The following is a 57,671-nucleotide window of genomic DNA, read 5'->3' as shown; positions in this document are numbered from 1 at the left end:
TACTGATTTGCCGGTCATTTATTTCAACAATAGTAAGATCAAAATCAGCCTTGTCTTTCAGTTCCCTGATTACTTCTGCCTGATTGAGAAAGGCCTGCTGATGAATTAACAAAACCGATTCGTTGGCAACTGCAATAACATCATTGTGAAAAACCCCCTTATCAATGGCAAGTGGATTCTGGCAGGCAAAAACTACTTTACTCGGATCAAGAAGATGGGCTCTGGCAATTGCACTGGAGGCTTCATAGGTTTGTCTTGCCGGGAAACGCTGAGGGGCTGGCGCATAGGTGGACCATAGGGCGCGTTTGCCGTATACGAATAGATGAATGCCCGCCTGATTATGATTTGCAGCAAGTCGGCTATGATTTGCAGCTCCTTCATCACTAGTCACCACACTTGCAGGTAAGGACGGATGATGCGAGAAATAACTATCCGTATTAAAGAGTTTTTTGAGTAAACGAGAGGAAAAAGACGCTTCCTGATGCCGGTGTAAATTGGATATCAGATTAGCTGCTGTAAAATGAACCCGCCGATCACTACTATCAATACTTGGAGTCACTGTAGCCGCATTGGCAGTCCACATACTGGATGCAGAATAAGCGGCTGCCAGAATTTCAGGCGCTTCGCGGCTCGCCTGAGACAGCATTTGCTCAGTACCGCCATAAAAACCCATTTGCATGAGCAGATTTAAATTAGGCCGCTGATGAGGGGGTAAGACCGCCTGTTTCAAGCCCAGTCCATGCAGGAAGCGCATTTTGGCCAAACCCTGCAGAGCTGCTGCCTGGGGATTGGCTATTGAGAGTGCATTCGAAGTAGATGCAATATTGCCCAGGGATAAACCCGCATAATTATGCGTTGGCCCCACCAGCCCATCCATATTCAACTCATAGCTTTTCATAAAGTAATCCCGGGTAATAACTGAGCTGGTTTTGTTAGTTCAGCGCTTTCCATGCTGGCAACGGGATAAGAACAATAATCCGCTGCAAAATAGGCACTGGGACGGTGATTGCCGCTGCATCCAATACCACCGAAGGGAAGGCTGCTGGCAGCTCCAGTGGTGGGCCTGTTCCAGTTTATAAGTCCTGAATTAATCTGCCTGTAAAACAATTGATAATGATCAGGATGCTTACTTAAAAGACCAGCTGCCAGCCCATATTTGGTTTGATTTGCCATTTTAATTGCGTCTTCTAAGTCCTGATAACGATGGATCTGGACCAGAGGGGCAAAAATCTCTTCATCAATAACAGAGCGGGCGTCTGACATGTCAATAATTCCAGGCGATAAAAATGCGGCATCGTCCTGCAATAGTCTCATTTGCAGTAAGGCTTTGCCCCCTGAATCAAGCAATTTTTGCTGTGCTGCGAGGTGATGGCGCGCATGCTCAAGCCGGATAACCGGACCCATGAAAGGCTCAGGGCGTTGTTTATAATCACCAATAAGCAAGGCGTCGCAGGCTTCAGTAAACTTATCAAGAAAGGCTTTGCCCTGTGCGTTGTCTTTGATGAACAGTCTTCTTGCACAGGTACAGCGTTGTCCTGCGGTTATCATTGTAGATAAAAGCGTATGATAAACAGCAGCGTCAATGTCTTCAATATCATCCACAATCAAGGGGTTATTTCCACCCATTTCGAGAGCAAGAATTACCTCAGGCCGATCCACAAACTGTTGATTAATTCGTTTGCCAGTGGAATAACTTCCTGTAAAAAATACGCCTTTAATTCGCTGGGATAAAAGAGTCTGAGCTGTTTTGGCATCCCCCTGAATACAATTGATCACACCCTGTGGTAATTCGCTCTCATGCCAGCATTGCATAATCAAAATGGCTACTGCGGGACATAATTCACTGGGCTTATAAATGACGGTGTTTCCAGCAAGAAGGGCAGGAACAATATGACCATTACTCAAGTGAGCCGGAAAATTAAAAGCACCGAGGACAGTTACCACACCATGCGGTTTGTATCGTAAAGCTGCAGTTGATTCCGGGCTTATAGTTGATTTTTCGGCATTGCGCTCATGATAAGCCTGAATCGATATGGCTATTTTGGCAATGACCGAATTAACTTCTGTCAGGGATTCCCACAATGGCTTGCCTGTTTCGAGAGAAATCAGCTCAGCTAACTGCTCCCGTTTTTTTTCAACGGTATTGGCAAAACGTTTCAGACAGGCAATACGCTCCTCAACGCTTAAACTCATCCAGGGTCCTAAAGCCTTGTTTGCGGCTTCGGCTGCCTGTCTGATTTCAAACTCTGTTGCGTTATGTCCTTTCCACACTAACTGATTAGTAGCGGGATTGATGGAGATTAAGTCAGGCCCTTCCCCTGACACCCACTGCCCATCAATGTAGTGGCTATACGAGGTATTTGAAATCGTATTCATCGATGTCCTTCATGTAAATGTTTTTCTGGATGTAAAGGAGAAAGTCTGACAGCGTCTCCCTTTTTTAGTTTTAACCGCTCCGCTGTTTCTTTGCTCACTATGCAGCTATCGCTTTTGGTAATGATGGCTTGACTAAGTGTTGCCCGGAAATCAGAAGAGGTATTAGCTACCATATAGGATTTACTGCTGACCTCATCACTTATGCTGCCAATTGTCCGTAATTGGCTGGTTTTAATAGTATTGATTTCTTCAACAGGGGCTTCCAGTGTGGGACCGGCATCAAAAATATCCACGTATCCCAAAAAGCGAAACCCTTCATGCATAAGAATATTCATGGCTGGCAGGGTTGACTGATGGGGCTGACCAATGACTGATTGCGCAGCAGCCGCCAGTAATTTGACATAAATGGGATTGCGAGGCATCAAATCAGCAATAAATTGCTTGTCAGTGGAAATGGTCAGGCGATCGGCCTCAGAAAAAGTCATATGAAAAAAATGACTTCCAACATGATCCCAAAAAGGCGAGTGGCCGGCCTCATCTGAAATCCCACGCATCTCAGCAATTATTGTAGATGAAAACCGCAGAGGAAAAGCTGCAATGAAAAGAAAGCGAGCTCTGGAAAGCAGTAATCCATTGTTATTACGGCGATAGGAGGGGTCGAGAAAGAGGGTGCACACCTCACTTTTTCCCTGGTTATCGTTAACCAGGCTTAAGACCTCATAGTCACTGCGAATATTAAGTGAATGACAAAATCGGGTTCGTCGGGAAATTTTATAGGAATAAAAAGGGCTGTCGAAGCCCGTGGCTCCTTCAATGGCTGATGTGCCGACTACTTTCTTCGTTTCCGGATCTTCCAGAACAAAAAAATAATATTCATTAAGCGGCTTTTTGACTTCTTTTTCAAAAGAAGCACAAGACCACTCAATGCGTTTTTTTAATAACTCCCTGTCCTTTACCAGCGTGGTAATACCGATACCGCTATGCATTGCCAAATCATAAATCGAGTCAAGATCGGAAAGAAAAGCACGGCGGAAAATCATCATGAGTGAACTCCCTCCAAACTGCCCTGAGCCAGGTCCTGCAGTATAAACAGACTTAAAGCGGTCCGCTCAATGAGACTGTCGAGCAGGATGAATTCTTCATCGCTATGGATCGCACCGCCGCGAACGCCGAGGGTATCGAGCACCGGTAAGCCTTTATGTGCCAGATTATTGCCATCGCAGCAGCCGCCGCTATCTTTCCATACCATATCGAGATTAAGCCTTTCCCCGGCGCGCTGCACGCATCCAAACAGTTTTTGCGTTTTGCTGTCGACAAATTTTACTGGCCTACCGAACTGTCCGTCTATTGCTAATTGATAATCCTGTCTTTTTTCCTGACCTAGTATTTTATTCAATTGTCGTTGAATCCACAGTTCATCCTCTGAATTGCTCACACGTATATCCAGTTTGGCGACCGCTTTATCTGGCACCATATTCAATGCTTCTCCACCGGCAATTTTACCCACATTAACCGTGACACCTTCTCGCTGGCCATTAAGGGCATGAATCGAAAGAAGCACCTGTGCCAGATAGCAGATTGCATTTCGCCCTTCTTCAAAAGCACGCCCGACATGGGCGGATTTTCCAGTTGCCACCACGGTAAATTTTCCACTGCCTCTTCTGTTTTTGGCCAGTGTGCCTTTAGCATCCATTGCTGGCTCATAAATGAGGCCCGCCTGATAGCTGGCCGCCATGCTCTCAAGCCAGGGGCTGGAGGCGGGTGAGCCAATTTCTTCGTCGGCATTAATAAAAACATCCCAGCCCAGAGACTGAGATTCGGGAAGTTGTTCAAACATTTCGAGAGCATTCAGAATGATGAGCAGGCCGCCCTTCATATCAGCAACCCCAGGACCGTTAATCGTATTTTCATCAAGATAGCGAAGCGTCTGAAAAGGATGGTTTACGTGATAAACAGTATCCATATGCCCGCCTAAAAGTATTCGTCTTTTTAATTCCGGCCGCTTTCGGATAAATAAGGCATCCCCACAGACAAGTCTTTGGGAATTACCGTTCATATCGATGCTATGGAGAGGTGGAAAAGAAACTGACTCAATGGAATCAGCAAGGGGGCTAAACACCCGATGCAATTCACTATGGATGTCGGCAAGGCCATCAGGATTCGTGGTGCCGGAGTTAATCTCACATAGTCGCAGGAGCTGCTGAATCATCTCTGGTTGTCTTTCGCGCAAATCGACCAGGACACGTCTGGTTACAGGATCCATTGCATTGTCCAGAAAAAAAGGTAGTTAACCTTAGCCAAATTTCAGAGGTCATGCAAGACTATATACTCAATTCTATTGGTATTGAGCTTTCATCATGCTGCTCGGTATCTTCCATATTTTGTCTGACCAGTTCTTTCATACTGAGCTGAATTTGCTTGCGTTCATTGGCATTTTGAGATGTTCTAAATGTGGCCACTCCCGAATTAAACATTTTGGAGGAGCCAAAGGTAAATACATAGTGGAATATTCCGGCGATTATTTTCATAATACCGGCAGCAGCACGCCAGCGGGGATCTTTAACCTCCAGTTGATTAGCCAGGAGTTCATAGCGTTGTTTTTTCTCAGGACTAGGATTTTCCAGTAAATCGATGGTATCGCTAACCGCCTGCAGCAATAAACGTTTGCCGCTGGTATTCTTCCTGGCCTGCTCTTCAACTAAATCGATAAGTTTACCAGCCTGCTCAGACAGTTCTTTGGTACTGCGTTTGAGCTCCTGCAAGTCAATTCTCGCCTGAGGTATACGTATCAGGAGAAGTTCATTGGCACGTCTGTGAGGACAATTATCGTCTCTCCACTGGACAAGCCAGGGGATATCCTGTTTAACCTGTTGATAGCCTGAATTAATATAAAAATCGATTGCATTCCACAGCAGTTCTTCATGGTGATTCATGCCGCGTCCTTTAACCATGGCCGGGGCAGCATGAAGAGCGCGTTCAAATTCCTCGCGGCTCATTGGAGAGCCTAGCTCGATAGATTTCATTAGATTGTAATAAGCGGAGGATACCCCTGCGCGATCTATCGCATCTTTACAGGAAAAATTAAAAGTTAAAGGTTTGAGTTCACTAATTACACGATCAGGTAAGGCAAATTTGTTAAAATCAAACCAGATAGCCTGTCTTTGTGCTTTACTTAATGGCTTATCAGGGGTGGCTCCCATCGTGTTAAAACTGCCCAGGAGTAATCTTTTTACAATCTCCTGCTCGTTTGTTCCGTACAGCAGTTCTTTTATCTCAGGGCTGATATAGAAGTCCTTTATAGCTTCGTTTGAGTTACCGATTGCAATATTAAACAATCGCTCGAATTCATTCTCATAATTCAGATTGGCTTTGGTGGCATGGTAATCGCCAAAAGAAAATATTCCTTTGTCGGCGGGCAGTGTGATTACTGCAATGTTGTCATGTTCCTTTTCAAGTCCTTCAAGGGTTTGGGTCATACGGCATTCCAATCTGCCTTCAGGATCAATACGATCCCGTCCCAGATTGTTAAAGTAAATATGAGTAATGCGCTGTGCGGGGTCAGGGGATTGAAAAAGAGAGTCCAGAGGCCTTCTCAACTGATTGTTTAACCATAATTTAAACGAAGGGCTGATTTGAGTCAGGCCTTTTTCTCGTTGTACCTGGGTTCCGAAACGTAATTCTACAGGCAGGGTTAACCCGTTTTTATATTTATAGTCTCTTTTAGTTGCCAGACTGGTTTTATGTTGTGGTTTATACTCACGGCCAAAAGTGTCTTGTGCCCGGCTTTTAAAAGAGTCAACATCGGAGGGCGACGGCGCAGTATTAACACGCGGATGCTCGTTTGCCAATTGGTTGCGAATTGCAGAGGTTATTTTCTTTTTATCGCCCGGCTTGTGATTTGCGGGGATGTGTTTTATGGTCTCGAATGTTACATCGAGAATGTGATTATCATTAGCATATATCTTGTGAATAAAATCATTTAGTTCACTAATTTCCTTTTTAAGTACATTAATTTCGCTCTGTGAATCAGATAAGCTGCCAGTTTGAATACTCTGTTTTGCATCAAAAAATCCACCAGAGTTAGGTCGAAGGTTCTGCCTCGCGGTCAAAATGTCCAGCCTTTTTTGAAGATTTCTCTTTATCAGTTCAATCGCTTTGCTGTTTCCGTCTATAAAAATGAAAAAATCACGGTATAAATCCGCATAGGCAAAATTAGGATTGTAGGCTGCCTGTAAAATGTTTGTTAAAGGATCCTGTAGTGCTTGGGGTAAAATCGCATAAATTGCCCTGGGTAGCTTGCCGTTTTCCGCGATGCCTCTTAAATAGAGATAGCAGTTCTGGTTATGGATTTGCTCACTGGACATCGCCATAGATTTTGTTCTCTTATTTTAGTCTTACATATTGTAAATAAGTTTTCTTAAGAAAATATGATGAATTATTCATTTTTGATAAACTAAACTTAATCAGTCCTTTTGAATTAACCAAGAAAAACATATGGCTCGTGATTCTACATTATATAATTTAATTGAAACAACCCATTATCAGTGGCATGAAATCATTGAAGAAGGCTTGTCTGCTATGGATTCAGCCTATCTCAGGCAGTTGGAGCTAACTGACGATTGGCTTCCGGGAAAAGAGGCCTTATTCTCTGCTTTTAGCCTGCCGCTTGACGCCACGAATTATATTTTATTGGGTGAATCTCCTTACCCCCGAATACAATCAGCCAATGGCTATGCATTTTGGGATGCTGCGGTAAGAGATATATGGAGCCAAAGCGGTTTAAGTAAGGAAGTGAATCGTGCAACCTCGCTCCGTAATTTCATAAAAATGTTACTCCTGGTTAAAGGAGATCTGAGTGAGGATTTTTCGCAACAGGCTATTCAGAAAGTTGATAAAACAAATTATGTGCAAACAGCGAATGAGTTCTTTACTGGTTTAATTAATAGAGGATTTCTCTTGCTGAATGCCTCCCTGGTTTACAGTGAGGGGCAAGTAAAATATCATGCCAGAGAGTGGCGGCCCTTTATGAGTTCTCTTTTTAAGCGTCTCGCGGAAGTTAAGCCGTCATTACAATTAATTCTACTGGGCAATATTGCCAAACAGCTTGAAGAGACAAAACCCTTTTCCGGTCTGGTGGCTGAGCACCCTTATAATCTGAGCTTTATAACGAATAAGAATGTTCAGAATTTTTTTAAACATTTGGATTTGCTAAGTGTAAATGACTAAATCAACAATCGATGTGCGTGAAGTTTCAAAATTTAATGCCCTTTCCAGGCATTGGTGGGATAAGAACGGCCCGCTTAAGACCTTGCATGATATTAATCCTGCGCGGTTGCAATTTATCCAAAAACATGCGTCTTTGGGCCAGGCCAGAGTTCTCGATGTGGGCTGTGGCGGGGGTATTCTGGCTGAAGCAATAGCCGGGCAGGGGGGAGTTGTTACAGGGATTGATGCCGATAATGATGCTATTGTCACCGCAAATACGCATGCTATTGCTCAAAATCTATTCATTAATTACCATGTCACCCCTATAGAGGATTTTGAGGAGCCAGCATTTGATGTGATTACCTGCATGGAAATGCTGGAACATGTCAGCAATCCTGAGCTGGTAATACAGCATTGCTTTCGTTTGTTAAAGCCAGGCGGCAAGCTGTTTCTTTCTACAATTAATCGAACTTTGAAGGCTTATGGGGCTGCTATTATTGCTGCGGAATATATTTTGGGATTATTACCCCGGCAAACTCATGATTATGAAAAGTTCATCAAACCGGGAGAGCTGGCTGATATTCTGAGGAGCACGGGATTGCAGCTCATTGCACTGGAAGGAATCAATTATAATCCTTTTAGCCGAGAGGCAGAGCTTGCCAAATCAGTGGATATTAACTATTTAGTGTGTGCAGAGAAGCCAGGCTGAGTCTTGCTGGCATTCATGTTAAACGCAATTTGATAAGAGAAAATCCCCTCTCCCAAGCTGTGAGAGGGCTAGGGCACTGCCATTAAGTTAAGCTCAATTGTATATTAAACTGTCATCCCCACGAAAGGCGGGGATCCATCTCTGAGCTAGCCACAATGCCGACTGAGGAATAGATTCCCGCCTTTCGCGGGAATGACAGAAGTCCTTAACTTAATAGCAGTGAGGGCTAGGGTGAGGGTTGATTTAAACCCCTCTCTAACTCTCTCCCCTGAGGGGAGAGAGGATTTTTTAAGGGAACAAATTTATTTATTCCCTGCATCCACGCTTTAAAATTACTCGGCTTTTTCAGAATCAACACTCGATTTGTCAGATTTGGTGTAACGAGTCTGAAAACGCTGGTGAGCGTATTTGGCTTGTTCTTCTGTCACCACATCTACTTCGTTGCCGTAGAGGTCAACTCGGGCTGTATTCACTTTCTGACAGCTAAGATAGGCTGGTGATGAGCTATAGTAATTCAAGGCTTCCCGCAATGATTTTTTACTAAAAGGAGGTGACTCCAGTCGATCGTAAAATTCAATAATATCGTCGAATATTCCTATCTGCAGGGGTTTCACCTGTACGGGTTTTTTAAAAAAAGCATTTGGAAAATGTTCTATCAGCCAATCAATAATTAGTAATCTATCTTTTTTGACCAGGTTATTTTGCTTCATAGTTCTTACTCTGTTTACTGACTTATAAGCGGAGTCCAATAAATATCGATAACTTTCTTCATCTGTCTGCCACTCATCTATCAATTTTGCTCAATCAGAAAAATGCTTACGTAGAATAGCTACGCGCACATTTTTCTTCAATCACAAAATTGAAATCTGAACGCCATACAAGCGAATAAAGTTATCGATATTTATTGAACTCCGCTTAGTCAAATTGCCTCAAGTCGATTAGTCCATGCTATTCTAAACTAGAAAACTTTAATTTTCTATCGTACTTAACTTGTTCATCCTGTTTACTTGAAATCCGCTTTTGCTCAAGATACCCCAAGATATTTCTCAATTCCTTTGAAGAAAAGGTAGCTTTTAGCATTTAAGTGTCTCTTATTAATATATTAACTTATTGAAATATATCCTTTTTATTTAAATCCGCATAATTGCTTGTGATGTGATTGGGTGAGAAACAGGCTTGCATAGACCAGGCATCACTGCTAAATTTTATACATGACTTCAACGGAAATGAGGTCTTTAAAAGGACTTTCGTCATATGGAAATGAAATAATCAGGGAAGATTTCGGGACAGGATGTCCTGATTGGATGACTGCGAAAAAGCCAGGGTACGATACCCTGGCTTAATTTTTTATGCCATTGCATAACCAGTATGCGATAAATAAAACTTGTCGGGATAGTAAGCAAACACTACAGATCCTCCCTTAATCGTATTAATTACCGGCTTGGCCAGAGTTTGAGCGATAGAAGGGCATCCCCAGCTTCGTCCTGCACGGCCAGTTTTTTTGATAAAATCAGGCTCTACATACCATGCGCCGTGAATCACTACTCTGCGATTGTAAGCATTGTCATTAATTCCTCTTTCAAGCCCCTGAAGATTTAATGACAGGCCTTTTGACCCATAATAAGTATCGCGCGTTACATACGTTCCCAGGCTGCTTTCTTTGCTGGATACTTTGTTCGAAAAATGTTTTGGCACGTCCATTCCGGAGTTTTTACCGTGCGCTACGTAAGTATTATATAAAAGTCTTTCTTTATTAAGATCAAAAATCCACATTCTCTGCTTGTTAGAAGGTAATGAATAATCAATGACTGTCAGCAAAGGCTTTTTGACAGCGCCTTTTGCAGATGCTTTCTGATAGGCCGCCAGTGCCAGCTTCAATACTTTTTTATTTAACTGAGGGGCTTTCTTGCTAAGATGCTGAACTTGAACGCTCAGATTACTTGCCGGTTTGGCTGCCGCAGCAACCTGTGTTGAAATAGGGTGAGTCGGCGCTGAATGCGATGAAAAAAACAGTGCCGATAGAAGGCTAATTACTGTACTCATGATACTCCTTTTTTCTTGTGAAACATTGATTACAATGCAATCAAAAGCTGATGATTATATTTACAAGTGAGGCAAAAGTAAAATAATAAGAAAAATCATTGCTCATGAGGAAAAAAAATACATCAATTCAGAATCTTAGCTAATTTTTATAATCTAATGCATGGTTTGCATATGGTCTGTATGCGCAATAAATGATCTAAAAGCAGTCGAGTTTTGCGAATTAACAGTATAAAAATAGATCAATAAGGTTTAAATTAGATCTAAAAATGATGGATTGTGCTTTTCCTGGAAATCGCTTTTCGGCGTAAATTTTCATGAAATTAAGTCTGGGTGGATTTCATTTGAGTGCATTCTGAATTATCATTGATTGTTAAATTTTATACCAAATTTTGTGGTGGAGACAGCAATGCTAGTTAAGCGTCATTTGCAAGGTCCGGAAGGATTGCGCGCTCAAATCAATCAAGCCTATAGAATCGACGAATTATCAATAATAAGTCAACTCATTGATGAGGCAACACTCTCCGATCCGCAATTGCATGGCGCAAGAGGGCTTGCAACCGATTTAGTCAAACAAGTTCGTTTTGAGCGGACAAAGAGTACCGGAATTGATTCTTTCCTGACAGAATACTCCTTATCCAGCGAGGAGGGGATTGCGTTGATGTGCCTGGCGGAGGCCCTATTACGAGTTCCTGATAATCCGACTATCAGCAGCCTTATCAAAGACAAATTGACCGCTGCCGACTGGAAATCGCATCGGGGGCAAAGTCAGTCGTTTTTTGTTAATGCAACCACCTGGGCGCTTATGCTTACGGGGAAAGTACTGACGCCAGAAAAAGCGGAGTCGGTCTTAAGCAAGGCTGTTTTCACTGTTCTTAATCGCAGCGGCGAAGGGGTTGTGCGTAAAGCGGTGGATAAGGCAATGCGTATCATGAGCAAGCAATTCGTCATGGGGCGCAACATTTCAGAAGCTTTAACCCGAGCCAAGAAAAAAGAAGCAATTGGCTATCGTTATTCTTATGACATGCTGGGTGAAGCAGCGCTGACGCAGATCGATGCGGATCGATATTTCCAGGCGTATAAAGATGCGATTAAGGCGATTGGAGAAAGAGCGGATCGGCAAGCGACAATCTATCAACGACCAGGAATTTCCATCAAACTATCGGCTTTGCATCCAAGATATCAGGAAGCACAAAAAGAACGGGTAATGCGAGAACTGCCTCCTCGACTCCTTGAACTATCCCAAATTGCCAAACACTATGATATTGGCATGACCATTGATGCCGAAGAATCAGAACGTCTTGATATTTCATTGGATATTATTGAAGCCGTTTTCAATGATGATAGTCTGAATGGCTGGAAAGGCTTCGGTCTCGCTGTTCAGTCTTACCAGAAAAGAGCATCATTTGTTTTGGACTGGCTTGCTGATTTGGCACGTAAAAAAGGCCGCCGGATTATGGTTCGGCTGATTAAAGGTGCTTACTGGGATAGTGAAATTAAAAAAACACAAATGCAGGGACTGGAAGAATATCCTGTATTCACCCGTAAAGTATTCACCGATGTCTCTTTTCAGGCCTGTGCAAAAAAACTGCTTACGATGACGGATGTTATTTATCCTCAGTTTGCTACCCATAATGCCTATTCTGTCGCAATGGTCTTGCAAATAGTAGGTGATTACCGGGATTTTGAATTTCAGTGCCTTCATGGGATGGGTAAAGAGCTCTACGAGCAGATTGTTCCTGCGTCTAAACTGGGGATCCCTTGCCGTATCTATGCGCCAGTCGGCAGCCATGAAGATTTATTACCCTATCTCGTTCGCAGGCTTCTTGAAAATGGAGCAAACTCTTCTTTTGTGAACAGGATAGTGGATGAAAAAGCACCGATCGAATCTTTGGTAGAAGATCCAGTCGCCAAGGCACGTGGGTTTTTATCCAAAATTAATCATAATATTCCATTACCCTCTGCCATATTTTTACCTGAGCGTCAGAACTCATCCGGATTCGATTTCACCAATAGACAGGAATTGAATCAATTACGCGCTTATTATGATACCCAGGATTTGACGCACTGGCAGGCCAAACCTTTATTAAATGGTCGTGAAGCAGGACAAGTGCATCGGAGTGTCACATCGCCGCAACGCACTGATAAGCCGATTGGTCAGGTCAGCGATACTGCAATTGAAGATATCGACTGGGCTTTAAAACAGGCGGAGAAGGCCTTTTCGCACTGGAATACTCGTCCTGTGAAGGAAAGAGCCGCTCTTATTGAACGCTATGCCGATCTGCTTGAAGAAAATCAAGCCAGACTAATGGCTTTGCTTTGCCTTGAAGCCGGAAAAACCTGGAGCGACAGTATTGCTGAAGTCAGGGAAGCGGTTGATTTCTGCCGTTATTATGCCGCTCATGCTGTAAAGCTGATGGGCTCACCACAGTCATTACATGGCTATACAGGCGAGGTTAATGAGTTATCGCTTCATGGAAGAGGAACAGTGCTCTGCATTAGTCCCTGGAATTTCCCGCTGGCTATTTTTACAGGTCAGGTGGTTGCCGCTTTGGTGACGGGAAATTGCGTTATTGCCAAGCCAGCGGAACAGACGCCTTTAATTGCTTGCATGGCAGTTAACCTTCTGCATAAAGCAGGGATTCCTACAGGGGTTATTCAACTCCTGCCTGGCCCTGGTGAAACTATTGGTGCGGCACTGGTGGCTGACTTGCGTGTGAAAGCAGTTGTATTCACCGGTTCGACACAAACCGCTAATCTGATTAATAAGACACTGGCAACACGTGGTGGAGAAATTATCCCCCTGATTGCTGAAACAGGCGGTCAGAATGCCATGATCGTTGACTCTTCCGCATTGCTTGAGCAGGTTATTGTGGATGTGATTACTTCCTCATTTGGAAGTGCGGGCCAGCGCTGTTCAGCCCTGCGTGTCATCTATATACAGGAAGAGGTTTATCCTCGCTTCATTGAGCTCTTAAAAGGGGCTATGGAAGAATTAACGATTGGGGATCCTCAATGGCTGAGCACGGATATTGGGCCTGTTATTGACAGTGAAGCTCTGGAAGTGCTTAAGGCCCATGTGGAGCAAATGAGAAAAAGCCATGAGATTATTTACCAATGCCGCTTAAGTGAGGACTGCCGAAACGGATATTTCATGCCGCCCACAGCAATAGCACTCGACTCCATCAACTCGCTCAAGAAAGAAGTGTTTGGGCCGGTTCTCCATGTGATTCGCTATCCACGAAAAGGGCTGGATAAAGTCATTAGCGAAATTAATGGAACGGGTTATGGCTTGACTCTGGGAATTCACAGCCGGATAAATCATACTGTTGATTACATTCGTCAGCGGATACATGCCGGTAACTGCTATGTTAACCGTAATATGATTGGTGCGGTGGTAGGACTCCAGCCTTTCGGGGGAGAAGGATTATCCGGTACAGGACCCAAGGCTGGCGGCCCATACTATTTGCTGCGTTTATGTCATGAGCGTACCTATACAGTGGATACGACAGCAGCAGGAGGCAATGCGAGTCTTATGTCTATTCCTGAGGGGATTTAATCCTGAATCGTCCCCAACGTCATCCTGAGCAAGGATGACGTACCTGGGGAGTTACATTCAGTGTTTATCTTTATTCTTTTTCTTACCCAGCAACCAATCCACACTGACCTCAAGTTCACTGGCAATGGTTTGCATTGTGCCTGTATCAACCATCATCCCATTTAAAACCGCTTCGGCCTTAAATTTTGGCAATTTAAGCATCTTCGCAAAGGCTTGAACCCTTTCGGCCATTAAATCTGGAACACCTATCGCATCCAGTTCGTTATTCAAACGTTCAGACAATTCTCTGTTAGACATGACAGTCTCCTTTTTCATTTTGTTTTAGTGTAAAACAGGAATGCTTAAGGCTTGATTAACAGAATAATTTTTAAAATAAAAATAGGGCGTGGTTACAATTCATACCCAACGTCTACGTACCGCGGCTTGTCCGCGGTACCCAGGAGATGGTCAAGTTAAGACAGAGGCAATTTACTTGCTTGTTCAATTGATAAATAAGAGCAAACTCGTACTATCACGATTCTAACGTCAAATATAAAACGAGTTTGCAATGGCTAGAGTGATGCTCAGTGACGAGCATCTATGTTTGCGATGGCATGCTCATATATTTGGCTCCCCATGTAGCGAGCAAAATTTAAGTGATATTATCACGTTGAGTCCAATGTTCTAGTGGAAGAAAGATGAAATCATTTTATGCTTATATCATGGCAAGTGGCCGTAATGGCACTCTGTATGTTGGTTCAACGTCCGATTTAATTAAAAGAACCTGGGAACACAAAAATAACGTGATTCGAGGATTTACGGCCAAGTACAATGTACATCTATTGGTCTACTATGAAATCCATGTAACATACATCGAAGCAGCTCGACGTGAAAAACGATTCAAAAATTGGTGCCGCCAATGGAAATTAAATTTAATTGAGACCCTAAACCCAGATTGGCGTGATCTGTACGAAGATATTTGTTGTTGACTTAGATCCTCTGGATACCGCGGACAAGCCGCGGTACGTAGACGTTGAGGATGAATTGTAAACACGCCCTAATTAGGAGCTCAGGGAAGGCGGTGAAATCAACCCTCACCCTAGCCCTCTACTTGGGAGAGGGGATTCTTCTTTTTTAAATTGATGCCTACTTCCTTAAATTCTCTCTCCCCTTGTGAGAGAGTTAGAGAGAGGGTGATTTCTTTGTATCCTCAAAATACTTTAACCAACAAATAATTTCTGGCCAGGCTTCAGGAGATTCATGTTGATATTTGGGTTTAGCTTTGCCAGATTGGCAACACTGGTATTATTGCGCTTGGCAATTGCGCTTAAGCTATCGCCGTTTTTAACGGTATAGATCCCCGGATTCACTTTGTTCCTCCAGATGACTAACTGTTGTCCCTTTGATAGTGCTTTTTTCGGGTTGAGTTTGTTCCATTGTCGTATATCGGCGGCTGCAACCTGATATTTGGCTTCAATGCTGCGGATATCCTCTCCATTTTGCACAATATGAATTACTTTATAAAGTTGTGTCGAAGCAGGTTTATCCACTATCGGTTTGGGCCGATTGCTGGCTATCGCTCGCGGCGCGTTCTTAGTGCTGGGAATTAAAATAAACTGACCATTTTTGAGTCGGTCGTTAGGGAGCTGGTTGACTTCACGCAATAATTTTGCAGTTGTAAAATAGCGCTGTGCAATAGAGTTCAGATTGTCTCCTTTTCGCACCTGATGCCGGGTCCAGCTGACGCGTTGCTCACGTGGAACATGAGCCAGGTTGCGATTAAAAGCGGCTACTTTGGCTGCAGGAATTAATAGCTTGAACGGCTTATAGGGTGCTGTGGCCCAGCGATTGTAGCCAGGATTCAATTTTATTAAATCCGTGTAGGAAATGCCTGCCAATTTAGCGGCATGGTTTAAGTCAATCTGGCTGCCAATATTAACTTCCTCAAAATAGGGAACATGCGGTATTTCAGGAAGGCTGACTCGGTAACGCTGCGGGTATTTAATAATTTCGGCAAGCGCCAGTAATCGGGGTACATAAAAGCGCGTTTCATTCGGAACCGGTAATACCCAGAAATTAACTGCGCGACCTGTCTGACCGCTGTTTTTGATGGCTCTTGAAATGGTTCCTTCACCAGAATCATAGGCTGCGATAGCCAGAACCCAGTTTCCATTAAAATATCGGCCAAGGTAATTCAGATAATTAAGCGCCGCATCGGTAGAAGGAGTGATGCTTCGTCTGGCGTCAAACCACCAGTCCTGTTTTAAACCAAGATTAGTCCCTGTTCCCGGCATCAGTTGCCATAAACCGGCAGCGCCGGCTCCTGAATAAGCAAAAGGATCGTAGGCACTTTCCAGCATAGGTATAAGGGCCAGTTCTCCTGGAAGATTCCGTTTTTTAACTTCAGTGACAATATGATACATATAGGGTTCTGCACGGGCCAGTTTTTGCAGATAGCCGGGGTGATTGATGAGCCATTGCAGTTGGCTTTGAACTTCAGGCTGTGTGATTTCATGATTCATTTTAAGCTGGCTTCTCAATACCTCCCATACCGTGGGAACAGAATGACCAAAACCCCAGCCAAAACAAAGATTCATTGATAAATATAGAAATATTCCACAAATATAATTGAATTTAAACTTCAATGTGCGAACCTATTTCTGATAAGGGGAAGTCAGTTTACTAAAGATCAAATTCGGGATAAACCCTTTAATGCCTCATTTCCTGTTTCTGTCGATTTATTAATCAACCTTCAAGAGAAATTATTTTTATCTTCCCGAAGCTGTCTGAATACCCTTAATGGCTCAACTGAAGAACATCCTCTATTGACTGCATACTGTATAACTGAGGGTTCTGTAGTCCGCAGAAAGGGATTGATACGCTTTTCTTTTTCAATGGTCGAAGGCAGAGAGCAGTGATAATCTGGCTGGTTAAACTTGCTCATTTCCAATTGAATATCTGTATTTTGAGGTTCAACCTGCTTAGCAAAGCGAAGATTTTGCAAGGTATATTCATGGCCGCAGTAAACCTTTGTGCTTCCCGGCAAATGACCAAGGCGGGTCAGTGACCCAAACAGCGCCTCCAGACTACCGTCAAATACTCGGCCGCAACCTGCTGAAAAAAGTGTGTCGCCACAAAATAAGGCTTCATATTGGGGCTCAAAATAGCAGATATGGCTGCTGGTGTGACCTGGAATTTCGAGCACCTTGAAATGACAACCCAGCCATTCAATTGAATCAGGTTCGGTGATCGAATGAAAGGGCTGTGGTATCCGCTGATCTTTCGGACCATAAACCCAGGCAAGAGGAAAATGATTAAGCAATTCAGGTACACCGCCTATATGATCAGCGTGATGGTGAGTGAGTAAAATGCCATCCAGGCGAAGCTTGTGTGTTTTGAAATAGCTTAAAACCGGTTGGGCCTGTCCCGGATCAACACAAATGGCTCTCTGCTGCTCTTCATTAACTAGTGTCCAGATATAGTTATCCGAAAATGCCGGTACAGGAATAATGTTCATTGTGCTTCCTCTCTTGAATTAAGACCCCGTCTTTTCAATACGATAAAATGATTTTTTGGGGTTAATTATAGAACATAAATAATCAAGTCCGCTTTTTGCCTGCTCCTCGAGCAGGTAGGGCGGGTTTATTATCCATAAGCCGCAGCTATTCATTCCATCGCCTGGAACGCCTGAATGAAACTCAATGTTTAGTGTTTGTTTCGCTGGGATAGCACTTAAATGCCGAAGAAGTTTTTCATGTAAACGATTATCAATAATTGGATACCAGAGGCAGAACACGCCGGTTTCAAATTTTTTATAAGCCAGGCCCATTTTCTCAGGGATCTGTTTGTACTCTGTTTTTATCTCAAAAGATGGATCAATAAAAATCAAACCACGGCGTTCAGGCGGAGGAAGCAAGGCTGTGAGATTATGCATCCCGTCACTATGGGTAAAATGGACGCGCTTGCCCTGGTGAGACAAGGAGTCGAGATGGTCAAATTCTCGTGGGTGCAGCTCGCATGCTGTTAATCTGTCCTGAGGACGCAGATTATCAATAATTAATGAGGGTGAACCCGGGTAATATCTGAGCTCCTCATTATTTAATTTCTGGATGCTTTTTAAGTACGATTCAAAAGCCGTCGGCGCTTTTTTCTTAAATTTCCAGACCTCTGCGATTCCCGCCAGATATTCTCCTGTTTTATTCGACTGCCGATCGCGAAGATCATAAAGCCCTCGTCCGGCATGGGTTTCCAGAATAAACAGAGGTTTTTCTTTTTGTTGCAGACTGGAAAGCAGGTTGGTCAGAACGAAATGTTTAACGATATCCGCAAAATTGCCGGCATGATAACCGTGTTGATAACTGAGCATAAAGACTTTTAAAAAATAAGATTAAAGCAATTATACGTTTTAAACCCGTTCCAGCATACACCTGGGCAGCTCTTTTATTTTTTGCACTATACTCAAATTAAGATCAGTCTTGCACTGATTTGGGCTGATAAAAAACTAAAGTTGCGTTTAGGAGGCGGGTATGGGTTTGCGAAATGAACATGATGACAGTTACTCGTTTTCTGATTATGAGTATACTCATGAAGACGAAGAACAACTCTCTCACAAGAAACGCGTTCGAAAAATGCTGGAGGAGCGGCTCGAAAAAAAACGGCTGCGTGAAGAAATAGATGAGCTGGATGGTGATTTTGACTGGGATGAACTTGATAGATGATTGACCGGTCACGAACCAGTCAGGTGTTTTGAAGCAATCAATGTATTCTGTAGCAGCATTGCGATAGTCATTGGACCAACTCCGCCTGGAACCGGTGTAATCCAGGCGACTTTTTCCACCGCCTCTTTATAATCCACATCGCCGCAAAGACTGCCATCTTGCAGTCGGTGTATTCCCACGTCAACTATTATCTGATTCTCTGATAGCCAGCTTGTATCCAGCACATCTGTCTTGCCCGTGGCGACTACAATGATTTCTGCATTACGAACATGTTTTTCAAGATTGTTACTGAAACGATGGGTGATGGTGACTGTAGACGCTGCCAGCAAAAACTCGAGCATCATTGGTCTACCTACAATATTGGAGGCGCCTATCACTAATGCGTCAGTGCCCCGAAGAGGGATGTCATAACTTCTCAGAAGCTCAATAATTCCAGCGGGAGTACAGGGCCTTAGCAGGGGGGAGCGCTGAGCGAGCCGGCCTATATTATAGGGATGAAAGCCGTCGACGTCTTTTAAAGGCGAAAGAGCCTCGATAATGGTTCCTTCGTTGATATGCTGAGGCAGTGGCAGTTGAACTAAAATACCATGTGTGTTTTCATCCTGATTAAGCTGCTCAATCAATTGCAGCAAAGTCTTTTCATCGGTATCAACTGGTAAATCATAGGCATAGGAATTTATTCCGATTTCAGCACAGGCTTTGCGCTTGTTAGCGACATAGACTTCCGATGCGCTGTCATTCCCAACCAGGATAACCGCGAGACCAGGAGTTACTTCGCCAGAGGATTTTCTTTGATTAATTTCTTCTTTAAGAGATAATTTAAGCTGGGATGCGACAGTTTTCCCATCCAGTATTTGAGCAGTCATTGATTACCTCCTTCAATTTCACATTACCCCGAATGATTATGCCTCTATCAATAGCTTAGCTGCAGAACAGGGATTTTGATGGCCGGCATTATGAAATAGAGCAAATTGATATGCAAATGTTAAATCGTTAAAGAGTATAACTTCGCTTGAATCCATTGAATGAAGATGATAATTTTGTTCTTTTATCTTAGGTTCCGTGAACATATTTTAATTATCCGCATTTTCGCTCACAATAAAATTTGTCCACAGAACCTGGTATTGGGAGTTTTCCTACAGGGAGTGTTGTGAAACTAAATCGTCTGCATGCTGCAATATTAACGATTACTATGCCATTTGCCGTTTACTCCCTGGGCATGGGCGAACTCACTGTAAGCTCCTATCTTAACCAGCCCTTTCAAGGTGAAATTCCCTTGATTGATGTTGATGGTATTCCACTTAACGGGATTAAAGCCAGTCTGGCATCGGTCGAAGATTTTGAACGGATTGGTCTGGAGAGAAAAGAAATTCTCTCGTTCATCCAGTTTGACGTCCGATTAAATAAAAAAGGCAAACCCGTTATTGCATTAACATCACAGGAGCGAATTACCGAGCCTTTTTTGCAATTGGTTGTGGATTTGGCATGGGCAGAGGGACAGTTGTACCGATCCTATACTATTTTACTTGACCCTCCCGGCTATAAACTGGTTACTGTAGTCCATAGTGATAAAGTAATCAGAAGCAAGACGATTAAAGGTCCCGGCATTATAGACAAGCCAGTGTTTACGCATATTGTTGAATTACCGGATGCTGCTCATCAAGTTCGGAAAGAGGCGAGTTATGGCCCAACCCTGGTTAATGAAAATATCTGGCAAATTGCGCAGCGTTATGTGACAACTGACTCCAGCTTACAGCAAGTAATCCTTGCCATAGTGGGCACCAACTCTCAGGCATTCACACAGGGCAATCTGAATGGTCTCAAAATCGGAGAACGGCTTAGAATTCCATCGAATGAGGAAGTATTAAAAATACCTGCTGATCTGGCAAAAAAAGAAGTAGAGGCACACGATACGGCCTGGAAGTCAGGTAGTGAAATAAAGCATGTCCTGTTACCCCCATATATAGACGCAGTGGCTGGCAGTTCGCAGTTTGAGCAAAAAACCAGGCAACAGCCAGGCGTTTCAACAGTATTGCCTATTCCTGCATTTGAGCAGGACAAGTCCACCCAGCCAGTTTTATTTACATCATTATTACCTAAGCCGGATACTGTGGCGCAAGCAGGGGCCAAACAGACTGATCTCAGCATGAAAGCTGAGATGGACGTAAATTCCGCAGCAATTGATGCGGTCCGTTCTGAAAATATGCAATTAAAAGCACAACTTTCTGCTCTCCAGGGCGACAATAAGCAATTGTTGCAAAAGATGCAGCAGCAAAATCAGGAATTCTCCGAACTCAAGACGCAGATTAGTCAATTCATTAAAGAAAGAAAAGGTTTAAAAGCTCAGGTTAATGAACTGAATGATGACAGCAATAGCCTACCCTGGTGGGTGTATCTGTTGCTGCTAACAGGTGGTATCAGTTTAGGTATTATATCAGGCATGTTACTTAGCAGACGGCGCACGGAAAAGCCCCAGTGTGCCCCGGTGGCTGCAAGTTTGCCAGCAAAACCGTGGTCAAATAATTTGCAGGAACTAAAGCCTCAGCTCGAACCGGTTGTGCCTGAAGTAAAGGAAGATTTAAGCCAACAGGTTCCTGAGAGACCGGCTTTTGTTCCTGGCACCACAGAGCAGGCCAAAGAAAGAGAACCGGAGATTCAGGATGATAAGGCGCGCGGTGATATTTTACAGGCAGAACTCAGCGCACAGCGACTGGAGATGCCAAAGGATATTCCTGTTGAGAGTGCTCAGGAATCGATAGACAGCCAATCCGAGCGAGAAGATGAACCTTCTGCTGATGAAGTCATTGATGATGAGGAAAAATTGTCCGAGGCGGACTATACCCTGGAATTTGAACCCGGTCTGCATAAAAAGTTAATTCAGGAAAACCAGCCTGAGACTTCATCGTCGCCTGAATCAGATGATCGCAGTCTTGACTTTGTCCTCGATAAAAGCGACTTGCCTCCACTGCAGGAGACTACGGCAAGTGAAGCGAAAAAAGCAGACGAGCCAGAAGCAACAATGGAATTATCCAGCGACGAAAAGGATTTTTTTGCATCAATGAATCTGGACGAAGAGAAAACAACCACTGGCCAGCCATCGATTGCGCCTGCTGCTGCGGAAACTGCCAATAATGCGCCTGCGGAGCCCGAAGGAAAGGTTTCAGAGCTGGTAACAAGTAAATCCGCATTAGACACCTTGCTGGCTCTGGCCAAAACATATATCAGCATGGATGACCTTCAGGCCGCCAGACAATCTTTGCAGGAAGTGATGGAGCATGGGAGTGAAGAACAAAGGGAGCAGGCGAAAAAGCTTCTCGCTGAGATCAGAGATTAATTTCTACGTTCTCAATGCCATCACAGGGGTTCTTAATAAACTTCTATAGACAAAATAATAACGGTGTATTACATTGGGCCTTTTGAGCAGGAAATGCCATGCGTATTGCCTTAGGGGTTGAATACGACGGAAGCCAGTATCATGGCTGGCAGGCGCAAACAGGCCTGCATACGATTCAACAAGTTTTGGAAAATGCCTTATCCCGTGTTGCGGATATGGATATTTCAGTAGTGTGCGCCGGACGAACTGATACAGGGGTTCATGCCACCAATCAGGTAATCCACTTTGATTGTGAAAAGCAAAGAACGATTCGTGCCTGGATTCATGGGGTCAATTCATTTCTTCCCAAAGATGTCTGTATCAAATGGGGAAAGGAAATGCCGGAGGAATTTCATGCGCGCTATTCAGCGCTTTCACGAAGATATCGATATATCATCTATAATTCGTCTATAAGGCCTGCCTTATTAAGAGGCAATGTGACCTGGCAGTATCGGCAGCTTGAGCATCACTCCATGCAGGAGGCTGCTCGTTTTCTGCTTGGAGAAAACGATTATACGTCCTTTCGCTCGGTAGAATGTCAGTCCAACACGCCCATGCGTAATATCCACACTCTGGAAGTGACACGTAATGGGGATTTGGTCATGATAGATATTACAGCCAATGCATTTTTGCATCATATGGTGCGCAACATTGCGGGTGTCCTGATTGCGGTCGGTACTGGAAAAAAACCGGTGGAATGGGTTGGGGAAGTGCTGCAGGCAAAGGATCGTCGCCTGGGTGCGGAAACTGCTCCTCCTTATGGGCTTTATTTGGTCAATGTAAGTTATCCAAAAGAGTATGGCGTTATTCAGGGCCCGCTTGGCCCCTTATTTCTCTGGAACAAATAATGAATAAACGCGTCCGGATCAAGATGTGCGGGATGACCCGCCGGGAAGATATAATGACGGCTGCTCATTTGGGCGTTGATGCCGTTGGTTTAATTTTTCACCCGGCCAGCCCCCGTCATGTTTCTCTGGAGCAAGCCAGGGAGTTGGTTCGTGACTGGCCTGTTTTTGTTGATCTGGTGGCCGTGCTGGTCAATCCTGCTGTACAGGTGGTGCAGAAGATTTTAGATGAACTGCCGGTTAGCTGCCTGCAGTTTCATGGGGATGAGCCGCCGGAGTTTTGCAGGCAGTTTAATCGTCCTTTTATCAAGGCCGTTCCAGTGATGTCGTCTGCTAGTGTTAATGACGCAATAGCAAAGTATGAGACTGCTTCTGCTCTGCTGCTGGAAACTCCTTCAGTTGGTGTGAGAGGAGGTAGCGGGCAAGTATTTGACTGGAATCTAATCCCGTTACAGAGAAGACTTCCGCTCATCCTGGCGGGGGGATTGAACACAGCAAACATCTTAGAGGCGCTTGAGACCTGTCATCCCGATGCGGTGGATGTCTGCAGTGGAGTGGAGAGTTCTCCAGGTATTAAAGATCATGACAAAATGATTCGTTTTGTCGAATTGGCAGGAGGAATACATGAGCATTAATGAGCTGCCGGACCAATTAGGTCATTTTGGCCCCTACGGGGGGATGTTCGTTGCAGATACGCTGATGTTTGCGCTTGAAAACCTTAAGAAAGCTTATGAGTTTTATAAAAATGATCCCGAGTTTCTTGCCGAACTGGATTTTGAATTAAAAGATTATGTAGGCAGGCCTAGCCCCTTGTACTATGCCGAGCGCCTGAGCAAGCAATTGGGGGGAGCCAGAATTTACCTGAAAAGGGAAGATCTGAACCACACCGGCGCACATAAGGTAAATAATACCATTGGCCAGGGATTGCTGGCCAAGCGGATGGGTAAAACCCGTATTATTGCTGAAACCGGCGCTGGCCAGCATGGAGTTGCCTCAGCAACTGTTGCTGCCAAGCTGGGAATGGAATGCGTTGTCTATATGGGCTCTGAAGATATTAAGCGCCAATCGAGTAATGTATATCGTATGAAGCTATTGGGTGCGACAGTTGTTCCAGTAACTTCAGGCTCGAGAACACTAAAGGACGCGCTCAATGAAGCAATGCGTGATTGGGTTAGTAATGTAGATAATACGTTTTATATCATTGGCACAGTAGCAGGACCTCATCCTTATCCGCAGATGGTCAGAGATTTTCAGGCTGTCATTGGAAGAGAGTCGCGTCAGCAAATGCTTGATAAGACTGGTCGCCTGCCCGATGCGGTTGTGGCTTGTGTGGGAGGCGGCTCGAATGCAATTGGCTTGTTTTATCCTTTTCTGAACGATCCCGCGGTGAAGATATTCGGTGTGGAAGCTGCTGGCAAGGGCATCGAAACTGGAGAACACGCGGCTTCCCTGATTGCTGGAAAACCAGGTGTGCTGCATGGCAATCGAACCTACCTGCTCTGTGATGAAGATGGTCAGATAAAGGATACTCATTCCATTTCTGCTGGTCTTGATTATCCCGGTGTAGGACCGGAGCATGCCTGGCTTCGAGACAGCGGCCGTGCTGAATACGTAGGTATTACAGACGACGAAGCGCTGAACGCCTTTCGCAGGTTAACCCGGGTTGAAGGAATCATTCCGGCCCTTGAGTCAAGCCATGCAGTTGCCTATGCGATGAAACTGGCGCCAGAGATGAAAAATTCCCAGCAAATTATTGTTAACCTGTCAGGCCGCGGCGATAAAGACATGCATACAGTGGCGGAAATTGACGGGATGACGATTTAACCAAGCAAGTAAGAGTGACTGAATGAATCGAATTGATAAAACGCTCTCGGCATTAAAAGCGGCCAATAAGAAAATGCTTAGCCCCTATATAACGGCAGGCGATCCGGGACCTGAGCATACTGTGGAGTTAATGCATTCTCTGGTTGAAGGAGGCGCGGATGTGCTCGAATTGGGGATCCCTTTTTCGGATCCTATGGCTGAGGGGCCGGTGATTCAGGCGGCTATGGAGCGCGCTTTGAGCCATCAGGTGAATTGCGATCAGGTCCTGGAGATGGTCAGGCAATTCCGACAGAAGGATAGCAATACGCCTGTTGTGATAATGGGCTATGTCAATCCCATTGAAATTTATGGCTATGAGCGTTTCGCAAAAAAAGCCAGTGAGGTCGGTGTTGATGGAACGATTTTAGTGGATTTACCTCCCGAAGAAAGCAAACAGGTGAATGAAATTTGGCGCTCCCAGGGTTTGTACAGCATTTATTTATGTTCCCCCACGACTTCAGATGAGCGAATGAAATTAATTAATGAATATGGTCAGGGCTATCTGTATTACGTATCCTTAAAGGGCGTTACCGGCTCAGACGCCCTGAATATGCAGGCTGTCAGGGAAAATTATCAATATCGAAAAACGCAGACAAGCATCCCTTTAATGGTTGGCTTTGGAATTAAAACTCCGCAAATGGCTGCGGATGTCGCTGAATTTGCTGATGGCGTCATTGTGGGCGCTGCGCTAATTAACGCGATGATTGATGCTTTTAACCAGAAAAAGAATATTAAACAGGCTGTGAATACTTTAATTAATTCGATCAGAAATGCGATAGATGGATAATACGATGACAGAAATTAACGAAAAAAGAGCTCATTTTATCAGACAGTTAATCACTGATGATCTGGAGACTGGAAAGCATAAAGAAATTATTACCCGATTCCCTCCGGAGCCTAATGGCTATTTACATGTAGGTCATGCCAAGTCAATTTGTCTGAACTTTGGTCTGGCAGAAGAGTTTTCCGGAAAATGCTACTTCCGTTTTGATGACACCAATCCAATCAAAGAGGAAGAAGAATATGTTCATGCAATGATCGAAGATGTCAAATGGCTGGGATTTCAATGGCACGAGATGACTCATTCTTCTGATTATTATCAGCAATTGTATGATTATGCGGTGTTGCTGATTAAAGAAGGGAAGGCCTATGTTGACAGCTTAAGCATGGAAGAAATCAGAGCCTATCGTGGAACTTTGCAGGAACCAGGTAGAGAAAGTCCCTATCGCGCGCGAAGCATAGAGGAGAATCTGGATTTATTTGAGCGAATGAAAGCAGGGGAGTTTCCTGACGGAACTCATGTGCTGAGAGCCAAAATTGATATGCAATCCGGCAATATTAATATGAGAGATCCGGTACTATACCGCATTCGACATGCCAGTCACCAACGCACAGGTGATCAATGGTGTATCTATCCGATGTATGATTATGCGCATCCCATTTCGGATGCACTCGAAAAGATAACTCACTCGCTATGTACGCTTGAATTCCAGGATCATCGTCCCTTATATGATTGGTTTATCGATAACCTGCCTGTTCCGGCTAAACCCATTCAAACCGAGTTTGCACGCCTGAATCTGTCACACACAGTCACCAGTAAACGCAAACTGAGGCAGTTGGTTGAGCAAAATGTTGTAAACGGTTGGGATGATCCCCGTCTTCCTACCATTCGCGGCATGCGTAAAAGAGGTTATCCGCCAGCGGCTCTCCGTGAATTTTGCGAGCAAATTGGTATTTCCCGCAGTGATTCCGTCATTGACATGTCTGTTCTGGAAGCCTGTGTCCGCGATGAGCTAAACCGCCATGCTAAACGAGCTTTGTGTGTTCTTGAGCCAATTAAACTGGTCATTGAAAATTATCCTGAGGATAAGGTGGAAGAGCTTATCGCTTCCTATCACCCTCAGGATCCGGATGCTGGTAACCGAGTCCTTCCTTTTGCTCGTGAGATATATATCGAGCGAAGTGATTTTATGGAAAACCCTCCGAAAGATTATTTTAGATTGACAGTCGGTGCAGAAGTGCGTTTAAGACACGCCTATGTGATTCGCTGCAATGAGGTGTTGCGCAATGAACAAGGTGAAGTTGTCGAGTTGCGCTGTACTTACGATCCCGAAACACTTGGAAAAAACCCGGTCGGCAGAAAGGTAAAAGGGGTTATTCACTGGGTCTCCGCACATCACGCTTATCCGGTGACTATTTATCAGTACGATCGTTTGTTCAACGATGCGAATCCAGGGCGTGAAGACGATTTCATGCAGTTTTTGAATCACGATTCATTATTGGTACAGCAGGCCTATTGTGAACCATCACTGGCCAAGTCGAAAGAAAATGAAGTCTATCAATTCGAGCGCCTGGGATATTATTGCGTCAATGAAACCGAAGCGGGGCAGGTTAAAGCGTTTCACCGTGTGGTTGGACTAAGAGACACTTGGACAAAAATTAGTTAAGAGAGCAGGCATGTTAAGTTTATATAATTCGCTGACAAGACAAAAGGAAGCATTTAAAGCACTAACCCCGGGTAAAATCGGTCTGTATGCCTGCGGTATCACCGTATATGATCGTTGCCATTTAGGTCATGCCCGCTCTATGGTTTGCTTTGACGCGATTGTACGCTTTCTGCGCAGCCAAAATTATGAAGTAACCTATGTCCGTAATATTACGGATATTGATGATAAAATTATCGTACGGGCGCAGGAGCGGGGCATTTCTATTAATGAACTGACCAGTCATTTTATTGATGCAATGCACAATGATGAGCGTTCATTGAATATCTTACCGCCAGATGTTGAACCGCGTGCCACAGCTCATATCCATTCCATCATTCAGTTAATTGAAAAATTACTGGCGCGCAAAAACGCTTATATCAGTGATAATGGCGATGTGTGCTTTGAGGTGAGCAGCTTCAAAGAGTATGGCAAATTATCTCACAAGGATTTGGAAGGGCTGGTAGCAGGCGCCAGAATCGAGGTCGTCAGAGAGAAGCGTTCTCCTCTTGATTTTGTATTATGGAAATCAGCGAAACCCGGCGAACCCAGTTGGCCTTCTCCCTGGGGTGACGGACGGCCAGGCTGGCATATTGAATGTTCAGCAATGGCGATGCATGAGTTAGGCCAGCAATTTGACATTCATGGCGGAGGCCTGGATTTACAGTTCCCTCATCATGAGAATGAAATTGCACAGAGTGAAGCGGCAACCGGAAAACCCTTTGCCAATTATTGGATCCATGTGGGGATGCTGCAGGTTAACAATGAGAAAATGGCGAAGTCTTTGGGGAACTTTTACACGATTGAAGATGTGCTTAAGAACCATCATCCCGAAGTGATTCGTTATTTTCTGTTAAGCAGCCATTACCGCAGCCCGTTGAATTATTCGGATGAAAATTTAAGCAACTCGGCCAAGGCGCTGACCCGGTTATACCAGTCACTGAAGGATATTGAATTTTCGGGCAATGAAGAGATGGATACTGACTGGTCTAATCAGTTTAATGAGGCGATGAATGATGACTTTAATACCCCGATCGCGCTTTCAGTGTTATTTCAACTGAGCCATGAGCTAAATAAAACCCGTGATCCACGCCAGGCTGCGACCTTAAAGAAGCTGGCTGAAGTTCTTGGCTTGCTGCAAATAGAACCTGAGCAGTTTTTACAAGCTGAGCCCACAGGTATTGATAAGGCGACTATTGAGCAGCTTATTGCTGAGCGTACACAAGCCAAGGCTGAAAAAAACTGGAAGCGTGCGGATGAAATCAGAGATCAGCTTGCCGAAAGTGGTGTGGAGTTGGCGGATAGCGCCTCAGGAACCAGCTGGCGGCGAAAAAACTGAGCTTAAGTTTCAATACACTGTCATGCCCCGTCATCTCGAACGCAGTGAAAGATCGCCGAATACTGGCACAAACCAAGATTTAGGAGATCTCTCACTGCGTTCGAGATGACGGGGTGCCTGTGAGTAAGGACACAATCAAGCTGATTGATTGGATGGACGCTCAAACTGCAGTGACTTAAGCTCCTCCTCAATATCCACTGCATAAGATTCCTGAGATTTACTGGAATGAAATAGCGTATTACGCCAGTCAACCTTCTTAATCATCGTTTTCAATTCATCCTGTGTATTGGATCTCAGCATTTCTGGAATTACTGATTTAGTATATTTACTTGCAAAATACCAGATGGAGTTATTCTTTAGTAGTTCACGCGGATTATTCTCTCCGGCTTCAACATCCGGATTAAACTCTCGGTTAGGTAGTGCTTCCGGGCTTTGAATACCATATTTATCTCTTTTATGGTAGGCCCAGGCTCGCAAATCCTGGGTTTCACCCTGTTTGCTGGTCCTTAGAACCTGTCTTGCGTCCTCATTATTAGCAATATATTGCTTAAGCTGCTTGGGGGAGCTTGTCAAATGCATGAACTCAGGCGGCAAGCGATAGAAAATAATGGTAGTTCCATCGACGTTTACTTCACTGATGAGGTACTTGTCTTTTAGTACTTCTTTAGTGAATGATGGGTATCGGCAGACCATTGATAAATTTTTCAGAGCATAATAGCGGCATCCTGTGGCAGCCGACTGCTGAGCGGTTTGAGATTTCAAAAGGACAACGTCTTCACCAGATATGGAATATTTTCCGCTATTCAGTAAATCCAGAATAAACTGTTGTAAATTCCATGTAGCCAGAGAGTCCACAACATTTATATATAAGATTTCATCGATTTTTTCTAAAACAACCAGACAGCGATGCGCGCCATCATCATGATAGATGTGGCAGCGGTCTTTATCAGATACAAAAAATTTCTCAGCAAATTGTACGAGTTCAATCGCATCGCAATCACCGCTGATGAAATAGACAGATAAATCCTTATGGTTCTGATGGCGTGATCGGATTTTATTTCCCTTGGCATTCAGCATTAATGCTAAACCTTTTATGGAAAGATCATCATTTTCATCAAAGACTGAGTCGTTCGAAATGTTCCGATTAAAAATATCGAGCAATTGGGAATCATAGGTTGAATACAAAAAGGAGCAAAGCTCGGTTAATTGAAGTTTTTCAGCCATGTCGAAGGCTGTTTGGTTCTCCTCATTCCTGTAGATATGGGGAAGATACCATCCGCTGTTAACCAGCATTTTGGCAATGTCTATTTGAGAATGCAGAATGGCAATTAATATGAAATTATTCTTTTTACTATCCCTAAGGTATCGTGTTTCAGGAAAGTGAGTGAGAAAATAATGGACATCATCCTGATTGCCAGATGTTATGGCATCCGTAATTGCCTGAAGAAAATATTCGCTTTGCAAAAAGCCTTTCTGATCTTTCCATTTATCCAGCCGATGAAGAAATTGAATCAAAGACCCAATCTTTTCAGGAGAACGAGCTTTATCTTTGTTTAATTCACAGAAAGGAATGAGCTTGCTTAAATCGATAGTCGCCCGTTCTGCAAAATATCGAGCGATATTGCCACTTTCAAACTGAATGCAAAATGTAATTAGTTCCTGACTGAAAACTGAAAGCCAGGCTTTTTCAATTTGAGGGTAGGACCTGAAAAATGTGAGTAACTCTTCCAGGTTATCATCTTCAAATAATTGGCGAAAATCTTGAGGGCCCATGATGATATCTACGCAAAGTTTAAATTAATCTATTTTAAACAACGATGCTTAAGTCAATATTAGCAAGTTAAATTTCAGCAATTATCTGAAATGTCTTGGCAATCGATCTATTTAAACCTATTATTAATTTTTACCCTAAATGTGAGTTTTTTTCTCTATCTTCACTTTTTTCTATTAATCAGTATGTTATTGTAAAAAAAGGACTTTATTTTGAACAAGAAAAAAATACTGGAACTTATTCACAGCAAACAAAATTACAAGAAAATCTCAATGGCCCTAATCAATGGATTGTCGAAAAATCCTGGGCTCATGGCATTAGCTTATAAAAGCACTACTTCAAGCGCTAGCAACTTGTCTCTCTTTCACTGTCTGCTTGAAAATAATAAAGAAGATATATTTTTTGAGCTACTTAAAAATCAAAGCTTTTGGCCATTACTATTTCGAGAGGATAGTGAAGGGCAAAGTGTTCTCCATTATCTCGTGAAATCTGAAAAAGACAATTCAACTTTGTTGGCAAATATTCTTGAAATTCGTCCTGGTCTAATCAATCGCTTAACCAGAAACGGCGATACTGCGTTGCATATTGCAGTAAAAAGCGGACGAATTTGGGCGATAAAAGCCTTGGTTAAGCAGGAAAAAAATGATGTATTGGCAAGAAATGAGCAGGGTGAGTCAGCTTTCGGCCTGGCCGCCAATAATCGAGCCGTATTGAATGCACTGGTAAGTAAGGATTTGGAACGCTTAAGATCCATAAGTCTCGTTTCCTGTGATACGTCCTCATCAAAAAAATCGGAAATCAGAAAGACCTTTCCTCGTTTTTGCCCTTTACCCGCTGGAAACACATCTTCTATCATGGCGGATCTTGAAAATGACAGAAGGTATACCTGGGAAGAGGCACTCCAATTGATGAGAGGAGATACTTTTCAATCCCAGGAAGACGAGTCTCTGGATGATTTCTCTCGCACATTTCTTGAATTGCTTAAAAATTATAACGAAAAAAGCACATCAATAGTCTATTTAAGACAACTATCTGATTTTATTAAAAAATCAAGAATATTATCCTATGCGGATAGCCAACTGGAAGCGACTATTTTTAAAAATGGCAAAAGCCAGGAAATACTGGCTGAACTATTGCAGGTTCTTCAACCAGTTGTTCAGGAGGAATCAAAAAAACTCTATGAAAAGCACTTCAGGCTAGTGGAAAATTATCTCCAGTTAATTTTAATTGAAGGCTTTAATCAGAACTATGTAAAGAATACTCCACCTTCATTTGAAGCCCTGGATTCTAATAAGGCAAAGTTACTTGAGGCGCTCTGGAGTATGACGGAGATGTCCAGTATCAATTTTGAAAATGGGCACATTCCCATGGACTTGCTGAATCGGCAGATCTTAGGCTTACAACAGGAGTATAGTTTTGAAGAAATTCTGAATGGTTTGTATCTTCTGTTTCCAAAATTAGATCGAAGACAAAAATTGCTTTCACACTATTTCAATTGGCAGCTTCTTTATTATAACGGAGCTATTGGCAATATTTCCAATGAGGCTTCTTTCCAAAACCAGTTGAGCTTATTCGGTAAACGCAGTCTATATTATACGCAAGGCCTGGATGAGTTAGGGCTTCCTTTAAGTAAATTATTTGATGAACTCGTTAAGCTGCATAGTTCTCCATTCTTCAGGAACTATCGGCAACTGATCGATTGGAGCAATCATCCAAAAATTTCGCAGCGGTGCAGTTTTGATGCCCTGGTAGATAGTGCATTACAAAAGAAACCTGGAGAGCGCAGTGCTGAAGTGGAGTTAATTGCCGATGAGTTACGCATGCTCACCCGCGATTTCTACAGAAACGTTTCACTGGAAGAGTTCAGGCATAGTAGTTGGTCTAAGGCTGATCAATCAGATAAAGCCAGGACAATTCTTCAATGTACAGATAATTTTAATAAATTAAATAATTATTTTGTACAGAAAATTCTCAGTCAGACTTCTAAAAACGTAGCTAATGTCTTGCAACTGCTTTTACAATTAGCCCAGGCGCTTTGTAATTTCAGGGGAGAAAGTGAAGCTGATTTGAACCATCTCATGTTAATAGCGAGTGTCTTGAATTCTCATCGCATCCTTCGGCTTAATAAATATTTTAAAAAACTAACGCCAGCTGATCGTGAAGTCTATAATCAGCTTGATGAGCTGGTCAGCAACCAGGAAAATTTTAAATGGCTGCGCCGTGCGGCAAGCTCATTTGATAGCTCGCTGCCCTTTATCCCTGGGATACTGGGAGATATTACGAAGGCCTCCGAAGGGAACTCCAAATTGATTTCCAAATCAGAGCAGGTGGGCGGCACTATTCTCAATCTCTATGAAAGAAAATGTAAAAACCAGTTTCAAGCCGATTGTTTTCGTACGGATATACGTGAATTTTTAGCTAAGTATACTTTTTATAATGAGGATGAGCAGTCCTTAGCCTCTTATGTGTTATATCCCAGGAATGTATTTCTGGATTTAAGCCAGATTAATTTTTCTAACGTAACGTCAATATTGCAGCGATTCAACCAGGATTTTCTGGATCAGAATCTGCTGCCAAAAATCAAAATAGGGGATAAACTGGATTTGCCTAAACTCTCTTTACCAAAGTTATTATCGGTTTTTCATAACTGGCTGAAATCCATGACTCACTTGTCGGAACCCCAGTACCTTTTCTTACAGAGTACGCTGACCTCTTTGAGTGAAAGTGTAGCCCGTGCAATAAAAATAAATAATGAGGTTTATGTAAAAAAGATGGGTTTTCCCTATATTGAAGAGCATTGCTACAAACAAAGACTTCAATCATTTTTTTTATATATTGAGCGAATAAAGGCACAGCCAGCGAATAGAGAAAATGCGGATAGTCCAAGAACAGCAATAGGGAAACTTAAAGCACAGCTGCTTTTCTTTGGCTCTTCGCGAGCGATGCCAGGTGAAGGAGAATCCAAACCAGCTAAACGAGTTCAATCTCTAAATGCATCAGAGAGCAGTTCCTCTTTATGGAAAGAGCCCCGGCGAAAAAGCACGCCCCCGTCACTGGAATGCGGTTCTGTCGGCATCAGCCTCGATGGGGGTTTAGCGAGTCTTACGCCCATTGAAGAAAGTATTATTCAGATGGCTAGCGATACATTTTCTCTCTGAATAAAGATTTTGTTGCTGTAGGAATCAACCCTCTCCCGGAGGGAGAGGGGATTTCTTAAGAAAGTTTCACTTATTGGCAGTGTCCAAGAGGGAGAAGGGATATTTAATTCAAAATTTAACCTTTCATGTCCTCTCTCCCTCTGGGAGAGAGTTAGAGAGAGGGTTTAAATGCTTAACTCGAGAAAAACAAAAAGCTTAATGCTGACTGGTTACCCTTAATATCTCGGCAAGTGAGGTGTCGCCAGCCAGCACTCGTTTGAAACCATCTCCGCGAATTGTGGGAACAGCGGGCCTTAAATATTTTTCAATGGTCTGCAGGCTGTCGTTACGGTGAATCATTCCTTGTAAGGTCTCATCAATAGGGATGAGTTCATAAATACCGCTTCGTCCACGATAGCCCAGAAAATTGCATTCCTCACAACCTTTAGGTTCACATACCTTTGATGTATCCATATCAGGAGTAAGTCCCATGAGTTCTCTTTCATCAGGTCGTAAATGATGAGGGGCTTTGCAGTGAGGACATAGTCGTCTGACCAAGCGCTGCGCAATTAATCCAACAAGGCTGGAGGAAAGTAAAAAAGACTCTACACCCATATCATTTAAACGGGTTAAAGCCCCAAGCGCACTGTTGGTGTGTAAGGTTGAAAGTACCAGATGTCCGGTAAGGCTTGCCTGCACCGCAATTTCAGCAGTTTCCAGGTCGCGAATCTCTCCAATCATCACCACATCCGGATCCTGTCTTAAAATGGCGCGTAAGCCCTTTGCGAAAGTCATCTGCACTTTGGTATTAACCTGCGTCTGGCCAATCCCTGGTAAATCATACTCAATGGGATCTTCAATAGTTAGAATATTACGGCTTACTTCATTTAATTCGGTGAGCATTGCATAAAGGCTGGTTGTTTTACCTGAGCCAGTTGGACCGGTCACCAGAATAATACCATGCGGTTGTGCAATCATTCCTCGCATGATTTTAAGAATATAATCGGGCATTCCTAATAAGCTAAGGTCGAGCTGTGCGGCCTGCTTGTCGAGAATACGAAGTACAATGCGTTCACCGTGGTTAGAGGGAAGGGTAGATACGCGTACATCGATATTATGTCCGCCGATTCGTAAGGCGATGCGGCCATCCTGGGGAATTCGTTTTTCCGCAATATCAAGCTTGGCCATAACTTTGACCCTTGATATAACCAGCGGGGCGATTGCACGCTGAATTTCCAGCACCTCATGCAAGACACCATCAATCCGATTACGGACTAACACTCGGCTTTCATAGGTCTCAATATGAATATCCGAGGCTTTTTGTTTGATAGCCTGAGTGAACAAGGCATTGATTAATCGAATAACCGGTGCATCATCCTGATTTTCAAGCAAGTCTTCACTCATCGGCAGTTGATCCGCCAGCAGGGATAAATCCATATCCTCTTCCATCCCTTCTGCGGCATCGAGTACTGAGGAGCGTGATTCATAATAATGTGCCAGATGCTGTTGGAATTCGGTATCCGAGACTTCCTTTAATTCGAGACGGCATTGTAAGGAGCGCTGTAATTCAGCCAGAGCTGAAAAAGAGGGTTGTGGTAAATGATAAACCAAGGCGACTCCTTTCTCATTAGGAGGTGTGGCTACGATACCATTATTTTTGGCAAAGCCGTAAGGGATTTGCCTGGGTTTTTCCTGTGTTTCCATCATTATTTAGTTGGCATGGGAGTGATAACTACTTGCTTAATGGCACGGTTAAATGGTTTTGGCAATTCAGCTCCACTCAAAGCAGGTAAAACAATCTCATCGTCACTTTGGTGGAAACTTTCCTGCTGACGTAATGAATCAAGCTGATATTCTCTCAGATCATTGTATTTGCCACCAGTTACCGAAAATGAGTCTCTTGGGTTTCTTAAAATTATAGGACGAATAAATACCATTAACACCCGTTTTTCACGATTACGGATATTATGTTGAAAAAGCCTTCCCACACCGGGAATATCCCCAATAATAGGTAGTTTATTATCATCATTTGCCAGACTATCCTGGGTTAGTCCTCCCAATACCACGATATCGCCGCTTTCAACATGGACTGCAGTCACAATACTGCTGATTTTGAAAGTTGGATTATCAGTATTTAAAGTGGTTGATGGATCCAGCGTATCATTGCCCTGATCAATCTGTAACTGAATGCCCTGGCCGCGGGTGATCTGGGGACGAACGTATAAATGCAAGGCGACATTGACCCTGTCAAAGGTAACATAGGGGCTTGCTGTGGTGGTACCGCCGGCATTGTTCGGATAAGTGGTTGACGCGACAGAAACCTGTTTACCCACCAGAATTTTTGCCTGGCGATTGTCGAGAACCACAACGGAAGGCGTGGATAAAATATTGGCCTTCCTTGCCCGAGCCAGCGCATAAATCTGTGCCTGGAAATCATCGATACTGGTCTTACTATTGATAATGGCGAATCCAGGAGAAAAACTGGCGGGATTGCCTGTCTGACGATCAGTACCCCATTCTATGCCAAGGCTATTGATGTCGCTTTCATCCACTTCTGCAACCAATGCCTCAATCAGCAACTGAGCGGGTTTGATATCCAGTTGATTGATTACTGCCTTTAAAGTCCGAATCAGACTGACAGGGGCGTTGAGAATAATTGAGTTAGTGTTTGGTTCTGCAATAATCTGAACGGTTGGCTTTGTGCTGCCTTCATTTTGCGTGGTACTTCCAGTGGTGTTTGGCGTCGCTGCCGGATTCCCAGATTGGCCCCCCTGGCCGAAGGGATTATTACCGCTGCTGCTATTACTGGAGGAACTGGATGAGCTGTTATTGGAAACAAGGCTGGAAGCGGGGTTTGTGCTGTCAAGCTCAGGGCGTGTGATTGTACCAATTGTTGTGCCGACATTCCCGCTGAAATTGGCCTGGGCAATACCTGCCAATATAGGAACCAGATCTTCAGCTCGTAAATAATTCAGATAAATTACCTGGGTGTTACTGTTAGTACCATTAGGATGTTGTCTGTCTAACCGGGAAATTAAAAGACGAAGCCGAATCCGCTCTGTTTTATTGCCGCTGATCAAAATCGCATTGCTTCGATCATCTGCTGCAAGCATCGTTTGCGAATGTACTGTTGAACCGGGCTGAGTTTTCATCAGATCTTTTAAGGTGGCCACCACGTCCATAGCCAGCGCAAAATGCAAGGGAACGATATCTATTCCATTACTAGTCGAACTATCAACTTGCTTAATAATCGAGGCCAGTTTACGGATATTGCTTGCGCGGCCTGAAAGAATCAGCATGTTGGAAGGCGCATAGGCGGAAACACTGCTCCATTGCGGCATCAGCGGGCGCAATACAGGGACCAGTTGTTCGGAGGGAACATACTTCACCGGGATTACTTCAACCAGCATATCGTCGCCGCGAGGCGGCGATTTCAAATCGTATTCATAGTCGGGAGAAATTGTTTTGGCGTCAATATTGGGTACAATTTTGATTACATCGCCAGAAGGAATAGCGGCATAACCAGAAACCTGCAACATGGAAAGAAAGACCTGATAGAGCTCCTTATCAGACATGGGTGTGCTGGCGACAATCGATATTTTACCCTGGACCCGCGGATCGATGATAAAGTTTTTGCCGGTTACGCGTGAGACTTCAGCAATCACCGCTCGAATATCGGCACCTCGCAGGTTCCACAATTTTTTTGTGGAATCAGCAGAAGGGGCAGTGCCTGAATTAGTTGTTTTAGAATTTGAGGCAATTGGAGTGCTGACTGATTTGGGGGTGTCGTTGCCTAATAATTTCTGGAGTTCTTTAGCCTGTTCGAGATTTTTAATCGGCCCCATTTTGACGACAAACAGTTTTCTGTTTGTCTCATAATCAATGGTTAATGGCTGCTTAAAAAGGGCAGACAATTTAAGCTTAAGCTGTAAGGCACTGCTTTCTTTGGGAAAAGCGCCAGCTTCCAGCACATAAGCTTTCTCACCATCGATAGTTATTGTTTTAAGACCAACCTCTGCAGAAAAAGCAGTGAATGTTAGAAACAATAAAGAAATTACTAACGCACCTGTTCGCATTCAACAACCATTAAATCCATGTTGCCCACATCATAGCGAAAAAAGAACGGCGACAATAGACTTTTTGTGAATTAAATACCTTTAAAACAGGTGCTTTCAGGAGCTTAAGTTATAATAAGCTGCATGTGGAAGATCCTTCCAGATGCTCGCGTGCCTCTTCGTTGGGAAGTAATTGATTTAACTCGTCTTCAATCCGATGCCAGAGCTGATTTGACTGCTCTTTAAGATCCAAAGAAATGATGCTGTCAATTTGTTTATTCTCAGGAACGTTGTCGTTGTCTCGCTGGGTAACCAGAATTATTTTCTTTCCTTTGCATAGTTTATTCACTTCATCAACGGCCTTTTGGGTTTCCTCGTCCTTATCCGAAAAAATAACGACAGAGCCAGAGCGTTGCAGCGCATTGACAGTATATTCTTTTCTGTATGTGGTCATCGTTGTTCCTTTAAAGAGCCTGTCAATATGATCATTAAGTACACTGGCAATGATCTTTACATCATGGCGCTTAAAACGATTGACGTCATCGTAACCCCACATGGTTGGTGGTTTATTTAAGCTAAGGTCTTTGCTGGAGGCTATTTCAAAATTGGGTGCGGATGGGCAAAAAATCATTGCTATTTCATGCATAGTTGTTTACCTGTTGATAAATAATGAGCGTGTATGATAACTACTGCTCTATCAAATTAATACAATCTTCATGAAGAGAAGTTCTAATGTAACTCCCCAGGTACGTCATCCTGAGCATAGCGAAGGATCTCAAACTGCTTAGAACTGAGCCAGATTCAGGAGATTCTTCACTGCGTTCAGGTTGAGACGATTTGATTGAATTAAATCAAATTTATCCACAACCTTGGGAGTTACGTTTTAATTTGAATTTAACAGAATGGTTTGTCAATGTTAAGGATGATGTGTCGTAACGAGTAATATGGTGGCTATGGGTGGACTCGAACCACCGACCTCAGCATTATGAGTGCCGCGCTCTAACCGGCTGAGCTACATAGCCACGAAGGTCGCCATTTTGTCTCGGATTGGTGATCCTGTCAAGTGGTAAAATTACTTTTTTCTGATTGCATCCGATGAATTATTCAAACGCTGCAATTCAAAAATTGGTTATAGCCAACACTACTTCTACGAATGTGCATTATAATTATACACATGTAGTCCCCGTGGATATTAACGTGGTTACCCCTTTAACAGATGTTTTTAAGCCTGTAGAAGCTAAACCAAAAAAGATAGATCATGTACGAGTAGTCAATAATGATCCCTTTATCGTCAAGGGAAACAGGCTTAACGAACTACTTGACAGACCCGATTGTAAGCGGTCTAAATTAGAGTGAGTCAATCAGCAGGAGTATAAAGTTGTCCGATTTCTATTGAGAACTACTGGGGAACTGGTATTTGCAGCCGAAGGTGCGCCGCGCCAGCACATCCCTGCGCATTATCAAATGGCTGATAAAAACCCAAGAGAAGCGCTTTGTGTTTCTGCTGGAAATGCATTCTTTGATGAAAATAATAAATTAGTTGCAATTGATCATAAAAGCGGGGATTTCAGACCAACATTTGACTCATTAAAGTTTGCCTTAGGCGCCATGTTAAACGCAAATGTTTCAATGGATGAAGAAATAGTCTTAAGGCAACTGGATTATGCCGGCGCATTAGAAAAAAATTATTCTATTAAGACTGAGAAACTTGCTCCATTAGCTGAGTTATTAATTCCTCTACCAGAAAGCTATGACGCAAATGACCTTTACCGCTATAAATTAGAGGGTTGTGGCATGCCGGGTAAAGCGCTTTTACAGCAAATTGAGCGTCTGGAGGCGGGCACAAAAAGTTTTAATCCATATTGGATGAATAGCTCTGAAAAATTAAATGCTATCATTTCTGAAATTAACAAGTTACCCCCGGATATAAATGAAGACAAATTAAGGGTTATTGTGAACGACCCGCAATCGGCATTGTATAAAGCCATTAATAAGCAACGTATCTTGCCTGTTACTTTCCTGGGTAAATTAGGATGGAATAATAGTAAATCCTTACAAGCTGTTCAGAAAGAAGAAATACAGCAGCCTACAGAAAAACAATCAATTAATCCTGAGACAACTCGTCAATACAGAAGTGCAGTCACGCAAATGAAAAATAGTCAACAAAATGACGTAGTACAGACAGAAGTTTCAGTTAGTAATGTCAGGTTGAGTTAACGCCAAAACATTCAGATTAAAGCCTGCCTCGGACAAGCCGAGGCAGGTATGGGAGCTTTAGTTAAATAATCAGAATGTACAATGCCCCTGGGCCACGTAAAACTTGTACCAGAAGTTGTTGTTTTTTCTGCATGGCAATGTTTTGCAGGGCTTTAACATTAGGCGTCGGTTGCTTATTTGCACTAATGATAATATCTCCTGGGCGTAATCCTGCTCTCCATCCGGCACTGTTCTCAGAGGCGCCAGTCACCTGAACGCCCACTACATTGCCATGAAGGGGAGAATCCTGCTCATAATTGCGAATCGCCAGTCCATAAAGGAATGGGTTATTGGCCTGTAATTTTTGCTCATGTTTTTTGATGTCTGTGACGACAGCGGTAAGCGTAATATCTTTTCCGTCGCGGCGTACAGTCATTTTGGCTTCACTACCTACTCGCAGCAGGCTGATTGTAGTTTTAACCTGAGTGGCCTGTGTAATTTTAGTATTATTGATTTGGGTAATCACATCACCAGGCTTAAGACCGGCTTTTTCAGCTGGAGAGTCTTCATTGACCTGCGCAACCAATGCACCCTGAAAATCTTCAGAGTATCCCATTGCCTGTGCCAGTTCGGGAGTCAGATGCTGTACGAATATTCCCATCAGACCACGATGAATAGAACCGAACTGCATGATTTGCTGAACAACGTCTTTAGCCATATTGACCGGAATGGCAAAGCCTATTCCCACGTTACCACCATATGGAGACAGAATGGCTGTGTTAATACCAATGAGCTCACCCTTCGCATTAACCAGTGCGCCGCCTGAGTTACCTGGATTGATGGCAGCATCTGTCTGAATGAAGTTTTCGATGCCTTCAATATTCAGATCACTGCGTTTCATGGCGCTAACGATACCAAAGGTTGCGGTCTGACTGTTTCCAAAACTGTTTAATCCGAATGGATTTCCAATCGCAACGACAAAATCACCAACTTCTACTTTGTCAGAATCACCAATAGGCAAGGTTTTCAGATTTTTAGCATCAATCTTCAACACGGCAAGATCAGTATCCGCATCGCCGCCAATTAGTTTGGCCTTAAGACGTCTGCCGTCGTTCAAGGTGACCGTAATAAGATTGGCATTACGAATCACATGGTCGTTGGTAATAATAATTCCGTGTTCAGGATCAACGATGACGCCTGAACCAATGCTTTGAAATTTTTTAGGCTTGGGAGGAGTGCCTTGCTGGCTTTCCTGATTGTTATCTTCATCTTCTTCATCTTCAGTTGGGCCTGCCGGTGGAAGAATGCCCTGAACAGCGACATTCACAATGGCTGGCATCGCATTTTTAAGAACGGGAGCCAGACTCGGCATCGGAGCTTCCTGTTCTGCTGCCAGGGCGGAGGAGGAGAGAAGAGCCAGTAAAATACCGCTCCCCAATAAACGCAAATGACGAAACATAATTTTTTTCCTGTTATTAAAACCTGTTACTAAATAAACCACACAAGAGTAGCCATTCTACCTGTTTGTGCTGCACGGCGGTAGGAATAAAATTCATTTTTTTGCTCAAATGTACAGACATTGGACTGAGCGATCTGAGCAACATGGTGATGAGCAAGGATTTTTTCAGCGATTGCAGACAGATTCGCCCGCCATTTGGAATCATCAGCCAAAAAGCAATCATGAACAAATGGGTATTGTGTGAGAAAGCAATCATATACTTCCGGGCCGGTCTGATAGCAGGATTGACAAATCGCAGGTCCGACCCAGGCAATGAGATCCTGAGGCTTGCTGGTCATTTTAGCCAGGGTGTTTTCAATAATACCATTGGCCAATCCGCGCCAGCCTGCATGAATAGCCGCCACTTCATCGCCCTGGGTGTTTGAGAGTATGATGGGTAAACAATCGGCAGTCATAATCGCCAATACGCGCTGATTGGAGCGCGTGATAGCGGCATCAGCCTGACGGTTATTATCCTGCTCTACAATAACGCAATCCGTACTGTGTGTCTGTTCAAGCCATTCAGGGTCTGCAGGCAGTTTGAGCGAGTCCACCAGAGAGGCACGGTTGGCCTGCACATGCTCCGGATTATCTCCGACATGTTGTCCCAGATTGTTTTTATCAAAGGGATGCTGACTGAAACCTTGTAAACGAGTAGTTGTCACTGCTCTGACATTCGCTGCTGCGTTCCAATTGGCCTGCAAATAAGTCATTTATTTTCCTTGTATTGATCCAGTGCACTCAGCAAAGTAGCGAAATCTTCAGGTAATGGGGCGCTGAAACTCACCATCTCATCAGAATGCGGATGTTCAAAACTTAAAGTGTAAGCATGGAGTGCCTGCCGTTTGAATTGCTGCAACAATTTAATCAGGCTTTCATCGGCCTCGGCGGGTACGCGGGTTCGCCCTCCATACAACTGATCACCAAACACCGGATGCTTGATATGAGCCATATGTACGCGGATCTGATGCGTTCTTCCAGTTAATAACTGCACTTCAAGCAGGGTAAAGTATTGGTATTGTTTTTTGATTGAGTAATGGGTAACTGCCTCTCTCCCTTGCGCACAAACTGCCATTTTCAGCCTGTTTGATGGATGCCGGCCAAAACAGGTGGCTATTTCGCCTCCGGAAATTAAATGCCCCTGAACCAGAGTCAGATAATGGCGATGAATTTCCCGTTCCTGCATTTGTCTTGTCAATTGAGTATGGACAGTCAGTGTTTTGGCGATAACCAGTAAACCGGTGGTGTCCTTGTCAAGGCGGTGTATTAAACCCGCACGTGGTAATGCGGATAATTGCGGGAGATGATGCAAAAGGGCATTCACCAGGGTGTGCTCCCAATTTCCTGCCCCGGGGTGAACAACAAGACCTGCGGGCTTATTTATTACCAGCAGATAGTCATCTTCATAAACAATATCGAGTGGAATGTCTTCGGCCTCGGCAATTCCTGTTTTATTTTCTGTTAACTGGTCAAGATTCAGTTGTATGAGACTTCCATGATTTACTTTGTCTTTAGGTTTAAGAGTTCGACTATCAACAGTAATTTTTCCCTGTTTTAACCATTGGCTGAGCTGGGAGCGAGAATAATCAGGGAGCATTCTGGCGAGAACCACATCAATGCGTTCCCCGTGGAGTTCACGGGGAATCATTAATTTTTTTGTATCAACGTCAATCATTAAGTGCCAGTTCCTCATCTTTAATTAAACGGCCACGCAGAGAGTTTGGTAAGGATTCAGTAATGCTGACTGATCTAAACTGACCAATTAATGATGCAGGGCCATCAAAGTTGACCACGCGATTGCATTCGGTTCGTCCAGCGAGTTGCTCTTTATTTTTCTTGGAAGCTCCTGTGATCAATATTCTCTGAGTGCTTCCCACCATCGCTTTACTATAATTTGAGGCATTAGTCAGCAGGCGATTCTGTAATATCTGCAAACGCTGCTTTTTAACCTCCATCGGTGTTTCATCAGGTAAATTGGCAGCAGGTGTACCTGGCCTGGCGCTGTATATAAAGCTAAACGAAGTATCGAAGCCGATTTCATGAACCAAATCCATTGTATCCTGGAAGTCTTTATCGGTTTCTCCGGGAAATCCAACGATTATGTCAGTGGATAAACGAATATCAGGTCTGACTTTACGTAATTTTCGGATTCTTGATTTAAACTCAAGTGCGGTATATCCGCGCTTCATCATACTTAAAATGCGATCAGAGCCGCTCTGTACGGGTAGATGCAGATGGTTGGCAAGTTCCGGAACTTCGGCATAGGCATTGATTAAATTATCTGAAAATGCCAGTGGATGCGAGGTGGTAAAGCGGATGCGTCCGATTCCATCAATAGCGGCCAGATAATGAATCAAAAGAGCCAGATCAGCTATCTCCCCGGAATTCATCTTACCACGGTAATCATTAACATTCTGACCCAGAAGGTTGATTTCCCTCACTCCCTGAGCCGCTAATTGATAGCATTCAACTAATACGTCATCAAAGGGCCGGCTGATTTCTTCACCACGGGTGTAGGGAACAACACAATAGCTGCAATATTTACTGCATCCTTCCATAATCGATACAAATGCGACAGGTCCTTCTGCTCGTGGAGCTGGTAAATGGTCAAATTTTTCGATTTCAGGAAAACTGATGTCAACCACTGGTTTTTTTGATTTAAGACGCTCTTCAATCAGATCGGGCAGGCGATGAAGTGTTTGCGGACCAAATACAAGATCCACGAAAGGTGCCCGTTTGATAATATCGGCTCCTTCCTGGCTGGCCACACAACCGCCTACACCAATAATCACATCGGGATTTTGTGCTTTAAATTCCCGCCACTGGCCTAACTGGGAGAACACTTTTTCCTGCGCTTTTTCACGGATTGAGCAAGTATTTAATAAAATAACATCTGCTTCTTCCACCTGCTCGGTTTTGTGTAAACCATGCGATTGCAATAAGACTTCTGCCATTTTTGAGGAATCATACTCGTTCATCTGGCAGCCATTGGTTTTAATATATAATTTTTTAGACATAGCTTCTTCAACTTCTCATTCAATAGATTTCAAAAGTGCATTATTGAACATTATTACAATAAGTCTCTTTTATCCTGGGCAATATAAGCAGGGAAACCAGTATGCCAATTGGCAAAATGGCCAAAGCAATGTGGTAGGCTTCCAAGGGATAGACGCGAACTTTATCAATGATTTCGCCTTGCCACAACCAATCCAGTATAAAACCGATTAAAGGTTGGGCAATGGCGATCCCTACCATATTCATCATATTCATAAAACTCAGACTGGTAGCGACATAGCGGCGGCTGCAGATTTCTTTGGCAACCGCAAAAGCGGGTAGAAAACCTGAGGAGAATACTCCGAATAAAAACAAAAGGAATTGAGTAACCAGTTTGGACTCAATGGGGGCATATAAAAATAACAAGGAAGTAATCAGCGCCCCGATGCTACCGATGTAGAGTGAAGGTTTTCTTCTGCCGATTCGGTTGGAAAAAATTCCCCATAAAGGACTTGCGATAGCCCAGCCTACGAAAACCAGTGAGATAAGATTGGCGGCAACTGCTTTGCTGATACCCATTTTGAACATAAGATAGGGAACGCCCCATAATCCGCAAAATACCGGGGTTGCCATATACATAAGGCCGCCATAAAGGGCGACAAGCCAGAGTTGTTTGTTTTTGATAATAGCGAGCAAACTGGAAACTAAAGGTTCTTCATCAGCATGATGCTCGTGGTGGATGGCGCCATCTGAAGGAGCATCCTTTGCGATTAGCAGTATTAAAATGGCCAGTACAATACCAATACAGCCCAGAATCGTCATACTGTGGCGCCAGCCCGCATAGTCAATAAATATAGCAAGAGGTGTTTCACCCCCAATGGCACCTAACATTCCAATGGTTACCATCATCCCGGTCAGAAGAGCGAAACGATTTGCTGGAAACCAGTTGGCGGCAAGCTTCATCGCGCCCACCGCAGCAAATGCTGAGCCAAAGCCAATCATCAGGCGCGCGAAACAGGCAGCAAAGAAATTTTCAGTCATCCCGAAACCAATTGTACTTAATGCGCAAATCAGTGTGGCTATCGTTAGCAATCGCTGCGGACCGAAGTAATCCATCAGAACGCCGCCGGGTAATTGCATGATGGCATAGGAATAAAAATAAATACCGGACATAATGCCGAGTGTCTGACTGGTAACCGCGAAGTCACGCATAAGCTCATTACTCATTACGCCAGGTGAGACCTGCAAAACCCATTCATAAAAGTAGAAAAGACAACCCAGTCCCCATACTATCCAGGGTTTAAAAAAAGAAAAGCGACTCTTTACAGTAGCAGGTAAATGCTCGTTGCCGTATACCATTAAGTGTTATGCTCCCTGAAATAGTTAGACAAACGATATTTCCCAAGAATATTACAACAGGTTATTTTAACCCAAATTGTTGCTGACTGTTAAGAGAAAATTAAAATCTTATCAGCTTGGACAGGAATTGTCTATTACGGACTTGTCCTGGCAGAGGCGATACATGCGATGCACTGGAAAATTATAAATTATCAATTGAGCCTGTGCTGATTTAGGCGCTATAATAAGTTGTTCTCTTGCCTTGTTTCTTTAACAAGCCTGTTCCCACATCCCCTGGAGAAGCGAATGGTTGAGCTCTTATCGAGAATACAATTCGGATTTAGCATTGGTTTTCATATTTTGTTCCCTACCTTAAATCTGGGGCTAGCCGTATTTCTGGTTATTATGGAATCTGCATGGCTTAAAACTGGAAACCCGCTTTATCTGAGAATTTGTAAGTTCTGGACCAAAATTTTTGCCTTGACCTTTGGCATGGGCGTTGTTTCCGGGATTGTACTTGCCTATCAGATAGGGACTAACTTTGGGCCCTTCATCGCTCAATTTGGCAACGTTCTAGGCGCTCTATTTGCTTATGAAACCCTGACTGCTTTCTTTCTGGAGGCAGGATTTCTTGGCGTTATGCTATTTGGCTGGAATCGGGTTTCGCCAGGCTTTCATTTTATCGCCACCTTGCTGGTTACTGTGGGTACAACAATTTCTGCGTTCTGGATTATGTCCGCAAACTCATGGATGCAGACGCCGACTGGTTATGAGCTTATCGCTGGGAAATATGTGGTTTCCAGTTGGCTGGAAGTGGTATTTAATCCTTCTTTTTTACCGCGTATGTTACACATGCTTCTTGCATCCTATGCGACTACCTGTTTCGTGGTCGCTGCGGTAGCAAGTTATCATTTAATCAAAGGGATTCATTACCAGGTCGCCACTACCTGTCTTTCTTTTGCTATGTGGGCAGCCTTAATCGTTGTTCCAGTACAGATTTTTGTTGGCGATGTCGTCGGTCTGGTTGTACACGAGCATCAGCCATTAAAAACCGCTGCAATGGAGGGCGTTTGGGAGACACAAAAAGCTGCCCCGCTTGTATTATTCGCCTGGCCGTCGCAGCAAGAGCAGAAAAATTATTATTCGGTGGAAATTCCAGGATTGGCCAGTCTCATTAATACTCACCATTGGGATGGTGAAATGCTGGGGCTTAAATCGGTTCCACCTGCAGATCAACCGCGTGTTGCACCGGTATTCTTTTCTTTCCGTGTGATGGTGGGGATAGGGCTGCTAATGCTATTGACTGCTCTGGCTGCCCTTTATTTGCGTTTCAGAGGTAAACTTTACCATGCTTCCTGGTTCCATCGATGGTGTCTGATGATTTCTCCCTTAGGTTTCGTCGCCAGCATTAGCGGATGGTTAACAGCAGAAATCGGCCGTCAGCCCTGGGTTGTATATAATCTCCTAAGGACTCAGAACGCTGTTTCCGCAATTGGTACGGAGGAAGTTGCCATATCATTTAGTTTACTTGTGCTTGTCTATGGCATCGTCTTTGGTTTTTATCTGACTTACCTATTCAAAACCATACGACTCGGGCCCCATGCGCTTAATGCAGACAAGTCCGAGCATCATTCCTTCCAGTATATGACCGACAAACCAGGAGAGGACGAATAATGCTGGCTTTTCTCTTTGCGGTAATTTTAGGTTTTATCATTATAATGTACGTCATTTTAGATGGCTTTGATCTGGGAATAGGTATTTTATTCCCCTTTACCCAAAGCGAAGCAGAGCGCGATAAAATGATGAATTCTGTGGCACCGGTCTGGGATGGAAACGAGACCTGGCTGGTTTTTGGAGGCGCGGTGCTTTATGGTGCTTTTCCCATAGCATATGGTCTCTTATTACCCATTTTATATATGCCTTTAATGCTGATGTTATTGGCATTGATATTCCGCGGAGTGAGTTTTGAATTCAGGTTTAAAGCGGAACGTTCAAAGCCGCTATGGAACTGGTTGTTTACAATCAGCTCGATTTCCGCCGCTTTTTTTCAGGGAGTCATTTTAGGTAGTTTTGTGCGCGGTTTCCCAATTAATGAAGCAGCGATGACCATCAGCGAAACGGATTGGCTTACTCCCTTTAGCTTATTAACAGGAATTGCCTTGATTTGTGGTTATGGGCTTCTGGGTGCTACCTGGCTAATCATTAAAAGCGAAGGGCATCTGCAGCGAAAAATGATTCATTTTGCCAGAGGCTTTCTGATAATGGTTAGCTTCTTTCTTGTTATTGTCAGTATATGGACACCTTTACATAGCAGTGAAATATTTGAGCGTTGGTATAGTTTTCCCAATTTTATTCTGCTGTTGCCTTTGCCCGGGATCACAGCACTTATGATCTGGATGACATGGCGAAGCCTTAATCTTAAGCAGGAATGGCGGCCGTTTATCTGTAGTGTGATAATTTTTTTATGTGCCTACACGGGAATCGGCATTAGCGTATTTCCTTACCTGATCCCGCATCAGGTTACTATATGGGAAGCGGCGGCACCGACTTCAACCCTGCTCTTTATTCTGGTAGGTGTAGTGATTATGTTACCCATTCTGATAGCATACACTGCATACGCCTATCATGTATTTCGAGGGAAATCGACACAGGAAGGCTATCATTGACTGTCTCGTATGAAGGCTTGCGTTCATTAGCGATTAATTGTCTAATTATTCATAACATTAACGCTAAACTGTGATATTCTTAGTTCGCGCAGTATTTATACACGGTTAAGCAGTGGTGCCTTATTCGGAAATCGCTTAATAATCGATATTCATTTCTATATGGTTAGCATGTTCGAGGCTTGTGTTTATGCATGATGGTTCGGTTTTTTATACTATTTTCCTAATCTTTGCAGGAGCTGCTGTCTTCTCGACTTTGGTGCTTTACACCAGGCAATCGCTTTTAGTAGCCTACATATTATTAGGCGCAGTTCTGGGGCCCTGGGGGTTAAAGCTTGTAGGTGATGTCAGCACTGTTCAGCAGGTTGGCGATATGGGCATAGTGTTTCTGCTTTTTTTGCTTGGCCTTCACCTGCAGCCGCAAAATCTGGTTCACATGCTTAAAAAGATCACCTGGATTGCACTGGTGAGTTCCATCTTTTTTGCTCTGGTTTCCTATCTGATTGGCCGCTGGTTTGGATTAACCAATATGGAGTCTGCGGTTCTGGGCGCAGCAATGATGTTTTCGAGTACGATTATCGGTCTGAAACTTTTACCTACAACCATTCTGCATCACCAGCATACCGGTGAGGTAATGATTAGTATCCTGCTTATGCAGGACGTCATTGCCATTATCGTTCTGATCCTGATTAATGGTGCACAGCAGGGCGGCGGGTACTCCGTCGATGATTTGGTTCTGGTGGGTGTCGCATTGCCAGCGTTAACCTTATTTGCCTTTGCGGTTGAGCGCTATATTCTGGTTAAGTTACTGGCCCGATTTGATAGAACCCAGGAATATGTTTTCCTGTTATCTATTGGTTGGTGTCTGGGTATGTCAGTGCTTGCCCAGGAAGTAGGGCTTTCTGAAGATATTGGCGCCTTTGTAGCTGGAGTTGCTCTGGCATCAAGTCCCATTTCACTTTACATTGCGGAAAGTCTGAAACCCCTTCGTGACTTCTTCCTGGTTATGTTTTTCTTCTCAATTGGTGCGACCTTTAATTTCGGGTTTGCAGCGCAAGTGATTATTCCCGCTTTGCTACTCTCTATTCTAATGTTAATTTTAAAACCTGTATTATTTAATTTTCTTTTGTTTAAGGCAGGTGAAAAGAAGAGCGTTGCCAAAGAGGTGGGGTTGCGCTTGGGACAGGCGAGTGAATTTTCTCTATTGGTAGGCAGTATAGCATTTAGTACCAAACTAATTTCGGAAGTGGCGACCAATTTAATCCAGGCAACCACAATTTTGACCTTTATCGTTTCTTCCTATTTAGTAGTATTAAAATATCCAACGCCGATAGCGTTGTCTGACAAGATGCGTAAGGACTAATATGAAATTGTTGATTATTGTACTTTCATTACTCAGTGAGCGTTATTTGATTCATTCGGTGTCACAGCATCGCTTTAATTGGTTCGGCGCTTATTTTCAGCGTATTGCGGGCATGCTTCCTAAGAGTGAAATTTTACAAAATTCTTATTTTCTTTTGGCTCTCGTTGTTTTGCCACCGGTTTTACTGCTTTGGTTGCTCTTGTGTTTAATTGGCCCCTGGTTCTTTGGTTTTATCGGATTATTACTGAATCTTTTTATTTTCTATTATTGCATTGGTCCTGAAAATCCTTTTTATCCCGTTAACTCAGACCCTGAACACTCTGATGGAGACAAAACAGCTGGTCATTATTTCTACCTGGTGAATAGTCAATTATTCGCGGTTATCTTCTGGTATATTGTGGCTGGTCCATTGGGACTTTTGTTCTACAGATTATTAACACTATCAGTGAAATATCAGCCCATTGCTCAGCCGGCAGCGTTAATAGTTAGCCTATTGGACTGGGTAACGGCAAGGGTTACTGTCATGCTATATCTACTGGTTGGAAATTTTCAGCGTGGATTTATCTTTTACAGAGAACGATTCCTGAGTGCCCCAGATACAAATGAACAATTTCTGAGTGAGGGTGGAATTTTTGCTGCAAAACTTCATGATGGAGACACCGTGAGCTTAACCAATGCTCAGACTTTGGTAGAGCATGCGCTGGTTGTATTTTTAGTGCTGATTGCTTTCTTTACTCTGGTTGCCTGGCTATAAAGAGAGTCTGCTTTTTCGTCAGGTAATTAAAGTTACTGAATATCAACCCAATTATGGAAAGTGAGTAATTTTATGAAACAGGTAGTTTTTGTATTAATGACATGTTTGTTATTCTTCGTTAGCGCATGCTCTGAGCATCGTGTGATCAGAGAAACCAATATTGAGTTTGAGAATTGCTCTCAGGGTTGTGAAATTAAACAAGAAAAATGCCAGGGAAGCTGCAGAAATAATTGTGTGCAATGTTCTGCTCATGCGAACCAGACGAGCAAACTCAGTTATCGTCAGTATCAGCGAGAACAGGTTATCCGGGGGGGAACTATTGCACGTCAGTTGAAATCTTACCGGGATCCACTACAATGCCGCAAAACAACTTGTAACTGCAAAGCAGATTACCAGGTTTGCATCCAGGCCTGTGGCGGAAAAATTCATAAGGAACTGAGAGCTGCCCCAGTTTGTTAATACATTAGATTTACGAGGAAACATTCATGGCGAATGAAATAAATACTGATATTGACCCTATAGAAACCCGTGAATGGCTGGATGCTTTACAGGCCGTGGTCAATAATGACGGGAATGAACGGGCTGCTTTTTTGCTGCAACAATTACTGAACAAAGCGAATGCAGAAGGTGTTGCCCTGGAAAATAAAATCCATACTCCATACCGCAATACGATAAAACCGCATGAAGAGCAATTGATGCCCCCCGATGAAGGCCTTGGAAAACGAATTGGCGCACTCATTCGCTGGAATGCTGTCGCTATGGTGCTTCGTGCTGGCAAGTATGCTCCTGAGCTGGGAGGTCATATTGCTTCTTATGCATCTTCCTCCACTTTATATGAAACCGGCTTTAACTATTTTTTCAAAGGCCCCAATGGCGAAAATGGCGGCGATTTGATTTATATACAAGGCCATTCTTCTCCTGGTATTTATGCTCGCGCCTTCCTTGAAGGACGTTTGTCAGAGCAGCAGTTAGCCAATTTTCGACAGGAAGTAGAGGTTGATGGATTATCATCCTATCCTCATCCCTGGTTAATGCCTGATTTCTGGCAATTTCCTACTGTATCAATGGGCTTAGGGCCACTGCAGGCTATTTATCAGGCGCGTTTTCTTAAATATCTCGAAAACAGAAGCTTAATCAAGTCTGAAGGCCGGAAGGTCTGGGCATTTCTGGGTGATGGTGAAATGGATGAACCCGAATCACTGGGTGCTTTGTCTATTGCCGCAAGAGAGAAACTGGATAATCTGATTTTTGTTGTAAACTGCAACTTGCAGCGCCTTGATGGCCCTGTTCGAGGTAACGGTAAAATAATTCAGGAGCTGGAAGGCATATTCCGGGGAGCTGGTTGGAATGTAATCAAAGTGATCTGGGGTGGTCGATGGGATAACCTGTTTGCCCGTGATAAAACCGGAATTATGCAAAAACGTATGGAAGAATGCGTTGACGGCGATTATCAGGCTTACAAAGCCAATAACGGCGCTTATGTCAGAGAACATTTTTTTGGACAGTATCCTGAATTGAAAAAAATGGTTGAATCCATGTCAGATGAAGAAATCTGGCGGCTCAACCGCGGTGGTCATGATGCGCAGAAAGTATATGCCGCTTATGCCGAGGCAGTTGAGCATAAAGGACGTCCCACCGTAATTCTTGCAAAAACAATTAAAGGCTATGGAATGGGGGCGGCAGGCGAGGGGCAAAATATAACCCATCAGCAAAAGAAAATGTCGATTGAGCAACTCAGGGCTTTCCGTGATCGTTTCAGTATTCCTGTCAGCGATGCAGAAATTACCGAGATTCCTTTTTATCGTCCTTCTGAAGATAGTCCTGAAATACAATATATTCGCAAACAGCGCGAAGCATTGGGCGGCTATCTGCCGGCACGTAATACCAGTGTTGAACCTTTGCTTGTTCCTGACTTGTCTGCGTTTTCTGCGGTGACTAAGGGAACGGGTGATCGTGAAATATCCACGACAATGGCCTTTGTCAGAATTTTGTCAGTTCTATTGAAAGACAAGGTGCTAGGTCCCCGGATTGTGCCAATAGTGCCTGATGAATGCCGGACCTTTGGAATGGAAGGCTTATTCAGACAAATCGGAATTTACTCTCCCGTGGGGCAGCTTTACACGCCAGTGGATCACGAGCAGGTGATGTATTACCGTGAAGCGCGTGACGGTCAGATTCTGGAGGAAGGTATTAATGAAGCGGGTGCGTTCTGTTCCTGGATAGCAGCTGGAACTTCTTATAGTTCCAACAAGTTAGCCATGATTCCTTTTTATATCTATTATTCCATGTTTGGTTTCCAACGGGTTGGTGATCTGGCCTGGGCTGCTGGGGATATGCAGGCACGCGGCTTTTTATTGGGCGGAACAGCGGGCCGCACGACGCTTGCAGGCGAAGGTCTGCAGCATCAGGATGGTCACAGCCATATCATGGCCTCAACAATCCCAAACTGTGTCAGTTACGATCCCACCTACGCCTATGAACTGGCAGTCATCATGCAAAATGGCCTTGAACGGATGTATACCAGACAGGAAAATGTATTTTATTACATCACAGTAATGAATGAGAATTATGTTCAACCTGATATGCCAGAGGGTGTGGAAGAAGGCATCATCAAGGGAATGTATTTACTGCATGCAAGTAATAAGAAGAAAGCGAAAGCCCATGTTCAGCTAATGGGTTGCGGTACTATCCTGCGTGAAGTCGAAAAAGCCGCCTCATGGTTACTTTCTGACTTTGATGTAAGTTCTGAAGTCTGGAGTGTGACAAGCTTTAACGAACTACGGCGGGATGGACTGGCGGTTGAACATTATAATCGAATGAATCCGGAACAATCTCCCAAGCAAGCCTATGTTACGCAATTACTCGCTGATCGAAAAGGTCCTGTTATTGCAGCTAGTGACTATATGCGTTTATATGCGGAACAGGTTCGCCCTTATATCAATGCGAATTATGTAACCTTGGGAACTGACGGCTACGGACGGAGTGATACCAGGGAACGTTTGCGCCACTTCTTTGAAGTGGATGCCAAATATATTGTCATTGCAGCCTTGGAAGCTTTAGTCAAGGACGGCAGTCTGCCAAAATCGGTTATGGCTGATGCGTTTAAGAAATATGGGATCAAAAAGGATAAGCCGAATCCTGTAACGCAGTAGGTTTTAAGTTAAGTTGTCCTTTCCTTGGGTATAGGTGGCAACTTAAGAGAAAACCCCCCGCCCAAGCTGGGAGAGGGCTAGGGTGAGGGTTGATTTAAAGCCCCTCTCTCTAACTCTCTCCCCTGAGGGGCGAGAGGATTTAAGGTGGAGATTAAAAAGAAATCCCCTCGCCCAAGTTGGGAGAGGGCTAGGGTGAGGGTTGGTTTAAACCCCTCTCTCTAACTCTCTCCCCTGAGGGGAGAGAGTTAGAGAGAGTTCCTTAAGAATTAAGCGTCTTAGTGCAGCATATGGGTGCTTCGTTAAGACAGTTTGACCAGTTTGCTGAGGAAAAATATGTCAGATGAGATGAAAGTTAAGGTTCCAGACATCGGGGGTGCGGCTGGTGTGGATGTCATTGAACTATTGGTGAAGCCTGGTGATGAGGTCCAAATCGATACACCTTTAATCACGCTGGAATCCGATAAAGCGAGCATGGAAATCCCCTCGCCTAAAGCCGGTAAGGTACACTCAGTGCTGGTTAATATTGGCGATAAAGTCTCGGAAGGGGATGATATTCTTGTTTTAACAGTTGATGAAGGCTTACCTGCTACAAAGCAAAGCGAAGAAAAAAAAGAAGAACCTGTCTCTAAAGCACAGGCTGAGACTAAAGCCGAAGAAAAGCCAACTATTCCACAAGGCACTTCATTGCTTGCGGTGAATATTCCCGATATTGGCGGTGCAACTGATGTTGATGTCATTGAAGTGATGGTTAGAGCAGGCGATTCAATTGAAAAAGATCAGGCTTTGATTACTCTCGAAGGGGATAAAGCCACAATGGATATTCCTTCTCCAGCAGAGGGCGTCGTTGAAAAGGTTGCTGTGAAAGTTGGGGATAAGGTATCGCAGGGATCTCTGGTCCTTACAATGAAATCCACAGAGCAGACAGAAGCGCCTGCACCTAAAGCTCAGGAAGAGAAACCATCGCTTGAGACAAAACCAGCTGAATCAGAAGTGAAGCAAGCGCCAGTTCGTGAAGAGAAAGTTGAAGAATCAGGCAGCAGTTCAGGTGTTTTTGCGGGTCCTGCGGTTCGTCGTTTAGCCAGAGAATTTGGCGTTGACTTAAAGCTTGTAAAAGGCAGCGGCAGAAAGGGACGTATCAGCAAAGAAGATGTTCAGAGTTATGTAAAAAGCCGTCTTGCAGAAAAGCCATCGAGCTCTGGATTTTCATTGCCGCAGGCACCGTCTATTGATTTTAGTAAATTCGGAGCGATCGAAACAAAGCCTTTGAACAAGATCAAGCGCCTGACTGGTGTTAACGTACACCGGTCCTGGATTACTATCCCTCACGTCACCCAGTTTGACGAAGCAGATATCACCGATCTGGAGTCATTTCGTAAATCAGAATCAGAGGCCGCCAGTAAATCCGGATATAAATTAACAGTGCTGGCTTTTGTTACCAAAGTAATTTGCAAAGCATTGCAGGTGTTTCCCCAATTTAATGCTTCATTAGATAGCAGCGGTGAGAACCTGATTTTTAAACAGTATTTTAATATCGGTATTGCTGTTGAGACGCCTAATGGTCTGGTTGTGCCTGTTATTCAGGGAGTAGACAAGCTTAATGTTGCCGGAATTGCATTGGAAATGGCTCGTTTGAGCACTAAAGCTCGCGAGAAAGGACTGATGCCTGCTGATATGAGTGGCGGCTGCTTTACCATATCAAGCCTGGGAGGTATCGGTGGAACAGCTTTTACTCCAATAGTAAATAGTCCTGAGGTCGCTATCCTTGGATTATCTCGTTCCAGCATTAAACCTGTGTTTGATGGAAAAGAATTTAAGCCGCGCTTAATGCTTCCGCTATCTCTATCTTATGATCACCGGGTGATCGATGGTGCTGAGGCGGCCAGATTTACTCGCTATATTGCAGACACATTGGCAGATATTCGGAGAGTTCTGCTTTAGACAATGTTATTAATAAATATTATGTGCTAAACGTTAAAAGAGGCGTCTAATGAGTGTAAATATGAAAGCGGAAGTGGTTGTTTTAGGCAGTGGACCTGGTGGTTACACGGCAGCGTTCAGAGCGGCGGATTTAGGTAAGAAAGTGATTCTGGTAGAGCGCTACAATAGCCTTGGAGGCGTTTGCTTAAACGTGGGTTGTATCCCTTCAAAAGCCCTGCTGCATATCGCCAAAGTGGTCGATGAAGCGCATGAAATGAATGATTTGGGAGTAAGTTTCAACCAACCTTCCTTCGATAACACTAAACTGGTTGGCTGGAAAAATAAAGTGATCGGCAAGTTGACTGGCGGCTTGAAGATTCTAGCTAAACAGCGAAAGGTTGAGGTCGTAACCGGAGTAGGGCGTTTTTCAGGTACTCATCAGATTACAGTGGAGAATGAAGGACAAACTACCGCGATTGATTTTGATAATGCGATTATTGCGGTGGGCAGTGAATCTGTTAAATTGCCGTTTATTCCTGAAGATCCAAGAATATTCAGCTCAACAGGCGCTTTGGAACTGGCAGATATCAAAGGCGATTTGCTCGTTCTTGGTGGTGGAATCATTGGGCTTGAAATGGCGACGGTGTATTCTGCCCTCGGGGTGAATGTGACAGTCGTGGAGTTCATGGATCAATTAATTCCGGGCGCGGACTCTGACTTGGTCAATGTTTTACAAAAACGAATGAGCAAGAAAGGCGTCAAATTCCTTCTTAAAACAAAAGTTACCGCAGTTGAGGCAAAAAAAGATGCCTTATATGTGTCTATGGAAGGTCAGCATGCCACTGAACAACCCATGAAATTCGCTCAGGTTCTGGTTGCCGTGGGAAGAAAACCTAATGGCGGCGCGATTAATGCTGGAGCTGCTGGTATCAATGTGGACGATAGAGGCTTTATTAAAGTTGATAACCAGATGCGTACCAATGTGCCGCATATTTATGCGATTGGCGACGTAGTAGGCCAGCCAATGCTCGCCCATAAAGCGATGCCCGAAGGAAGGGTAGCTGCTGAAGTAATATCAGGTTTAAAACACTATTTTGACCCAAAATGTATTCCCAGCGTAGCCTACACTGATCCTGAGATTGCCTGGACTGGTTTAACTGAGAAAGAAGCTAAGGAAAAAGGCATTTCCTATGAAAAGGCTGTATTTCCCTGGATGGCAAGCGGCCGTGCTCTAAGTATGGGCCGTGAGGAAGGGATGACCAAATTACTGTTCTGTCCTGATAGCAAACGAATTCTCGGAGCTGGAATTGTCGGGATTAATGCAGGCGACTTGATTTCAGAAGCTTCATTGGCAATTGAAATGGAATGTGATGTGGAAGATATTGCTTTAACAATTCATCCGCATCCAACGTTGTCTGAATCGGTTGCATTGGCCTCTGAAATATTCGAGGGTACAGTGACGGATTTGTATATGCCAAAGAAGAAAACTGGCTAGAAGCACTGCTATAAGTTAAGGAATCATTGTAGGTTGGGCCCTTGGCCCAACACAGGGCTTGAACCACTCCAGAGCTCAATGTTGGGCCAAGGGCCCAACCTACATGTAATTGCAGAATTCCTTTAACTTATGGCATTGTCTCTGACTTTCTCCCCGATGATTTTTAAAAGAAGATTCTTCCGCCGGCTCGGGAATGACACAGCTAAAGGATACCCGTGAAGTATTCAATACGGCCGATGAGGCTTGAAGATATTGATGATGTATATACCATTGAAACTCAGGGGCATAAAGCGCCCTGGAGTCGCGGTATTCTTGTTGATTGCGTACTGGTTGGTTATGATTGCCGGGTCATAGAGTCTATTAAAGAAAACCGGCAACAGATTCTGGGTTACAGTATTTGCCGTCAGGCATTCAATGTCTGTCATATTTTAAATTTGTGTGTTGCTCCTTCGTATCAACAGCAAGGCGTTGGGCGTCAGCTTTTAACGCAGTTACTTGATTTACCAGTTAGTCCGCTTATCAATACCTATATTCTGGAAGTCAGACCCAGCAATACGGGGGCTATTCAGCTCTATGAAAAAATGGGTTTTTTACGCGATGGAATCAAAGAGCATTATTATGATGATCAGGCTGGAGTTGAAGATGCCTGGCTTTATAAGAAAGTCATCGGCTAGTTAGTTCGTTAACTTATCCAGCTCTGGGTTTCTTATATTCATCAAGGATCTCATTAAACATTTTGGTGCTGGCAGTTGTCGTTTGAAACCAGTGAGCGTTTCGATGAGTGCCAATTAATTGCCGCTTGTCCGTTAACCAGTCTTCAATATGATGGATCAGTTTTGGATAATCACA

Annotated in this window: 45 protein-coding genes and 1 tRNA gene (2 of these 46 only partly in view); 23 read left to right on the top strand and 23 right to left on the bottom strand. The window is 43.8% G+C overall.

Going from position 1 to position 57,671, the window contains the following annotated elements:
- The 5 genes in view from astB to LXA66_RS03815 are tightly spaced (at most 58 nt apart) and all read right to left on the bottom strand, a layout consistent with a single transcriptional unit that may run on beyond the window.
- Window positions 1-898, bottom strand: the 5' portion of a protein-coding gene (astB, locus tag LXA66_RS03835) for an N-succinylarginine dihydrolase (protein WP_233011992.1). Its footprint begins 446 nt before the window's first position; only the first 898 of its 1,344 coding nucleotides appear in the window; its start codon is at window positions 896-898; its stop codon lies off the left edge, out of view.
- Window positions 895-2,376 carry a succinylglutamate-semialdehyde dehydrogenase gene (gene astD / locus LXA66_RS03830; protein WP_233011991.1) on the bottom strand — a complete coding sequence of 494 codons (1,482 nt, stop codon included), beginning with the start codon at window positions 2,374-2,376 and terminating at the stop codon, window positions 895-897. The genes astB and astD overlap by 4 nt, the downstream gene beginning before the upstream one ends.
- Window positions 2,373-3,419, bottom strand: coding sequence for an arginine N-succinyltransferase (astA, locus tag LXA66_RS03825; RefSeq protein ID WP_233011990.1), 1,047 nt, complete (start codon window positions 3,417-3,419; stop codon window positions 2,373-2,375). The genes astD and astA overlap by 4 nt, the downstream gene beginning before the upstream one ends.
- Entirely contained in the window at window positions 3,416-4,639 is a 1,224-nt protein-coding gene (locus LXA66_RS03820) for a hydrolase (protein ID WP_233011989.1), read from the bottom strand. Before LXA66_RS03820 ends, astA begins: the two co-directional genes overlap by 4 nt.
- A 58-nt stretch (window positions 4,640-4,697) precedes the next feature.
- A complete protein-coding gene (locus tag LXA66_RS03815) occupies window positions 4,698-6,746 on the bottom strand; it encodes a hypothetical protein (protein WP_233011988.1) in 2,049 nt (682 codons plus the stop codon).
- A 124-nt stretch (window positions 6,747-6,870) separates the two neighbouring features.
- Between LXA66_RS03815 and LXA66_RS03810 the strand changes: the two genes are divergently transcribed.
- A complete protein-coding gene (locus tag LXA66_RS03810) occupies window positions 6,871-7,602 on the top strand; it encodes a uracil-DNA glycosylase (RefSeq protein ID WP_233011987.1) in 732 nt (243 codons plus the stop codon).
- Window positions 7,595-8,290, top strand: a complete 696-nt coding sequence (gene ubiG, locus LXA66_RS03805) for a bifunctional 2-polyprenyl-6-hydroxyphenol methylase/3-demethylubiquinol 3-O-methyltransferase UbiG (protein ID WP_233011986.1) — start codon at window positions 7,595-7,597, stop codon at window positions 8,288-8,290. Before LXA66_RS03810 ends, ubiG begins: the two co-directional genes overlap by 8 nt.
- Window positions 8,291-8,622: 332 nt before the next feature.
- Here the strand turns inward: ubiG and LXA66_RS03800 are convergent, their stop codons facing one another.
- Together LXA66_RS03800 and LXA66_RS03795 are read right to left on the bottom strand one after the other, a co-directional pair.
- Complete coding sequence (locus LXA66_RS03800) at window positions 8,623-9,000, bottom strand: ProQ/FINO family protein (RefSeq protein ID WP_112218669.1); 378 nt, start codon at window positions 8,998-9,000, stop codon at window positions 8,623-8,625.
- A 637-nt stretch (window positions 9,001-9,637) separates the two neighbouring features.
- Window positions 9,638-10,333 carry a murein L,D-transpeptidase catalytic domain family protein gene (locus LXA66_RS03795; RefSeq protein ID WP_112218624.1) on the bottom strand — a complete coding sequence of 232 codons (696 nt, stop codon included), beginning with the start codon at window positions 10,331-10,333 and terminating at the stop codon, window positions 9,638-9,640.
- Window positions 10,334-10,739: 406 nt separating this feature from the next.
- On the opposite strand from LXA66_RS03795, the gene putA reads away from it, so the two are divergent.
- On the top strand, window positions 10,740-13,889 hold the full coding sequence (gene putA / locus LXA66_RS03790; protein ID WP_233011985.1) for a bifunctional proline dehydrogenase/L-glutamate gamma-semialdehyde dehydrogenase PutA: 3,150 nt from the start codon (window positions 10,740-10,742) through the stop codon (window positions 13,887-13,889).
- Between the two features lie 57 nt (window positions 13,890-13,946).
- On the opposite strand, the gene LXA66_RS03785 is transcribed toward putA, so the two are convergent.
- On the bottom strand, window positions 13,947-14,186 hold the full coding sequence (locus tag LXA66_RS03785; protein ID WP_233011984.1) for a hypothetical protein: 240 nt from the start codon (window positions 14,184-14,186) through the stop codon (window positions 13,947-13,949).
- Window positions 14,187-14,566: 380 nt separating this feature from the next.
- Between LXA66_RS03785 and LXA66_RS03780 the strand changes: the two genes are divergently transcribed.
- On the top strand, window positions 14,567-14,857 hold the full coding sequence (locus LXA66_RS03780) for a GIY-YIG nuclease family protein (RefSeq protein ID WP_112218622.1): 291 nt from the start codon (window positions 14,567-14,569) through the stop codon (window positions 14,855-14,857).
- A gap of 231 nt (window positions 14,858-15,088) precedes the next feature.
- Here LXA66_RS03780 and LXA66_RS03775 read toward each other — a convergent pair whose 3' ends face one another.
- The 3 genes from LXA66_RS03775 to LXA66_RS03765 form a co-directional block, all read right to left on the bottom strand.
- Window positions 15,089-16,465, bottom strand: a complete 1,377-nt coding sequence (locus LXA66_RS03775) for a LysM peptidoglycan-binding domain-containing protein (RefSeq protein WP_370637161.1) — start codon at window positions 16,463-16,465, stop codon at window positions 15,089-15,091.
- 155 nt (window positions 16,466-16,620) lie between these two features.
- The gene (gene gloB, locus LXA66_RS03770) at window positions 16,621-17,385 is read right to left on the bottom strand and encodes a hydroxyacylglutathione hydrolase (RefSeq protein WP_233011982.1); all 765 of its coding nucleotides are present in this window, start codon (window positions 17,383-17,385) and stop codon (window positions 16,621-16,623) included.
- 18 nt (window positions 17,386-17,403) lie between these two features.
- Window positions 17,404-18,234: a 23S rRNA (adenine(2030)-N(6))-methyltransferase RlmJ gene (locus tag LXA66_RS03765; protein ID WP_233011981.1), complete on the bottom strand. Its 831-nt coding sequence runs from the start codon at window positions 18,232-18,234 to the stop codon at window positions 17,404-17,406.
- Window positions 18,235-18,394: 160 nt separating this feature from the next.
- On the opposite strand from LXA66_RS03765, the gene LXA66_RS03760 reads away from it, so the two are divergent.
- Complete coding sequence (locus LXA66_RS03760) at window positions 18,395-18,586, top strand: PA3496 family putative envelope integrity protein (RefSeq protein WP_058508126.1); 192 nt, start codon at window positions 18,395-18,397, stop codon at window positions 18,584-18,586.
- A gap of 8 nt (window positions 18,587-18,594) precedes the next feature.
- Here the strand turns inward: LXA66_RS03760 and folD are convergent, their stop codons facing one another.
- The gene (gene folD / locus LXA66_RS03755) at window positions 18,595-19,452 is read right to left on the bottom strand and encodes a bifunctional methylenetetrahydrofolate dehydrogenase/methenyltetrahydrofolate cyclohydrolase FolD (protein WP_233011980.1); all 858 of its coding nucleotides are present in this window, start codon (window positions 19,450-19,452) and stop codon (window positions 18,595-18,597) included.
- A 284-nt stretch (window positions 19,453-19,736) separates the two neighbouring features.
- On the opposite strand from folD, the gene LXA66_RS03750 reads away from it, so the two are divergent.
- The 7 genes from LXA66_RS03750 to cysS all read left to right on the top strand — a co-directional run bounded on the left by LXA66_RS03750 (window position 19,737) and on the right by cysS (window position 28,489).
- The gene (locus tag LXA66_RS03750; RefSeq protein ID WP_233011979.1) at window positions 19,737-21,920 is read left to right on the top strand and encodes a FimV/HubP family polar landmark protein; all 2,184 of its coding nucleotides are present in this window, start codon (window positions 19,737-19,739) and stop codon (window positions 21,918-21,920) included.
- A gap of 98 nt (window positions 21,921-22,018) precedes the next feature.
- Window positions 22,019-22,807: a tRNA pseudouridine(38-40) synthase TruA gene (truA, locus tag LXA66_RS03745; RefSeq protein WP_233011978.1), complete on the top strand. Its 789-nt coding sequence runs from the start codon at window positions 22,019-22,021 to the stop codon at window positions 22,805-22,807.
- Window positions 22,807-23,439 carry a phosphoribosylanthranilate isomerase gene (locus tag LXA66_RS03740; RefSeq protein WP_233011977.1) on the top strand — a complete coding sequence of 211 codons (633 nt, stop codon included), beginning with the start codon at window positions 22,807-22,809 and terminating at the stop codon, window positions 23,437-23,439. The genes truA and LXA66_RS03740 overlap by 1 nt, the downstream gene beginning before the upstream one ends.
- The gene (trpB, locus tag LXA66_RS03735; protein ID WP_233011976.1) at window positions 23,429-24,628 is read left to right on the top strand and encodes a tryptophan synthase subunit beta; all 1,200 of its coding nucleotides are present in this window, start codon (window positions 23,429-23,431) and stop codon (window positions 24,626-24,628) included. Before LXA66_RS03740 ends, trpB begins: the two co-directional genes overlap by 11 nt.
- 22 nt (window positions 24,629-24,650) lie before the next feature.
- Window positions 24,651-25,454 (top strand): tryptophan synthase subunit alpha, encoded by an 804-nt coding sequence (gene trpA, locus LXA66_RS03730; protein ID WP_233011975.1) that lies wholly within the window; start codon window positions 24,651-24,653, stop codon window positions 25,452-25,454.
- A 4-nt stretch (window positions 25,455-25,458) separates the two neighbouring features.
- Entirely contained in the window at window positions 25,459-27,114 is a 1,656-nt protein-coding gene (locus LXA66_RS03725) for a glutamine--tRNA ligase/YqeY domain fusion protein (RefSeq protein ID WP_233011974.1), read from the top strand.
- A 10-nt stretch (window positions 27,115-27,124) separates the two neighbouring features.
- Window positions 27,125-28,489: a cysteine--tRNA ligase gene (gene cysS, locus LXA66_RS03720; RefSeq protein WP_233011973.1), complete on the top strand. Its 1,365-nt coding sequence runs from the start codon at window positions 27,125-27,127 to the stop codon at window positions 28,487-28,489.
- Window positions 28,490-28,624: 135 nt separating this feature from the next.
- Here cysS and LXA66_RS03715 read toward each other — a convergent pair whose 3' ends face one another.
- Window positions 28,625-30,262, bottom strand: coding sequence for a hypothetical protein (locus LXA66_RS03715; protein WP_233011972.1), 1,638 nt, complete (start codon window positions 30,260-30,262; stop codon window positions 28,625-28,627).
- 210 nt (window positions 30,263-30,472) lie between these two features.
- On the opposite strand from LXA66_RS03715, the gene LXA66_RS03710 reads away from it, so the two are divergent.
- Window positions 30,473-33,418, top strand: coding sequence for a RasGEF domain-containing protein (locus LXA66_RS03710; RefSeq protein ID WP_233011971.1), 2,946 nt, complete (start codon window positions 30,473-30,475; stop codon window positions 33,416-33,418).
- Window positions 33,419-33,613: 195 nt separating this feature from the next.
- On the opposite strand, the gene lspE is transcribed toward LXA66_RS03710, so the two are convergent.
- The 4 genes from lspE to LXA66_RS03690 form a co-directional block, all read right to left on the bottom strand.
- Window positions 33,614-35,101 (bottom strand): GspE family T2SS ATPase variant LspE, encoded by a 1,488-nt coding sequence (gene lspE, locus LXA66_RS03705; protein ID WP_233012061.1) that lies wholly within the window; start codon window positions 35,099-35,101, stop codon window positions 33,614-33,616.
- A gap of 2 nt (window positions 35,102-35,103) precedes the next feature.
- Window positions 35,104-37,473, bottom strand: a complete 2,370-nt coding sequence (gene lspD, locus LXA66_RS03700; RefSeq protein ID WP_233011970.1) for a GspD family T2SS secretin variant LspD — start codon at window positions 37,471-37,473, stop codon at window positions 35,104-35,106.
- A 109-nt stretch (window positions 37,474-37,582) separates the two neighbouring features.
- Entirely contained in the window at window positions 37,583-38,098 is a 516-nt protein-coding gene (locus tag LXA66_RS03695; RefSeq protein ID WP_233011969.1) for a hypothetical protein, read from the bottom strand.
- 299 nt (window positions 38,099-38,397) lie between these two features.
- Window positions 38,398-38,474: transfer RNA gene (locus tag LXA66_RS03690), tRNA-Met, on the bottom strand.
- A gap of 442 nt (window positions 38,475-38,916) precedes the next feature.
- On the opposite strand from LXA66_RS03690, the gene LXA66_RS03685 reads away from it, so the two are divergent.
- Window positions 38,917-39,669 (top strand): hypothetical protein, encoded by a 753-nt coding sequence (locus tag LXA66_RS03685; protein ID WP_233011968.1) that lies wholly within the window; start codon window positions 38,917-38,919, stop codon window positions 39,667-39,669.
- Between the two features lie 61 nt (window positions 39,670-39,730).
- Here the strand turns inward: LXA66_RS03685 and LXA66_RS03680 are convergent, their stop codons facing one another.
- The 5 genes from LXA66_RS03680 to LXA66_RS03660 all read right to left on the bottom strand — a co-directional run bounded on the left by LXA66_RS03680 (window position 39,731) and on the right by LXA66_RS03660 (window position 45,499).
- The gene (locus LXA66_RS03680; protein WP_370637159.1) at window positions 39,731-41,020 is read right to left on the bottom strand and encodes a Do family serine endopeptidase; all 1,290 of its coding nucleotides are present in this window, start codon (window positions 41,018-41,020) and stop codon (window positions 39,731-39,733) included.
- Between the two features lie 116 nt (window positions 41,021-41,136).
- A complete protein-coding gene (gene pgeF / locus LXA66_RS03675; protein WP_233011966.1) occupies window positions 41,137-41,859 on the bottom strand; it encodes a peptidoglycan editing factor PgeF in 723 nt (240 codons plus the stop codon).
- Entirely contained in the window at window positions 41,856-42,821 is a 966-nt protein-coding gene (gene rluD, locus LXA66_RS03670) for a 23S rRNA pseudouridine(1911/1915/1917) synthase RluD (RefSeq protein ID WP_233011965.1), read from the bottom strand. Before rluD ends, pgeF begins: the two co-directional genes overlap by 4 nt.
- A complete protein-coding gene (miaB, locus tag LXA66_RS03665; protein WP_233011964.1) occupies window positions 42,814-44,163 on the bottom strand; it encodes a tRNA (N6-isopentenyl adenosine(37)-C2)-methylthiotransferase MiaB in 1,350 nt (449 codons plus the stop codon). The genes rluD and miaB overlap by 8 nt, the downstream gene beginning before the upstream one ends.
- Window positions 44,164-44,203: 40 nt before the next feature.
- A complete protein-coding gene (locus tag LXA66_RS03660; RefSeq protein ID WP_233011963.1) occupies window positions 44,204-45,499 on the bottom strand; it encodes an MFS transporter in 1,296 nt (431 codons plus the stop codon).
- A gap of 285 nt (window positions 45,500-45,784) precedes the next feature.
- On the opposite strand from LXA66_RS03660, the gene LXA66_RS03655 reads away from it, so the two are divergent.
- The 9 genes from LXA66_RS03655 to rimI all read left to right on the top strand — a co-directional run bounded on the left by LXA66_RS03655 (window position 45,785) and on the right by rimI (window position 57,496).
- On the top strand, window positions 45,785-47,152 hold the full coding sequence (locus tag LXA66_RS03655; RefSeq protein ID WP_233011962.1) for a cytochrome ubiquinol oxidase subunit I: 1,368 nt from the start codon (window positions 45,785-45,787) through the stop codon (window positions 47,150-47,152).
- A complete protein-coding gene (gene cydB, locus LXA66_RS03650) occupies window positions 47,152-48,144 on the top strand; it encodes a cytochrome d ubiquinol oxidase subunit II (RefSeq protein WP_233011961.1) in 993 nt (330 codons plus the stop codon). The genes LXA66_RS03655 and cydB overlap by 1 nt, the downstream gene beginning before the upstream one ends.
- Before the next feature lie 187 nt (window positions 48,145-48,331).
- Window positions 48,332-49,504 (top strand): cation:proton antiporter, encoded by a 1,173-nt coding sequence (locus LXA66_RS03645; protein WP_233011960.1) that lies wholly within the window; start codon window positions 48,332-48,334, stop codon window positions 49,502-49,504.
- 1 nt (window position 49,505) lies between these two features.
- Window positions 49,506-50,258, top strand: a complete 753-nt coding sequence (locus LXA66_RS03640; RefSeq protein WP_233011959.1) for a hypothetical protein — start codon at window positions 49,506-49,508, stop codon at window positions 50,256-50,258.
- A 72-nt stretch (window positions 50,259-50,330) separates the two neighbouring features.
- Window positions 50,331-50,717: an acyltransferase gene (locus tag LXA66_RS03635; RefSeq protein ID WP_112218598.1), complete on the top strand. Its 387-nt coding sequence runs from the start codon at window positions 50,331-50,333 to the stop codon at window positions 50,715-50,717.
- A 26-nt stretch (window positions 50,718-50,743) separates the two neighbouring features.
- Complete coding sequence (gene aceE, locus LXA66_RS03630) at window positions 50,744-53,410, top strand: pyruvate dehydrogenase (acetyl-transferring), homodimeric type (protein ID WP_233011958.1); 2,667 nt, start codon at window positions 50,744-50,746, stop codon at window positions 53,408-53,410.
- A gap of 333 nt (window positions 53,411-53,743) precedes the next feature.
- Window positions 53,744-55,348 (top strand): dihydrolipoyllysine-residue acetyltransferase, encoded by a 1,605-nt coding sequence (gene aceF / locus LXA66_RS03625; protein ID WP_233011957.1) that lies wholly within the window; start codon window positions 53,744-53,746, stop codon window positions 55,346-55,348.
- A 49-nt stretch (window positions 55,349-55,397) separates the two neighbouring features.
- Window positions 55,398-56,822, top strand: coding sequence for a dihydrolipoyl dehydrogenase (gene lpdA, locus LXA66_RS03620; RefSeq protein WP_233011956.1), 1,425 nt, complete (start codon window positions 55,398-55,400; stop codon window positions 56,820-56,822).
- 215 nt (window positions 56,823-57,037) lie between these two features.
- Window positions 57,038-57,496 carry a ribosomal protein S18-alanine N-acetyltransferase gene (gene rimI / locus LXA66_RS03615; protein ID WP_233011955.1) on the top strand — a complete coding sequence of 153 codons (459 nt, stop codon included), beginning with the start codon at window positions 57,038-57,040 and terminating at the stop codon, window positions 57,494-57,496.
- Between the two features lie 13 nt (window positions 57,497-57,509).
- Here the strand turns inward: rimI and LXA66_RS03610 are convergent, their stop codons facing one another.
- A protein-coding gene (locus LXA66_RS03610; protein ID WP_233011954.1) for a hypothetical protein crosses the window boundary here: on the bottom strand, window positions 57,510-57,671 show its end. It continues 837 nt past the right edge of the window; 162 of the gene's 999 nt are visible here — the last part of the coding sequence; its start codon lies off the right edge, out of view; the stop codon is at window positions 57,510-57,512.

This window comes from Legionella sp. 16cNR16C, assembly GCF_021297775.1.
GTDB classification, from domain to species: domain Bacteria; phylum Pseudomonadota; class Gammaproteobacteria; order Legionellales; family Legionellaceae; genus Legionella_C; species Legionella_C quinlivanii_A.
The sequence above is the reverse complement of the archived record's forward strand: the minus strand, read 5'-3'. Positions and strand labels throughout refer to the sequence as shown.

What these genes read in the sequence shown, in the direction of transcription:
- astD (WP_233011991.1), bottom strand. Translation starts at nt 2,376, where the DNA reads ATGAATACGATTTCAAATACCTCGTATAGCCACTACATTGATGGGCAG.
- astA (WP_233011990.1), bottom strand. Translation starts at nt 3,419, where the DNA reads ATGATGATTTTCCGCCGTGCTTTTCTTTCCGATCTTGACTCGATTTAT.
- LXA66_RS03820 (WP_233011989.1), bottom strand. Translation starts at nt 4,639, where the DNA reads ATGGATCCTGTAACCAGACGTGTCCTGGTCGATTTGCGCGAAAGACAA.
- LXA66_RS03815 (WP_233011988.1), bottom strand. Translation starts at nt 6,746, where the DNA reads ATGGCGATGTCCAGTGAGCAAATCCATAACCAGAACTGCTATCTCTAT.
- LXA66_RS03810 (WP_233011987.1), top strand. Translation starts at nt 6,871, where the DNA reads ATGGCTCGTGATTCTACATTATATAATTTAATTGAAACAACCCATTAT.
- ubiG (WP_233011986.1), top strand. Translation starts at nt 7,595, where the DNA reads ATGACTAAATCAACAATCGATGTGCGTGAAGTTTCAAAATTTAATGCC.
- LXA66_RS03800 (WP_112218669.1), bottom strand. Translation starts at nt 9,000, where the DNA reads ATGAAGCAAAATAACCTGGTCAAAAAAGATAGATTACTAATTATTGAT.
- LXA66_RS03795 (WP_112218624.1), bottom strand. Translation starts at nt 10,333, where the DNA reads ATGAGTACAGTAATTAGCCTTCTATCGGCACTGTTTTTTTCATCGCAT.
- putA (WP_233011985.1), top strand. Translation starts at nt 10,740, where the DNA reads ATGCTAGTTAAGCGTCATTTGCAAGGTCCGGAAGGATTGCGCGCTCAA.
- LXA66_RS03785 (WP_233011984.1), bottom strand. Translation starts at nt 14,186, where the DNA reads ATGTCTAACAGAGAATTGTCTGAACGTTTGAATAACGAACTGGATGCG.
- LXA66_RS03780 (WP_112218622.1), top strand. Translation starts at nt 14,567, where the DNA reads ATGAAATCATTTTATGCTTATATCATGGCAAGTGGCCGTAATGGCACT.
- LXA66_RS03775 (WP_370637161.1), bottom strand. Translation starts at nt 16,465, where the DNA reads ATGAATCTTTGTTTTGGCTGGGGTTTTGGTCATTCTGTTCCCACGGTA.
- gloB (WP_233011982.1), bottom strand. Translation starts at nt 17,385, where the DNA reads ATGAACATTATTCCTGTACCGGCATTTTCGGATAACTATATCTGGACA.
- LXA66_RS03765 (WP_233011981.1), bottom strand. Translation starts at nt 18,234, where the DNA reads ATGCTCAGTTATCAACACGGTTATCATGCCGGCAATTTTGCGGATATC.
- LXA66_RS03760 (WP_058508126.1), top strand. Translation starts at nt 18,395, where the DNA reads ATGGGTTTGCGAAATGAACATGATGACAGTTACTCGTTTTCTGATTAT.
- folD (WP_233011980.1), bottom strand. Translation starts at nt 19,452, where the DNA reads ATGACTGCTCAAATACTGGATGGGAAAACTGTCGCATCCCAGCTTAAA.
- truA (WP_233011978.1), top strand. Translation starts at nt 22,019, where the DNA reads ATGCGTATTGCCTTAGGGGTTGAATACGACGGAAGCCAGTATCATGGC.
- LXA66_RS03740 (WP_233011977.1), top strand. Translation starts at nt 22,807, where the DNA reads ATGAATAAACGCGTCCGGATCAAGATGTGCGGGATGACCCGCCGGGAA.
- trpB (WP_233011976.1), top strand. Translation starts at nt 23,429, where the DNA reads ATGAGCATTAATGAGCTGCCGGACCAATTAGGTCATTTTGGCCCCTAC.
- trpA (WP_233011975.1), top strand. Translation starts at nt 24,651, where the DNA reads ATGAATCGAATTGATAAAACGCTCTCGGCATTAAAAGCGGCCAATAAG.
- LXA66_RS03725 (WP_233011974.1), top strand. Translation starts at nt 25,459, where the DNA reads ATGACAGAAATTAACGAAAAAAGAGCTCATTTTATCAGACAGTTAATC.
- cysS (WP_233011973.1), top strand. Translation starts at nt 27,125, where the DNA reads ATGTTAAGTTTATATAATTCGCTGACAAGACAAAAGGAAGCATTTAAA.
- LXA66_RS03715 (WP_233011972.1), bottom strand. Translation starts at nt 30,262, where the DNA reads ATGGGCCCTCAAGATTTTCGCCAATTATTTGAAGATGATAACCTGGAA.
- lspE (WP_233012061.1), bottom strand. Translation starts at nt 35,101, where the DNA reads ATGGAAACACAGGAAAAACCCAGGCAAATCCCTTACGGCTTTGCCAAA.
- lspD (WP_233011970.1), bottom strand. Translation starts at nt 37,473, where the DNA reads ATGCGAACAGGTGCGTTAGTAATTTCTTTATTGTTTCTAACATTCACT.
- LXA66_RS03695 (WP_233011969.1), bottom strand. Translation starts at nt 38,098, where the DNA reads ATGCATGAAATAGCAATGATTTTTTGCCCATCCGCACCCAATTTTGAA.
- LXA66_RS03685 (WP_233011968.1), top strand. Translation starts at nt 38,917, where the DNA reads ATGGCTGATAAAAACCCAAGAGAAGCGCTTTGTGTTTCTGCTGGAAAT.
- LXA66_RS03680 (WP_370637159.1), bottom strand. Translation starts at nt 41,020, where the DNA reads ATGCCGAGTCTGGCTCCCGTTCTTAAAAATGCGATGCCAGCCATTGTG.
- pgeF (WP_233011966.1), bottom strand. Translation starts at nt 41,859, where the DNA reads ATGACTTATTTGCAGGCCAATTGGAACGCAGCAGCGAATGTCAGAGCA.
- rluD (WP_233011965.1), bottom strand. Translation starts at nt 42,821, where the DNA reads ATGATTGACGTTGATACAAAAAAATTAATGATTCCCCGTGAACTCCAC.
- miaB (WP_233011964.1), bottom strand. Translation starts at nt 44,163, where the DNA reads ATGTCTAAAAAATTATATATTAAAACCAATGGCTGCCAGATGAACGAG.
- LXA66_RS03660 (WP_233011963.1), bottom strand. Translation starts at nt 45,499, where the DNA reads ATGGTATACGGCAACGAGCATTTACCTGCTACTGTAAAGAGTCGCTTT.
- LXA66_RS03655 (WP_233011962.1), top strand. Translation starts at nt 45,785, where the DNA reads ATGGTTGAGCTCTTATCGAGAATACAATTCGGATTTAGCATTGGTTTT.
- cydB (WP_233011961.1), top strand. Translation starts at nt 47,152, where the DNA reads ATGCTGGCTTTTCTCTTTGCGGTAATTTTAGGTTTTATCATTATAATG.
- LXA66_RS03645 (WP_233011960.1), top strand. Translation starts at nt 48,332, where the DNA reads ATGCATGATGGTTCGGTTTTTTATACTATTTTCCTAATCTTTGCAGGA.
- LXA66_RS03640 (WP_233011959.1), top strand. Translation starts at nt 49,506, where the DNA reads ATGAAATTGTTGATTATTGTACTTTCATTACTCAGTGAGCGTTATTTG.
- LXA66_RS03635 (WP_112218598.1), top strand. Translation starts at nt 50,331, where the DNA reads ATGAAACAGGTAGTTTTTGTATTAATGACATGTTTGTTATTCTTCGTT.
- aceE (WP_233011958.1), top strand. Translation starts at nt 50,744, where the DNA reads ATGGCGAATGAAATAAATACTGATATTGACCCTATAGAAACCCGTGAA.
- aceF (WP_233011957.1), top strand. Translation starts at nt 53,744, where the DNA reads ATGTCAGATGAGATGAAAGTTAAGGTTCCAGACATCGGGGGTGCGGCT.
- lpdA (WP_233011956.1), top strand. Translation starts at nt 55,398, where the DNA reads ATGAGTGTAAATATGAAAGCGGAAGTGGTTGTTTTAGGCAGTGGACCT.